The sequence below is a fragment of the Microbacterium sp. P5_B6 genome (assembly GCF_056400345.1).
Genome location: NZ_JBFULL010000016.1, coordinates 1 through 43,691 on the forward strand (window position 1 = coordinate 1; position 43,691 = coordinate 43,691).

The following is a 43,691-nucleotide window of genomic DNA, read 5'->3' on the forward strand; positions in this document are numbered from 1 at the left end:
GAAACACCCGACATGAAACAGGTGCTCGGCGACAAGCGCGCCATACTCATCCTGCTCGGCCCCGCCCTGCTGATCTACACCCTGGTCATCCTCGTGCCGATGGTGTGGTCGTTGTACTACACCGTGCAGGACGGCAACCCGATCATCGGGTTCACCTTCAACGGCTTCGGCAATTTCGTCAAGTTCTTCAAGGACCCGGCGGCCTGGGATGCGGTGTTCTTCACCCTCAAGTACGCCGTCGTCCTCACGGGGCTCCAAGTGGCGCTCGGCTACGGACTGGCGCTGATGTACGTGTTCTGGCTGCGCCGCAGCTCGGGTCTCGTGCGCACGATCGTGTTCTTCCCCGTGGTCCTTCCCACGGTGGCTATCGCGCTGCTCTTCCAGCGGCTGTTCGAAGCCGCGCCGACCACGGGTCCGGTCAACTCGCTCATCATGCTGCTGGGCGGCGACACCGTCGACTGGTTCGGGATGCCGGCCGCATCCTTCTGGGTCGTCATCCTCATGGATCTGTGGCGCTCGATGGGCTTCTACGCCGTGCTGCTCTACGCGGGACTCGTCGACATCCCGGAAGAGCTCATCGAATCGGCCCGCATCGACGGCGCTTCGGGCTGGAAGCTCATCCGCACGATCATCATCCCGCTGACACTCCCGGTGCTCCTGTCGAGCCTCATCTTCAGCATCAACGGAACGCTCAAGGTGTTCGACACCGTCGTCGCGCTCACCGCCGGTGGGCCGGGCAATGCGACCACGCCGCTCACGCTCTACATGTTCCGCACCTCGTTCGCCTACGGCGACTACGGCTACGGCAGCACGATCGCGCTCATGCTGACGATCCTCTGCCTGCTGTTCACCGTGTTCATCTTCCGGTCGACGCGCCGCGACCTCACGAAGGAGTGACCATGTCCGCCACGACAGCATTCGTCACGGGTGAGGATCTGCCCGACATCCATGAGGCGCCGCCTCGGCGTCCGCGCTCGGTGCGAGGCATCCTGTCCCGCATCCCGGGATGGATCCTGATCACGATCCTGCTCATCGTCGTGATCTACCCGATGGTGTGGATGTTCCTCGGGTCGTTCAAGACCCAGGACGAGTTCCTCAATGCTCCGTTCTGGGCTCTCCCGGAGAACTGGTCGCTCGACAATTACGTCGAGGTGTTCACGACCGGCGGCTTCGGCACGTACGTGCGCAACAGCATCCTCGTCGTCTTCCCGTCCCTCGCCGCGATCCTGATTCTGGGCGTCGCCGCGGGCTTCGCCCTGGAGGTGATGGTCTGGCGCGGCAAGGCGACGGTCCTCCTGCTCTTCCTCATCGGCATCATGGTGCCGACGCAGATGATCCTGCTGCCGCTGTTCACGATCTACTTCCGGCTGCACCTCACGGGCACGTTCTGGCCGCTCATCCTCACCTACGTGGCGACGGGCCTTCCTCTGACCGTGTTCATGATGGCCACGTTCTTCCGGGCGGTGCCCCGCGAGATCTTCGAGGCGGCGACCCTCGACGGCGCGAACATCTTCCGCATGTTCTGGTCGGTCGGCATCCCGCTCGTCCGCAATGCGCTCTTCACGGTCGGACTCGTTCAGTTCTTCTTCCTCTGGAACGATCTGCTCGTCGCGCTGACCTTCACGACCAGCAGCGACCTGCGGACGATCCAGGTGGGACTCCTCAACTTCACCGGCCAGTACGGCGCGGTGCAGTACGGGCCGACGTTCGCCGCGATCGCCGTCAGCGTCTTCGGCACGCTGCTGATCTACCTCTTCCTGAACCAGCAGGTCATGAAGGGCCTCACGGCCGGATCGGTGAAGGGCTGACGTGACGGACATCACCGAGATCTGGCTCGAGAACAGACGTGCGGGAACCACGGTCGGAATCGACGAGGATGCTCCCCGCATCTCGTTCACGACCGCCGAGCACGGGACGGACTTCGAGCTGGAGTTCACCCGCGACAGCGGAAGGGTCGAGCGCGCGAGAGCAGTCGGCACCACCCGAATCGCCTGGCCCTTCGCTTCGCTCGCTCCGCGCGAAGGCGGTGCCCTGCGCCTGCGGGCCGCGGGGACGGATGCCTGGACCCCGGCCACGACGATCGAACGCGGCCTGGCCGGCGATTGGCGGGTGGACTTCGCGTCGCCCTCGACCTCGGCGGCGCAGGGCATCCTGCGTCCCGGGTACCTGCTGCGGGCGAGCTTCGACCCCGGCGTGCCCGTGGAGCGCATCGCGAAGGTGCGGCTCTATGCGACCGCCCACGGCGTCTACGAGCTGGAAGTCAACGGCGGTCGCCTCGGCGAAGACAGGTTGGCACCCGGCTGGACGAGCTACAGCCACCGGCTGAGGTATCAGACCTATGACCTCACGGCAGCACTGGCCGACGGAGAGAACGTGCTCGGCGCGTGGCTCGCAGACGGGTGGTACCGCGGTCGGATCGGCTTCGACGGCGGCCTCTGGGACCTGTACGGGACGGATGTCGCCCTGCTCGCGCAGCTCGAGCTGACGACGGTCGACGGCGAGCACCTCATCGTGCCGCTCGAGTGGACGTTCAGCGAGTCGCCCATCACCGCAGTCGGCCTCTACGAGGGCGAGACGCACGACGCCCGGCTGCTTCCCCAGGGCTGGTCGGCGCCGGGCTTCGACGGCTCCGGCTGGGCACCGGCGATCCCGTTGCCGCGGGAATCGTTCACGGCTGCGATCGAGGCGCCGACCGCGCTGCCCGTCCAGGAGACGGAGGTGCTGCGCCCGGTGTCGGTGGACCGCCGACCGAACGGACGCATCCGGCTCGACTTCGGCCAGAACATCTCGGGTGTGCTGCGGATCCGGCCCCGCGCGGAGCGCGGGCACACGATCGTGCTGCACCACGCCGAGGTGATCGAGAACGGGGAGCTCGGCATCCGGCCCCTCCGCACGGCCACATCCGTCGACACGTATGTCGCCGCGGGCACGCCGGGGGAGGAGTACTCGCCCCGGTTCACGATCCATGGCTTCCAGTACGCGGAGCTCGAGAACTGGCCCGGAGAACTGCGCGACGGCGATGTGGAAGCGGTCGTGATCCACACCGGGATGCGGCGCACCGGCACGTTCGAGAGCTCGCACGCGGGCCTGAACCAGCTGCACTCGAACGTGGTGTGGAGCATGCGCGACAACTTCGTCGACCTGCCCACCGACTGCCCGCAGCGCGACGAGCGCGTCGGCTGGACGGGAGACATCCAGGTCTTCGCGCCGACCGCACTGAGGCTGTTCGCCGCGCACGGGACGCTCACCGGCTGGCTGCGGGATCTCGCCCACGAGCAGCGCGACCAGGGGCACGTGCCCAACTTCGTGCCGTGGGTCGAGTGCGGGTTCCCGAACTTCCCGACGGCTGCCTGGGGGGATGCCGCGGTGATCGTGCCGTGGACGATGTACCAGGACGACGGCGACACGCAGATCCTCGCCGAGCAGTACGAGAGCATGCGCGCGTGGGTCGACCTCGTCGACGGTCTCACTGGACATACCGGGCTCTGGAACGCCGGCTTCCAGCTCGGCGATTGGCTGGACCCGACGGCTCCCCCCGAGAGCCCAGGCGACTCGCACACCGACCGGCATCTCGTCGCCACGGCCTACCATGTCAAGACCGCGCGGATCGTGGCCGAGACCGCGACGCTGCTCGGCGATGCCGCGGGCGCCGAGCGGTATCGGCTCATCGCCGCACGCGCCACGCGGGCCTTCCAGGACGAGTTCATCAGCGCCTCCGGCCGGGTCGTCAGCGACACCGCCACCTCGATCGCCGTGGCGCTGGTCTTCGACCTCTTCGCCTCGGCGGCGCAGGCCGCGCGCGCCGGCGAACGGCTGCGCGAGCTCGTCGGCCACGGTGGCTTCCACATCTCGACGGGATTCGTCGGCACGCCGATCATCTGCGACGCCCTCGTGCTCTCGGGGAGCATGGACTACGCCTACCACCTGCTGCTGCAGGAGGGTCTGCCCTCGTGGCTGTACCCGGTCACGATGGGGGCGACGACGATCTGGGAGCGCTGGGACAGCATGCTGCCCGACGGGTCGATCAACCCCGGCGATATGACGTCGTTCAACCACTACGCGCTGGGCGCGGTGGCGGACTTCCTCCACCGCTCCGTCGCGGGACTGTCGTCGGATGCTCCCGGCTGGGAGGTCGTGCGGTTCGAGCCGCGCCCCGGTGGCGGGCTCGAGCATGCGTCGGCGCGGTTCGACAGCGTCAGGGGAACGGCGGCCATCGCCTGGCGCCGGGAAGGCGAGACGCTGACGATCGAGGTGACGGTGCCCGCGGCATCCCGGGGAGTCGTCGTCCTGCCTGGCGGCGGCGGCGAGGAGATCGCAGTCGGACCGGGCGCGCATTCGTTCCGCACCTCGTTCCGGGCTGTCGCCGACGATCCCGAAGCCCCCTTCTTCGGCTGGCGGCGCGAGCCCGTCGACGCCTGACCGGCAGATAGCAGAGGACTCATGAACGAACGCAAGACGTCGATCACGCCCGGCCGGCCCTGGCTCGACACGAAGGGTGAGCGGATCCACGCCCACGGGGGCTCGGTGCTCACCGCCGACGGCGTGCACTACTGGTACGGCGAGAACAAGGAGTTCTCAACGCCCGGAAGCGGCATCTGGCATTGGGGCGTGCGCTGCTACTCGTCGACCGACCTCTGCAACTGGGAGGACCGCGGGCTGATCATTCCCCCTGACGAACACGACGAGGCCTCGCCGCTGCATCCGTCACAGCTGCTGGACCGTCCGCACATCATCTACAACGCGCATACGCAGAAGTACGTCTGCTGGATCAAGGTGATGACCAAGGGCTCGATTCAGCGCTCGACCGTGCTGACCGCCGACAGCATCCTCGGGCCGTACGAGATCGTGCGCACGTGGCTGCGGCCGCTCGACATGAGCGCCGGGGACTTCGACCTCGTGGTGGACCCGCACGACGGGAAGGCCTACTACTACTTCGAGCGCGTGCACTCCGAGATGATCTGCGCCGACCTGACCTCGGACTACACCGATGTCACGGGCTACTACTCGACGCATTTCCCGCAGCCGCAGCCGCCCTTCGTCCGCGAGGCTCCCGCCTACTTCTCGCGCAACCGTCGGCACTACCTGCTCACCTCGGGGACGACCGGGTACTACCCCAATCCCTCCGAAGCGGCGGTGGCTCCGTCGTACCACGGGCCCTTCGACGTGCTCGGGGACCTGCATCCGTCCGACGAGTCGCGAACGTCGTTCCACTCGCAGATCTCGTCGGTGTTCCGGCATCCGGGCAAGAAGGATCTCTACATCGCGATCGCGGATCGGTGGCTTCCGGGCTACCTCGACCATGGCGCGCGGGCCCAGGAGGCCTTCACGCGGCACTTCGCACCCGGCCGCGACAGCGACGAGCCGATGGAGGAGTTCGCGCACGTCGACTCGTCGATCGCTGACTACGTCTGGCTGCCGATCCGCTTCGACGGCGACCGGCCCGTCATCGAGTGGCGCGACGAGTGGCGGCTCGAGGAGTTCGAGGACGCCTGAGACGGCGGGTCGATCCGGGTCGGCCGCTGGGCTGGCGCTCGCGTCGGACATTCCCGCGGATGTCGGTGCGATGCCGCCGGATGCTCCGACCAACGGCCCATTCTCCGACGGTCAGGCGGAGGGCGCGCCCGGCTCGAGAGCCTTGAGCATGTCCTCCTCGGCCGGGTTGTCGGCCTGGAGCTGCTCCTCGGTCGTCTCGTCGCCGCCGGTGGGTGCGTCCTCTTCGATGGGGCCGTCTTCTGCTCGTCGTTCGTCCATGGCCTCACGGTAGGCCGGGGCCTGCATCCGCCGACAGGGATTGACAGGGGCGAGGTCGCTCCCGGCGAGGGTGGGAGGCGGCCTCAGGACTCACTGAGCTCGGGCACGGCCGGCGGCGCGTCGGCCTCGGCATCCGGATCCCGCGGTCGCGATCCCGAGCCGAGCGAGAGTGTCGCGAGCAGACCCAGCACGAGGAAGCCGGCTGCCGCGAAGCTGGCGTACTTGGTTCCCTGCGAGAGTGCAGCCTTCGCGTCCTCGGCGACCGCTTCGGTCTGCGGCGACTGCTCGAGGCCGGCGATCGCACCGCCCGCGCTGTCGACGACGGCCGAGACGACCTGGTCGCGCTGATCGGACGGGATGCCGCGATCGTCGAGCGACGCGGAGAAGACCGCGGCGGTGCTCGAGAAGAGGATCGTGCCCAGGATGGCGATGCCCAGCGCTGCCCCGAGCTGGCGGGAGGTCGACTGGGTTCCGGATGCCTGGCCGCCCTCCGTGACCGGCACGTCGGCGAGCACGACTCCGGTGAGCTGCGCGGTGGCGAGGCCCACGCCGAGTCCATACACGAAGAGCGCGGGGATCAGCGGCACCCACGAGGCATCCGGGGCGATGACGAACGCGACCGCCGTGACGCCGATGATCTCGGCGATGAGTCCCGCCCGCACGATCCACACCGGCGAGAACCGCCCGCTGAATGCTCCGGCGAGCCCGCTCGCCACGAACGAGCCGATCGCGAGGGCAAGGAGGATCAGGCCCGTCTGCACGGCCTCGAATCCGAGGACGAACTGCAGCCAGAGGGGCAGGGCGAGGATGATCCCGAACTCGCCCAGCGAGACGACCATCGCGGCGATGTTTCCGTTGCGGAACGACGGGATGCGGAACAGCCCGAAGGCGATGATCGTCGACTTGCCCTGCCGGCGCCGGTGGTTTCCCCAGGCGACGAAGGCGATGATGCCGACCAGCGCGATGGCGAAGGCGACCGGGATGGGGGAGAGGTTCCACGGCCACGTCCAGTCGCCGATCGTGAACGGCTTGTCGATGGTCCACCAGCCGTAGCTGCGGCCCTCGATCAGCGCGAACACGAGTGCCGCGGTCGCGACGATCGACAGGAGTGCTCCGACGACGTCGATCGACGTGGCCCCGCCGCGGGACTCGTCGACGGTCAGGAGGATTCCGATGAAGATCAGGATGCCGAGCGGCACGTTGATGAGGAACGCCCAGTGCCAGGAGAACTCGGTGGTGAGCCACCCGCCGAGGAGCGGTCCGACGGCCGCCATCCCGCCGATCGTCGATCCCCAGACGGCGAACGCGATGGCGCGCTCGCGGCCGCGGAACGTGGCGTTGAGGAGCGAGAGAGTCGTCGGAAGCATCAGCGCACCGCCGACGCCCTGGACGAACCGCGCGAGGATCAGCAGCTCGCCGGTGCTCGCCAGAGCTGCGCCGACGGAGGCCAGGGTGAAGATCACAACGCCGGCGAGCAGCATCCGTCGTCGTCCGATCCTGTCGGCGAGGCTCCCGAAGACGAGCAGGAGCGAGGCGAACACGAGGGTGTAGGCCTCTTGCACCCACTGCACCTGGGTCGAGGTGATGCCGAGGTCGTCGACGATCGCCGGGATCGCCACATTGACGATCGTCGAGTCGACGATGATCAGCGCCACAGCGACGCTGATGAAGACGAGTCCTGCCCAGCGGCGCCGCGACGTCTGAATCATTTCGCTAGCTTATCTAGCAATAAGTGATTTGGGTAGCCGCGATCGCCCCGCTCTTCACGGGATGGTGGGCCGGTGTGGGGTCAGCGGGCGGCGATGACGGCGTTGTCGAGCTCGTCGGCGTCGACTCCGGGACGCTGGGCCTGGTTGGTCAGCAGCACCCAGGCGACTCCCGCCGTCGGATGCACCCAGAACTCGGTGCCCGACCAGCCCCCGTGGCCATAGGTGTCGCGGTCGATGAGTCCGGGCGCGCGGGTCCGCAGGTTCCAGGTGAAGCCCCAGTCCTGGCCGCGCTCGGCCGGGTACGGCTCCAGGCGGGGGATGTGACCCGTCAACGGCCGGCGCATCATCGCGAGCGTCGCGGGCTGGACGATCTCCCCGTCGTCACGCAGCAGCGCGGACCCGACCGCCAGGAGGTCGTACGCCCGGCCGATGAGCCCCGCGCCCGGGTGGCGCAGGGCGACGAACTTCGCGGTGTCGACGCCCGAGGCCTCCGCATCCGTGATCGTGTGGGGATCGGATGCCTCGTCGAGAGTGAGCCCGTCGGCGCCGACCGAATCGGCCCAGTCCGCGACGGCGGCATCCCACGAGAGTCCCGTGGTGTGCGTGATGAGCTCGGCGACCCCCTCGAAGGCGATCGACGAATAGCGCGACGCCTCGCCCGCTGCGAAGTCGCGACCAGGAGTGCGGAGCGCTGCGGCCAGCCCCTGCGGCACATCCAGCGGGGGCTCGATCATGCCCGAGGTGTGGCTCACGAGGTGGCGGAGCCGCACGACGTCATCGCGCCCCTGGCCGAACTCGGGCACCGCCGCGGTCAGCGGGGTCTCGATGCCGAGGAGGCCGCGCTCGACCGCTCGGGCCGCGGCCAGGCCGACGAGGGGCTTCGTGATCGAGAACAGCCGGAAGTGGTCGTCGACCTTCGCGGGGCGCCCGGCGGTCTCGCCGAAGGCGTCGAGGGCGACGATGCCGCCGGCTGTCGCGATGCCGAGGACGGCGGTGGGGAGGCGCCCGGCATCGACATGACGCTGGGCCCAGTCGAAGGCTGCGGAGTAGGAGTCGGTCATGCCTTGGGAGCGTACCGGCGCGGAGCGTGCGTGCGTGCGACGAGGTCGCGCAGCGACTCGAGCGACCCCGACACCAGCCCCGCGGCGCGGGCCTGGATGAGGACGTTGCCGAGCGCGGTCGCCTCGACCGGGCCCGCGAGCACCGGAAGGCCCGCTCGGTCGGCGGTGCGCTGGCAGAGTAGCTCGTTGAGCGAGCCGCCGCCGACGATGTGGATCGTGCGCACATCGACTCCGCCGATGCGTCCGGCTTCGCGGGCGGTGTCGGCGAAGGCCTGGGCGAGAGACTCGACGATGCTGCGGGCGTACTCGGCGCGCGTGCGCGGAGCGGGGATGCCGTGCTCGTCGCACCACGCGTCGATGCGGGCGGGCATGTCGCCGGGGGCGAGGAACCGCGGGTCGTTCACATCGAAGACGGGGACGGATGCGGTGACCTCCTCCGCCGAATCGAGCAGGGTCGGCAGGTCGATCGGGTGTCCCTGGCGCTCCCACGTGCGCACGGCCTCGCTGAGCACCCAGAGCCCCATGACGTTGTGCAGCAGGCGCACGCGACCGTCGACCCCGCCTTCGTTCGTGAAGTTGGCGGCCAGCGCTTCGGGCGTGAGGACGAGGTGGTCGACCTCGACCCCGACGAGCCCCCAGGTGCCGCAGGAGATATAGGCGGCGGCATCCGGCTGCATCGGCACGGCGACGACGGCCGAGGCGGTGTCGTGCGATCCGACGGCGGTGACCGGCGTGCCTGCGGGGGCGCCGATCGACGACGCGACGTCGGGCAGCAGAGCGCCGAGGCGGTCGCCCGGCGCGATGAGCGGGGGAAGGATGCCGCGCGGGATGCTGAGGGCCCTGATCAGCTCGTCGTCCCAGGTGCCATTCAGCACGCGCAGGAGGCCGGTGGTCGAGGCGTTCGTCTGCTCGGCCCGCGCCTCACCGGTCAGCCAGTACCCGACGAGGTCGGGGATGAGCAGCGCGGTGTCTGCGAACTCGAGGATGTCGTGCGGCTCGGCGGCGAACTGGTAGAGCGTGTTGAACGGCAGGAACTGCAGCCCGTTGCGCTCGAAGAGCTCGGGATGCGGCATCCGGTCGTGAACGGTCTGGACCCCTCGGGCCGTGCGGGTGTCGCGGTAGTGGAACGGGTCGCCGAGAAGCCGTCCGCCGCGCAGCAGCCCATAGTCGACCGCCCAGGAGTCGACGCCGATGCTCGCGATGCCCGGTTCGGCGAGGAATGCCTCCCGGAGCCCCTTCACCGCCGCGCCGTAGAGCGACAGGATGTCCCAGTGCAGGCCGTCGCCGACCTGCACCGGGTGGTTCGGGAAGCGTGCGACCGATGTGGCGTCGAGCGTGTCGGGCCCCACGTGCCCGATGATCACCCGGCCGCTGGTCGCGCCGAGGTCGACGGCAGCGACGGCGCCCGTGCTCATGCTCATACGCCTGCCCTGTCCGCGGTGGTCGGCAGTGCGCTCTGTCGCCCAGAGAGCGGCTTCTTCACGTCGATAAGGTGCACGCTCGGCGAGAGAGCGCTCTGTCGACAGGAAGGGATCGGGGCAGGAGCCACGCCTGACAGCCGAGTCATCGGAGGAACGCGGCCGCGACGCCGGAGTCGACGGGGATGTGCAGGCCGGTGGTGCGGGAGAGCTCAGGACCGGTGAGCACGAAGACCGCGTCGGCGACGTTCTCGGGCACGACCTCGCGCTTGAGGATCGTGCGGTTGGCGTAGTACTGGCCGAGGTCCTCTTCCTTCACGCCGTAGGTCGCGGCGCGGTTGGCGCCCCAGCCGGCCGCGAAGATGCCGGAGCCGCGCACGACGCCGTCCGGGTTGATGCCGTTCACGCGGATGCCGTGCTCGCCGAGCTCGACCGCGAGCAGGCGCACCTGGTGGGCCTGGTCGGCCTTGGTGGCCGAGTACGCGATGTTGTTGGGGCCGGCGAACACGCTGTTCTTCGACGAGATGTAGATGACGTCACCGCCGAGCTTCTGCTCGATGAGCGCCTTCGCGGCCGCCTTCGAGACGAGGAACGAGCCCTTCGCCATCACATCGTGCTGCAGGTCCCAGTCCTTCTCGGTGGTCTCGAGCAGCGGCTTGGAGAGCGAGAGTCCGGCGTTGTTGACGACGAGGTCGATGCCGCCGAACGCGAGCACCGTCGCGTCGATCGCGGCCTGGACGCCGGCAGCATCGGCGACGTTCGCAGCGACGCCGATGGCGACATCCGTCCCCCCGAGTTCTGCGGCCGCGGCCTGCGCCTTCTCGAGGTCGAGGTCGGCCACGACGACGCAGGCGCCCTCGGCAGCCAGTCGCACCGCGATCGCCTTGCCGATTCCGGATGCTGCGCCCGTGACGAACGCGATGCGCCCCTGGTGGGTCTTGGGCTTGGGCATGCGCTGCAGCTTGGCTTCTTCGAGCGCCCAGTACTCGATGCGGAACTTCTCGGCATCCGAGATCGGAGAGTACGTCGAGAGCGACTCGGCACCGCGCATGACGTTGATCGCGTTGACGTAGAACTCGCCGGCGACGCGGGCCGTCTGCTTGTTCGCGCCGTACGAGAACATGCCCACGCCCGGAATCAGGACGATGAGCGGGTCGGCGCCGCGGATCGCGGGGCTCTCGGCCGTGGCGTGGGCGTCGTAGTAGGCCTGGTAGTCGGTGCGGTACTCCTCGTGCAGTTCGTGCAGGCGCGCGATGGACTCCTCGACCGTCGCCGATGCCGGGAGATCGAGGATGAGCGGCTTCACCTTGGTGCGCAGGAAGTGGTCGGGGCAGCTGGTGCCGAGCGCCGCCAGACGAGGAGCGTTCTCGGACGCGAGGAAGTCCAGCACGACGTCGGAGTCGGTGTAGTGGCCGACCTGCGGCTTGTCGTGCGAGGCCAGGCCGCGGATCGTCGGCGCGAGGGCAGCGGCCTTCGCGCGGCGGTCGTCCTCGGGAAGCGCCTCGAACCCGGCGCGCACGCCGCCGAACGGGTCGGCCTTGCCGTGCTCGGCGATGTAGGCGGCGGCGGTGTCGATGATCCAGAGCGAGTTCTGCTCGGCCTCTTCGGACGTGTCGCCCCACGCGGTGATGCCGTGTCCGCCGAGGATGCAGCCGATCGCCTCGGGGTTCTGCGCCTTGATCTCGGCGATGTCGAGCCCGAGCTGGAAGCCGGGGCGCCGCCACGGCACCCACGCCACCTTGTCGCCGAAGATGGTGCCCGTGAGCGCCTCGCCGTCCGCAGCGGTCGCGATCGCGATACCGGAATCGGGATGCAGGTGGTCGACGTGCGCGGCATCCACAAGCCCGTGCATGGCCGTGTCGATCGACGGCGCAGCGCCGCCCTTGCCGTGCAGGCAGTAGTCGAACGCCGCGACCATCTCGTCCTCGCGATCCACCCCCGGGTACACGTTCTGCAGCGCGCGCAGGCGGTCGAGACGCAGTACGGCGAGTCCGGCCTCCGTGAGGGTGCCGAGGTCGCCGCCCGAGCCCTTGACCCACAGCAGCTCGACGGGCTCGCCCGTCACAGGGTCGGTCTCGGTGCCCTTCGCGGACGTGTTGCCGCCCGCGTAGTTCGTGTTCTTCGGGTCGGCGCCGAGTCGGTTGCTGCGCGCGATGAGCTCGTCGGCTGCGGGGTTGGTCATGGGGAGGATCCTTCGGGGGTGTGGGTTCGTGGGTCGAGTGGTCAAGACACGCCGAGGCGGCGTCAGCCGGTCGGCGGGTCTTGGCTGCTCGAGGGGGAGGGGGCCGGGGTGAGCGCCGGGGAGCGCAAGGCGGCCAGGCGCGTGGCGATGCGATCGATCGAGACGGATGCTGCGGGCTGCTGAGGGTTGTTCAGGTGACCGTGGGTCGTCCCGGCCTCGGTGACGACCTCGATCTCGCGGCCGGCTTCGGCGAGGGTGGCGGCGAAGACCTCTCCGGACACTCGGAGCTCGTCCACCTCGCCGTTGATCATGAGCGTGGGCGGGAACCCGGCGACGTCATCGGTCGTGGCCGTGCCCGGCACCGCGTACAGCGGGGCATCGTCGAACGGTCCGCCGAGGTAGAGCTCGTACATCCCCCGCACGCTTTCCGGGCCGAAGCCGTCCGCCTCGGGGTGGGCGTCGAGCGCCGCCCGCAGCTCGGGCGAGGGGGCGGGCTGGACGGCGAGCAGTGTCGGGTAGGCGAGCACGGCCAGCGCGGGCCGGGGAGCGGCATCCGCTGCCAGCAGGCGCAGCACCGCGCCCGCAGCGAGATTGCCGCCCGCACTCGCGCCGCCGATCGCCAGGCGCTCGGGGTCGATACGCAGCCGCGCCGCGTTCTCGACCGCCCACGACCATGCCGTCAGCATGTCGTCCGACCCGGAGGGGTAGACGAAGCCGTCCCTGGCGGCGCCGTCGGGCGAGAAGGGGAATCCGGCCGGGGTCGGCGCGAGCCGGTAGTCGACCGAGATGACCGTCGTCCCGCGAGTCGCGAGCGAGCGTGCCACCCAGTCGGCTTCGGGCATGTCGAGGTCGCCGAAGGCGAACGCGCCGCCGTGCGCCCAGACGAGTCCCGAGCCGTTGGGCTCGCGCGCGGGGTACACGCGAACGAGCCCCTCGGCGGCGGCGTACGGATCTGCCATGCCGGTTACGCTCCCCAGCCGGCCTGGACGCCGCCGACGCGGTCGGCCGTGATCTTCTCCTGGTAGCCGGATGCCGCGTACGCCGCCATGGGGTCGGCCGCGAGTCCGCGGGACTCGCGCCATTCGGCGAGGGCCGGACGCACGTCGGTGTAGAAGGCATCCATGAACACGGCGTTCGCCGCGAGGACGTCGTTCGACTCCTGCGCCGCGGCGAGGGCGGCACGGTCGACGAGGAGCGCGCGCGCCGTCATCTCCTGCACGTTCAGCACCGACCGGATCTGGCCGGGGATCTTGTCCTCGATGTTGTGGCACTGGTCGAGCATGAACGCGACCTCGGGGTTGTTGAGGCCCCCACCGCGGACGACCTCGAAGATGATCCGGAACAGCTGGAAGGGATCGGCCGCGCCCACGATGAGGTCGTCGTCGGCGTAGAAGCGCGAGTTGAAGTCGAACGAGCCGAGCTTTCCGAGGCGGAGCAGCTGCATGACGATGAACTCGATGTTGGTGCCGGGCGCGTGGTGTMCCGTGTCGAGGCACACAAGTGCCTTGTCGCCGAGAGCGGCCACCTGGGCGTAGGACGTTCCCCAGTCCGGAACGTCGGTGTGATAGAACGACGGCTCGAAGAACTTGTACTCGAGCACGAGGCGCTGGTCGTCGCCGAGGCGCGCGTAGATCTGCTGCAGCGAGTCCTGCAGGCGGTCCTGGCGGCCGCGCATGTCAGCCTGGCCGGGGTAGTTGGAGCCCTCGGCGAGCCAGATCTTGAGGTCGCGGGAGCCGGTCGCATCCATGATGTCGATGCACTCGATGTGGTGCGCGATCGCCTTGGACCGGATGCGCTCGTCGTGGTGCGTCAGCGCACCGAACTTGTAGTCCTCGTCCTGGAAGGTGTTCGAGTTGATCGTGCCGAGCGACACCCCGAGGTCTTCGGCGTGACGGCGGAGGTCGGCGTAGTCATCGACCTTGTCCCACGGGATGTGCAGCGCGACGCTAGGTGCGAGGGCGGTGTACTCGTTGACCTTCGCGGCATCCGCGATCTTCTCGTACGGGTCACGGGGCGTGCCGCCCGTGGTCCAGACGCGGAACCGCGTGCCGGAGTTGCCGAACGCCCACGAGGGCAGTTCGATGCCCTGCAGCTCGAGCTCGGACAGGATGTCGGGAGTGAGGATGCTCACAATGCGTCGCTTTCTTGGTCGGATGCTGCGCCGGCGGTGGCGAGCTGGGCTTCGAGGTTGAAGACTTCGGCGAGGGGGGTGGCGGCCTGGTCGGGTCGGCCTTCGAGGCCGACGAAGAACCGGGCCATCTCGGCTTCCCACWTCGCGGCGACGGCGGACGCCGCGAGGTACCGCTGGGCGGCCTCGTCGTCGTCGGTCTCGTAGTAGCCGATGAGCCTGCCGCCGTCGCCGAGGAACAGCGAGTAGTTGCGGCGCCCGGCCGCGGCGATCTCGGCGAGCATCTCGGGCCACACCGGACTGTGGCGCTCGATGTACTCGTCGAGCAGCCCGGGATGGACCTGCAGTTGGAAGCAGACCCGGGTGGGGGAGGTGCTCGCCATCGGGCTCCTTCGGTGATCGCCGGAAACCGACGGTGTGAATCGTTTCAAAATCATACCTGGGTTGTATCGTTTCACGCAAGCGGAGCAAGGGGTGGTTCATGGCGGTGAGTGTGAAGGACGTCGCCGCGGCGGCATCCGTCTCGGTGGGAACCGTCTCGAACGTGCTCAATCAGCCGTCGAAGGTCGCGGCGTCGACGGTCGAGCGGGTCATGAATGCGATCGCCGAGCTCGGCTATGTGCGGAACGACGCGGCGAGGCAGCTGCGTGCCGGCCGCAGTCGCTGCATCGGTCTGGTCGTGCTGGATGTCGGAAACCCCTTCTTCGCCGAGGTTGCCCGCGGCGCGGAGGCGCGCGCAGCGGAGGAGGGCATGACGGTGCTGCTGGGCAGCAGCGACGAGCGCCTCGACCGTGAGTCGGCCTACCTCGATCTGTTTCAGGAGCAGCGCGTCAACGGAGTGCTGGTGACGCCGGCTACCGACGACCTCGCGCCCCTGGCTCGTCTGCGTGACGCCGGCGTGCCGGTCGTGCTCGTCGACCGCGAGACGAGCGGCGGCGAGTATCTCTCGGTCGCCGTGGACGACATCGAGGGTGGCCAGCTCGCGGTCTCGCACCTGCTCGGGCTGGGCCGGCGGCGGATCGCCTTCATCGGGGGGCCGCTCGCCACGCGCCAGGTCGCCGACCGCCTGGAAGGGGCGCGGCGATCCGTCGAGCGGGTGGAGGGCGCCTCGCTCGAGGTGATCGAGACTCCTGCGCTGACGGTCCTGCAGGGTCGCGCCGCCGGTGAGGCGCTGGTCGCTCGGGATGCCGCAGACCGACCCGATGCCGTGTTCGCGGCGAACGATCTGCTCGCCGTCGGGCTCCTGCAGGGTCTGAGCCTGATGGCCGATCTGCGGGTGCCCGAGGACATCGCGCTCATCGGCTACGACGACATCGACTTCGCGTCCGCGACCGTCGTGCCGCTCTCTTCGATCCGGCAGCCGGCATCCCTCATCGGATACACGGCGGTGGACGTGCTGCTCGCCGAGCTCGGCGAGGGCGCCGGCCACGAGCGCAACGTGCGATTCCAGCCCGAGCTGGTGGTCCGGGCTTCGACCGGCGGCTGAGGCCGGTCGGGGGACCCGCGCACGGCGTTCTCCCGTTGCCTTGAGCGCGACTCCACCCACTTCGCGTGACTCCACTCACTTTGGCGCGCCGAACTGCGTGGCTTCGCCGGACATGGGTGGATTCGGTGGAGGGGGCCGGCGTCCCGGCGACAGGCCGAAGGAGGCCAGGTGCCTGCGGAAGGTCGTTGCGTTCGCCACGTGGCTCATCCCCCAACGGACGAAGGCCCGCCCGCTGCGGCCTCGGATCCAGTCCTCGCGCTCCTTTTCGCGGAGAAGCGCCTTGCGCCCCTCCGGATCGCCCCCGAGGGCGACGTCGAAGTACTTTCCCTCGCCGTCGAACTCCCCCCACGCATCCACGTCGTCGAGTCCGAAGTCGATGGCATAGTCCTGACCGCGGGGTCCGGGAAACGGGACCTGAAGCTGCGGAGGGGCGAATCCGAGGTCGTTGAGGTAGAGGCGGCTCACGCTTTCACCGGGGAGTTGCGAACGACCGTCAGCGAATCGTGCGACCCACCGTGCCTGCCGGATGCCGCGTGCTCCTGCTGAATCCACCACCCGCTCCAGCAGCGAGTCACGCCAGGCCTCCGCAGCATCTTCGTCGAAGCGACGATCCGATTCGCGCCATCCGACGAGGCGGAGGGCTGCATCAGCGCAGGCGACGGCGGTCTCGCGGCCGACGGTGCGGATGACATCGAACACGGTCCGCTCGAGTGAGGTGCAGACGATCCCGGTGACCTCAATGCGGTCGTCGTCGCTCACGTGGACGCCGTGGCGGCGGACAGGGTCTGCGCCTCCCACTCGGCCGTTCGTGCCGACTCCACTCAGGTGGGGGGTTCCTTCACGGTGGCGGAACAGCGGAAGTCCGAGCAGCGCGGCGGCCGACACATGCGACCACACGGCATCCCCTCCGCGACGGGCGGATTCGGCTCCGACGACGCGGAGAAGATGGCGATCTTCCGGGAAGAGCGACTGCCACCGTCGAGCATCGACGAACCGGCCCGGATGCACGCGCACGATCTCACCTGACGCGATCCAATGCCTGATCGATCGGATGCCTCTCCCCTCGCGCTCGAGGTCATCGACGGTGCGGATCAGAGCGGCGGCTGCATGGGCATCCATCGTTCGACTCTCGATCTGCGGGACGCTCCCGACGCCCGCTCCCGGAGATCGGTGTCATTCCCCCTCCCCGTCGCGGTTGGGGAGGATCGCGCAGCGCACGCGAGTCCACACACTCGGCCCGAATCCACCGAGATGAGCGCATCGAAATGGGTGGACTCGGGGGATGTCGGTGGACTCGCGGAGGGATGGAGTGGTGGCGGCGCACGCGAGGGTGGCCCCGGCATCCCTCCACTCGAGAGGGAGGGAGGCAGGGAGGGAGGAGGGAGGGAGGGAGGGAGGGAGGGAGGGAGGGAGGGAGGGGAAGAGGTCAACCGGTTTGTCAGACGGGCCCGAGGGCGATAGGGTCGAGAGGTCGGAAGGACGTCGAAGATGACCCGGGTCCCACTACCCCATGAGCTGACGACGCGACGTGGCGCGGCGTCATGGACGCTCGGCACCGCACCGTGGCAGACGATCCCACAGCACGGGGGCGCACGTGCCCGCGTGATCATCGACAACGACTTCTCGGGCGATCCCGATGACCTGTACCAGCTGGTGCACCACCTGCTCTCGCCGAGCGTCGAGATCAGCCTCATCGTGGCCTCGCACCTGCGCGCCGACGATCCACTCGACCCGTCGGGGCGCAGCGCCCAGAACGCGGCCACGGTCGTCGAGGACGTGTTCGCCCGCATGGGCCTGGCCTCCACCGACGTGATCCGGCGGGGCTCCGACATCCCGCTCGATGACCGGCACACTCCGCAGCCCGCCCCCGCCGTCGACGCGATCATCGCGGAGGCGCTGCGCGAGGACCCCCGGCCGCTCTTCTATGTCGCCGGCGGCGGGCTCACCGACCTCGCCTCTGCGGTGCTCGTCGAGCCGCGGATCGCCGACCGCCTGACACTCATCTGGATCGGCGGCGCCGAGCATGAAGGACTCGCCGTGCCGCCGCCGAACGCGATGCCGATCGAATACAACCTGCTCATCGACGTGGTCGCGGGTCAGGTCGTGTTCGAGGACTCGGCGCTCCCGGTGTGGCAGGTTCCCCGCGACGTGTATCGACAGTGCCTGGTGTCGGATGCCGAGCTCCGGCTGCGTGTCGCCGCCACGGGTCCGCTCGGCCGCTTCCTGTACGACGAGGTCGCGCACCTCGTCGATGTGGTCGCCGAGCACCTCGGCGGCGCGAGCGAGACGTATGCGCTCGGCGACTCGCCTCTGGTGCTGCTGACCGCACTGCAGTCGCTCTTCGAGCCCGACCCGACCTCCAGCCGGTACGTCACGCAGCCCACACCGGCGATCACCGCCGACGGCCGGTATGAGGCACGGCCGGATGCGCGTTCCATGCGCGTGTACACGTGGGTCGACACGCGGCTCATGTTCGAGGACTTCTTCCTCAAGCTCGCCGAGTTCAGCGACTGGCAGGCCGACGCTGAGGCCGACGCCGACGCGGCGGGTGTGGTCTCGTGACCGCCACGCCGGCGCGGCCGCGCACGATCGTCACCGCCGACCCCGAGCTCGACGACCTCAACTCGATGATCCGCTTCCTGCTCTACAGCAACGAGGTGGAGGTCGAGGGACTGATCTACGCCTCGAGCCGGTTCCACTGGCGCGGCGACGGTCGGGGGACTTCGTTCTTCCTGCCAGGACGCGAGTACGACGAGCCCCAGACATCGTGGCGCTGGGCGCCCGGCGAGCGATTCATCGACGACGCCGTCGACGCCTACGAGGAGGTCTACGAGAACCTCGTCGTGCACGACCCCCGGTATCCCGCGCCATCCAGGCTCCGCTCCCTCATCCGCGAGGGCAACGTGGACTTCGAAGGCGACACCAGCCACGAGACGCCGGGTTCGCTCCTGATCACCGATGCGCTGCTCGACCAGCATCCCGGACCCTTGCACCTGCAGTTGTGGGCAGGACCGAGCACTGTGGCGCGCGCTCTCATGTCGATCGAGGAGCGGTTTCGCGACTCCGAGGACTGGCCGCGCGTCCACGCCGAGGTGTCCGCGAAGGCGGTGATCACGAAGTTCGCCTCGCAGGACACGAGCTACGACGACTACATCGCCCCGGTGTGGCCCGGCATCCGTGTCATCGAGGTGGCGACCCTCGCCTGGGGGTACATGGCGCGCAAGACGATCCGCTCGGAGGACCACGACCTGCTGGGAGCCGAGTGGACCCGCGAGAATGTCACGAGCGTGAGCCCCCTGGGCGCGCTCTACCGGGTCTGGGGTGACGGACGGCAGATGGTCCCGGGCGACATGACGGACTACTTCCACCTGTCCGGTCAGAGCGCCGACGAACTTCGCTCGCAGGGATACGGCGTGTGGATTGAGCCGCAACCCGCCGGGGAATGGATCTCGGAAGGCGACACGACCAACATGCTGAACCTCATCGTGCCCGGCCTGCGCGGCCACGAGCACCCTTCCTTCGGAGGGTGGGGTGGCCGCTACGAGCGGACGGATGAGGGCGTGGACACCTGGCGGCTCGCGGATGCCGCGTTCCACGTCGGCGGGGACGGTCCGGACTGGATGAACGCCCCGCCGCCCGGGGACGAGGGGTCGGTCGTCCGCTGGTTCGCCGACGCGCAGGCCGACTTCGCCGGACGCCTGCGCTGGAGTGCGACGCCCCGGTTCGAGAACGCCAATCACCACCCCACGGTGCTCATCGAGGAGGGGGTCGACCGCTTCGTCGATCCCGGGGAAGTCGTCACCCTCACGGCTGGCCTGGGTGACCCGGACGGGGACGACGTCCGGTGCCGGTGGTCGATCGACCGCGAGGCAAGTACGTGTGAACGGGATGCTGCGCTCGGCGCCGGCGAGGGCCCCGTGACGAGCGTCCGCATCCCCGCGGACGCGCGCACGGGCGACACGATCCACGTCATCGCCGAGGCGAAGGATGCAGCCCCGCGTCCGCTCAAGGCCTGGGCGCGCGTCATCCTCACCGTCCGCTGACGCGGGCGGGCGGGTCGGCCGTCAGCCCGCGTCAGTAGGGGGCTGCGCCGGCAGTGGCTGCGGTCCTGTGCGAGTCACCGTCCGCTGGCGGCTCCGTCCCTCGTCAGCTCCGCCCCCACTCCGCCCCGCGTCAGCTCCGCCCCACTCCGCCCCGCGTCAGCTCCGCCAACGACCTCCGTCGTCCGGAGCCCCTCAGTCGTCGTCGCCCTCGGCGATCCATCGCTGGAACGACACGACGCCCTCGACCGCATAGACGCCGATGACCCGCCCGGTGAAGGACTCCGTCGTCTCCGACGAGAGGAACCGGCCGTCGACGGTCGCGAGGTCGATGCGCTCGCCGTCGATGATCGCGCCGAGGTGGAACTCGTCGCCCGTGCGCGGGAAGCCGCCGGTGGGCGCGGGCTTTCGTGAATCGATGTGCAGGTCGAGGACGCCGCCCGAGAAGGGAACCGTCCATTCCTGGACGAGACCGCTGACGACGGCACGGGCCGTCAGCGAGCCGCCGCCCGCCTCGACCTCGACGTGGAAGTGCTCGTCATACCGGACGGCCAGACCGCCGACGCCGGCCGAGGCATCCATCGTCACCGTCACCGAGCTGGTGAGGTGCTCCTGCCGCCGCCCCACGAAGACGGGGCGCGGGTCGTTCAGGGTCGAGCCGTCGCCGCGGAGCACCAGGGTCCCTGACGACACCTCGGAGACGGCGGAGGGGAGGGCGCGCACGGCGATCCACTCGGCGTCGAGCGGCTCGTCGAATGAGATCTCGACGCGGGTGCCGGGGCGGACGTTGAGCAGCACGGGGTCGATCGCGGGCCAGCCGTCGTCCTCCCAGCGCACGGGCGTGACAAACGTCTCGCGCCCGAGCGCCGAGAAGGCGCGGGTCATCGAGCGCGGGCGCACGCCGAGCAGGACGCAGAGCCAGTCCCCCTCGGGGCCGACGACGAGGTCGCCGTGCCCGGTGTTCTGGATCGGCCGGGTCGTCGAGCGCGCCGAGACGAGCGGATTCTGCGGCGCCGTCTCGAACGGCCCCTCGGGCGAGTCGCCTCGGGCGATCGAGATCCCGTGGCCGCGCTCTGTGCCGCCCTCGGCGATCATCAGGTACCAGCGGCTGTTGACCTCGTACAGGTGGGGCGCCTCGGGGAAGCCGCCGCCGGTTCCCGACCACAGCGACCGCGGCTCTTCGAGCGCGACGTGGTTGTCGAGGTCGACCGTGACCTGGAGGATGCCGAGGTGCTCGCCGATCCCCTCACCGCTGAGGATCAGACCCGAGTAGGTGATGTAGACGGTGCCGTCGGCATCCCAGGCGATGTCGGGGTCGATGCCGTCGACAGAGCCCGAGCGGTCCTGCTTCAGGATGAGGTCGCCGTCGCTCCAGGGGCCCGCGGCGTCCGTGGCGGTGAAGTGCAGCATCCCGCGCCCCATCGCGTCGGTGATCACGAGGTGGAAGATGCCGTCGCGGTGGCGGATCGTCGGCGCCCATGCGCCCCCTGCCGTCGGCACGTCCTCGACGGCCAGCTGCCCTGCGCGTGTCGCGACGTGGCCGATGAGCTCCCACGTCTCGAAGTCTCGCGAGCGGTGGATCGGGATGCCGGGCAGGTACTCGAAGGTCGAGGTGGCGAGGAACCACTCATCGCCGACCTTCACGACGGACGGGTCGGGGTGGAAGCCGTTGAGCAGCGGGTTGTAGAGCGTGGTCATGGGGTCCTTGGGTCGAGCTGTCAGGAGGAGAGGACGCGGCCCAGGTCGCGGGCGAGCGCGACTGCTCGGGGGTCGGCGCCGCCGGGCCACGGACCGCGCGCGATCGTCCACGCGAACGTGACCCCGGTGTCGGGATCGACGCACGCGAGCGCCCCCATCGCGCCGTCGTGTCCAAACGCGCGTGGCCCGCCGAACGCGAGGGACGGGGTCGGCTTCTGGAACACGATCGAGTGCGCGCGCAGCGGCTGGCCGAGCACCTGGTCGTAGCCGCTCACCTGCTGCCGGCCGATCGCGAAGACGGTGTCGGTCGAGAGGAAGGGTGCGGCGCCGTCGACGCCGGTCACGCCGGCGGCGAAGAGTCGCGCGAGACCCCGCGCCGTGCCGGTGCCCGAGACCGCCGGGTGGCCGAAGCGCCAGCTGATCTCGTCGTTGGCGAGATCCACCGGCGGTCCCGGCGTCATCCAGACCGTGGGACCGAGGGTCGACTCGTAGATGGTCGACGAGTCGGCGACCGGCCGGATCATCGGCAGCGTCCGAGCCTTGCGAGGGTCGTGCTCCGGCGGCAGCCCGAGGTAGAAGTCGATGCCGTGCGGCGCGCGGATCTCCTGCTCGTAGAACTCCTGCAGCGTGCGACCCGTCACGCGGAACACAAGCTCGGACGCGAGATTGCCGATCGTGAGGGCGTGATATCCGAAGGCGCTCCCCGGCTGCCAGAACGGAGCGCTCGCGGCAAGGCGCTCGGCCGCACGGTGGGGATCGAGCAGCTCGTCAGCGGTGAGCGCGGGTGTCGCCTGCGGGAGGCCGGCCTGGTGCGACAGCAGCTGGCGGACGGTGACCCGGCCCTTGCCGTGCCGCGCGAACTCGGGCCAGTGCTCGGCGACGAGTGAGTCGAGGTCGAGCTCGCCGCGCTCGACGAGGAGGCCGATCGACAGTCCGATCGTGTTCTTGGTGACCGAGAACGGGACCGTGACCGAATCCTCGCCGAGGTGCGGTCCGCCCCAGACGTCGAGCACGGGCACGCCGTCGTGGAACGCCGCGGCCTGGAACGACAGATCGGGATCCTCCGCGAGGAACCTCTCGAGCCTGGTGACGATCTCCTCAAGCCGGTCGTCGGCGGTGCCCCGCAGTATCCCCTCGAGCGGGGTCATGCGACCTCCCATTCCGTGGCCAGAGGCAGGTCGGCCACCGATGCCCCGGCCCGGAGCGTGTAGGAACCCGGCTCCACCGCCCATTCGCCGGCCCAGTGCGCGAGGCGACGGGCAGGCACCGGGATGCGGGCCGTCACCGTCTCGCCGGCTGCGGCCTCGACGGTGGCGAAGCCGACGAGCCAGCGCTCGGGTCGCTCGACGGCGGAGTCCGACCGGGAGGCGTAGACCTGCACGACCTGCTTGCCCGAGCGGGCCCCGGTGTTCGCGAGGGTGACCTCGAGCACATCGCCGTCGCGCTGCGCGACGCCCCATGACCACCACGTGTAGCCCAGGCCATGGCCGAAGGGGAACGCCGGCTCGGCATCCGTCCGCAGCCAGGCGCGATAGCCGATGTGGAGCCCTTCGGTGTAGCGCAGCACGCCGTCGTCGGGAGTGACATCCGTGACCGGCACATCCGCGAGCGCGGCGGGCCAGGTCGTGGGCAGGCGGCCGCCCGGCTCGGCGGCGCCGCTCAGTACGGCAGCAAGAGCCGAGCCGAACTCCTGGCCGCCGAAGTAGCCCTGGACGACCGCCGAGACCTGGTCAGCCCACGGCAGGACCACCGGCGAGCCGGCGTTGACCACGACGATCGTCGGCGTGCCGGTCGCCGCGACCGCGCGGACGAGGTCGTCCTGGCGGCCGGGGAGGTCGAGGTCGACGCGGTCGTAGCCCTCGGACTCGACCTTGGAGTTGGTGCCGACCACCACGATCGCGATTTCGGATGCCGCCGCGGTCGCTGCGGCGCGGGCGATGAGCGCGTCCGGGTCGGAGTCATCGGGAGCGATGCCGACGGTGAGCGAGAGGGCGCCGACGAGGGCGCCGTCCTGTGCGAGCGTGATCTCGGCGAGGACCCGGCGCTGCTCGCCGGCCGTCACCGTGATGGGCGCCGTCACCGACGGAGGATTGAGGAAGGCTGCGCCGAGGTCGCTGCCCTCGATGACCGGGACGTCGTCGACGAGCAGCTCGCCGTCGACGAACAGCCGTCCGGGGTTCGCGCCGGCGAAGCCCAGCAGGATCGGGCCCGACTCGGCGGGCGTATACAGGCCCTCGACCGTGACGCGCCGGCTCGCGACGATGGGCGCGTCGCCGCCGAACCAGACCAGGGCGGTGGCGCGGCGGTCCTCGGCGAAGATCTCCGTTCCATCGCCGTCGAAGAAGGTGACGCGGACCCCGGGCGTGCCCGTCACGGGGTTCGTGAGGTGCTCGAGCGGAATCTCGGCCACGCCGTCCTGCACGACGGCGCCCAGCTCGTAACGCACCTCGGCCCCGGCGAAGGCGGTGCGGATGCCCTCGAGCGGCGAGGTGATGTGCTCGGGGAGGACGGTCGCGCTGCCGCCGCCCTGCGTGCGGGCCTCGCGTGCGTTGTGACCGATGACAGCGATCTTCGTGAGGGATGCGGCATCCAGCGGCAGCACGCCGTCGTTCGCAAGCAGCACCGTGCCGGCGATGCCGGCTTCGCGCGTGAATGCGACGCCGTCCAGCAGTGCGGGGTCGATCGTGGCGGACCCTTCGAGCGCGCCGACGCGCTCGGCGAGGAGCAGCATCCGCAGCACCTTGCGGTCGACATCCGCCTCGCTCACCCGCCCATCGCGGACGGCTTCGACGAGATCGGCGAAGGCGGGAGCCGGGCCCGGCATGGCGAGGTCCTGGGCGGCGGGGATCGCATCGAGCGAGCGGACGGCTGTCCAGTCGCTGATCACCACCCCGTCGAAGCCCCACTCGGAGTTGAGCGGCGTCTCGAGCAGCTCGTTCTCGGTCATGGTCACGCCGTCGACCGAGTTGTAGGCGCTCATGATCGCCCACGCACCGGCTTCGACCGCGCGCTCGAACGGCGCGAGGTAGAGCTCGCGCAGCGGGCGCTCGTCGACAAGGACGTCGACGGTGAAGCGGTCGGTCTCGGAGTCGTTCGCGATGTAGTGCTTGGGCGTCGCGCCCACGCCGTTGTCCTGGAGGCCCCGCACATACGCGGCCGCGAGTTCGGCCGAGAGCTCCGGGTCTTCGCTGAAGCACTCGAAGTGCCGGCCGCCGAGCGGAGAGCGGTGCAGGTTGATCGTCGGCCCGAGCACGACGTCGACACCCTTGCGACGAGCTTCGGATGCCGCTGCCGCGCCGTACCGGTACGCGAGGTCGACATCCCACGAGGCGGCCAGGGCCGAGCCCGACGGAAGGTTGAGCGAGGGCTCGCGTTCGTCCCACCGTGGTCCGCGGACGCCCGCGGGACCGTCCGAGAGGGTCATCGACCGCAGTCCGATCTCGGGAAGCGCCACGGTGGTCCAGAAGTCGGCGCCCTGGATGAGTGACGCCTTCTGCTCGAGGGTGAGCTTCTCGAGGAGGGGGATCAGGTGCTGCACCGTGTCGGGCTGGGTGGACGTTGCGGGCGTCGTCATGCTGCTTCTCCTTGAATGGTCTGTGCCGCCTGTTCGGCCATCAGCGCACGGCGCGCTTCGCGCCGCGCCGCCTGGTGATCAGGGTTCGGCACCGGCGCGGCGAGGAACAGTCGCTGGGTGTAGGGATGCTCGGGGCGGGCGGTGACCTGGTCACCGTCGCCTGTCTCGACCAGCTCGCCGCGGTACATCACGGCGACCCGGTGAGAGATGTGCCGCACCACGGCGAGGTCGTGGGAGATGAAGAGGTAGGCGACCCCGGTGCGCTCCTGGATCTCGATGAAGAGGTCGAGCACCCGTGCCTGGGTCGAGAGGTCGAGCGCCGACACCGGCTCGTCGCAGACGATGAGCTTCGGGTCGAGCGCGAGGGCCCGCGCGATCGCGATCCGCTGGCGCTGGCCGCCGGAGAACTCGCGGGGAAGGCGGCCTGCCGCGTTGGCGGGGAGGCCGACGCGGTCGAGCAGGTCGCGGACGCGGGCCTTGGCATCCTTGCCCGCGACACCACGCGCGGTGAGCGGCTCGGCGAGGATCTGCTCGATGGTCAGCGACGGGTTGAGCGACGAGTACGGGTCCTGGAAGACCACCTGGATCTCGCTGGAGAGATCGCGCCGCTGGCGGCGGCTCAGGTTGCCGATATCCCGCCCGTCGTACGCGATCGATCCGCCGGTGACGGGTGCGAGCCCGAGCACGGCGCGGCCGAGGGTCGTCTTGCCCGACCCCGACTCGCCTACGAGCCCGACGGTCTCACCCGCGCGGATGTCGAGGGACACCCCCTTGAGCGCCTGGAAGGGCTTGGCGCGGAAGCCCTTGCCGGGGTACGCGACCTCGAGGTCTTTGACGTCGAGCAGAGCGGTCATGACCGTCCTCCTTCGAGGGCGACGGCAGTGCCGCCGCTCGTGGCGAATGCCGGCCGGGCGGGACCCTCGTCGAGGATCGCGTCGAGCAGCGACTGCGTGTACGGGTGCGACGGGCTGCCCAGGATCGTGCGGACCGGTCCCTGCTCGACGAACAGGCCCTGCTGCATGACCGAGACCCGGTCGCAGAGATCGGCGACGACCCCGAAGTTGTGCGTGACGAGCAGCATCGCCATCTGGCGTTCGCGCTGCAGGTCGCGCAGCAGGTCGAGCACCTCGGCCTGCACCGTCACATCGAGGGCTGTCGTCGGCTCGTCGGCGATGATGAGGTCGGGGTCGGTTGAGACGGCGCCGGCGATCAGCACGCGCTGCGCCATGCCTCCCGAGACCTCGAACGGGTACGCGTCGAACGTCCGCTGCGGATTCGGGATGCCGACCCGGTCGAGCAGGGCGAGCGACTTGGCGGTCGCCTCCTTCGTGCTGAGGCCGAGGTTCTTGCGCAGCGGCTCGACGAGCTGGTGCCCGATCTTGAACGACGGGTCGAGGTTCGACATCGGCTCCTGGGGGATGTAGCCGATGCGCTTGCCGCGGATGCCTGCGTACACCCGCTCGGAGGCATCGGCGAGCTGGGTGCCCTCGTAGTCGATGGTGCCGCCGGAGACGTGCCCGCCGCGGGGGAGGAGCCCCAGCACAGCGAACGCCGTCTGGGTCTTGCCCGATCCGGACTCACCGATGAGGCCGTGGATCTCGCCCTTGCGGACGTCGAGCGAGACGCCGTGGACCACTTCGATGTCGGCGCCCTCGGGCTGCTGGTACGCCACGCGGAGGTCGCGGACTCTCAGCACCACCTCGTGCCGGTTGAACGCGGTCTGCTCGTCGTCGGGGTGCACGATCGTCTCGGTGATGATCGGCAGCTCCATCGAGTCGTCGATGGGCGCAGCATCCGCTCCGCTTGTGGCGATGGAGGTGGTGACCGAGGCGATCGAGCCGGTCGCGGACGAGACCGCCCGGCGCCGGCGGCGAACCGTCGCGGTGCGTTCCAGCACGTCGCGCATCGCGTTGGCGAGGAGGGCCAGCGCGATACACGTCGTGGCGATCGCGAGCGACGGCCAGAGCATCAGCAGCGGCGCGCGATAGATGTTCGCGAAGCCGTCGTTGAGCATGGATCCCCACGTGGGCACGCTCATGTCGCCGAGGCCGAGGAACTCGAGCCCGGACTGGATGCCGATCGCGATGCCCGCGATGATCGCGGTCTGGATGATGATCGGCGCGCGGACGACCGACAGGATGTGCCGGCCGATGATGCTCATGTCGGACAGGCCCGCGACGCGCGCTGCGTCGACGTACAGCTCGCTGCGGACGCCCACGACGGCGGCGTATGTCAGCCGGTAGTACGCCGTGGAGAGGATGATGCCGAAGATGAGCATCGCCCACCACACCGACGGGCCGAGCACGGCGCGGGCCGCGATCAGCACGACGATGCCGGGCAGCGCCATGATGAGCGAGGTCACCCACGAGGCGACCGAATCGAACCAGCCCTTGAAGTAGCCCGCGATGAGACCCGCGATGACTCCGATCAGGAGGGCTGTGACGATGGCGACGGATGCTGCCGCCAGCGTCGTGGAGGTCGCCCAGAGCAGCCGCGACAGGACGTCGCGACCGGCGCTGTCGTTGCCGAGCAGGTGCTCGGGGCTCGGCGGCGCGAGCACGAGCTGCAGCGAGGCCTCATTCGGGTCGTACGGGGCGATGAAGGGCCCGATGATCGCCATGAGGATGACGAAGCCGAGGTAGCCGAGCGCGATCAGCCCGACGGGCTTGCGCACGAGGCGCCGGAAGAGCGACGTGCGGATGTGCGGGATGGGAACTGCGGGTGGGACTTCGATGGCGGTCATGACAGTCGCACCTTCGGGTTGAGCGCAGCCTGCGCGAGATCGATGACGAGATTGACGACGATGACGATGACGGCCGTCGCGACGACGAGCCCCATCATCACGGGGATGTCTCCCTGGACTCCGGCCTGCACGGTCAGTTGGCCCATCCCGGGGAGGGCGAAGATCTGCTCGACGATGACGGCGCCGCCGAGGAGGCCGATGAACTGCACCGCGAGGATGGCAAGGGCGGGGCCACCCGCATTGCGCAGTGCGTGCTTGTACACGACGCTGCGCGTGTCGAGTCCGCGGCTGCGGAGCGTCCGGACGTAGTCGCGCGACATCGCGTCGATCATCGAGCCGCGCACCTGCTGCGTCACGGCGGCGATCGCGCCTATGGAGAGAGCGATGATCGGCAGCGTCACGGACGACAGCCATCCCGTGAAGGACTGCGTCAGGGGTATGTACCCGGTGGCTTTGAACCAGTGCAGGTTGATCGCGAAGATCAGGACGAGGTACAGGGCGATGAGGAAGCCCGGGATCGCAAAGCCCAGCACGGAGAAGAACTGCACGGTGCCGTCCACCGCGCCGCTGCGGCGGGCAGCCCAGACGCCGAGGATGACGGAGAAGATCGCGGTGACGATCGTCGTGCCGATGACGAGCGAGAGGGTGACTGCCACGCGACCCTGGAGGCTGACCGTCACCAGCTGGCCGTTGAACCACGACCGGCCGAGGTCGCCCGTCAGGGCGTTCGTGAGCCAATCCCAGTACTGCACGACGAGGGGTCGATTGAGGCCGAGCTCTTCGGTCCTCTGTGCCACGGCCTCGGCCGTGGCGTTCTGACCCAGGATCCGGCGGGCGATGTTGGCGCTGTCGAGATACAGCAGGCCGAACGAGAGCGCCGAGATGACGAAGAGGAGGATGACGCCGGCGATGATGCGTCTGATGATGAACGTGAGCATGCTGCGCTCCAGGTCTCAGGGACGAGAGGGGTCCGGCCCGCCCGCGCACGGGCGGGCCGGGGTGGCCTGCTAGGACTTCGGGACGAAGTCGTAGATGKCCGGGTAGGCGTTGGTCGGAAGCATCTCGACGGAGGTGTTGGCATCCGTCGCGACGCTGCCCTGAACGCGGAAGAACGGGGCGAACCAGGCCTGCTCGACGATGTACGCGTTGAGCTCCTTGGCCGCGGAGTCCTGCGCAGCCTCGTCGCCGAACTGCATCTCCTGGAGGTACTCGTCGACCTGGGGGTCCTGATAGTGGAACGGGTTGAAGACGGCCTGCGGCGCGATCATGAACTGGGCCAGCTGCCAGTCCGGGTTCTGCTCGAGGGCCATGAACGATGCCGGGTACTTCGGGGCCAGCAGGTCGGCGATGAAGTTGCTCAGGGGGACCTCGGTGTACTCGACGGTGATGCCGACGTCGGCCAGCTGCTGCTGGACGAGCGTGGGGGCGGCGGTGCCGAACGCCGTCACCGAGGGCATGCTGAGGGTGAAGCCGTTCGGGTAGCCGGCGTCCGCAAGGAGCTCCTTCGCCTTCTCGGGGTCGTACGTGTAGTACTCGTCGAGCGCGGGGTCGTAGGCGTCGCTCGCGGCGTTGAAGACCTGCGTCGTGACGGTGCCCTTGTCGGCACCGATCGCGCTGAGCAGCCCCTCGCGGTCGAAGGCGTAGTTGATCGCCTGGCGCACCTTGACGTCGGCGAGCTCGGGTGCTTGAGTGCCCGCGCGATCCAGCAGCAGCAGGCCCTGGAAGTCGAGCTCGTTGGCGTTGATGGTCCAGCCGGCGCCCTCGACCTCGGCGAGGTTGTCGTTGTTGGCCAGCTTGACGCCGTTCGCTTCGCCCGCCTTGATGGCGTTGAGTGCGGCCGTCACGTCGCCCAGGACGTTGATGACGACCTTGTCGTAGTGCTGCGCGTCGGCGTTCCAGTAGTCGTCGTTCTTCGTATACGCATAGCTCGTGCCGGTGACGGTGGCCGAGGTGTCGAGGACGTAGGGGCCGGAGCCGACGGGGGTCGTGGGCAGGTCGGCGCTCTCGAGCGACTCCGAGCTCGCGACGAGCCCGGCGGTGCGGGTGAGGTAGCTCAGGAGTGCCGGGTCGGGTGCGCTGAGCGTCAGGACGACGGTCGTGGCGTCGGGTGCCTCGATGTTCGAGACGTTGTTGAAGTAGCCCTTGTCGGGTCCGGCGCCGTCCTTCGAGCGCTGCATCGTCGCGACCACGTCCGCCGAGTCGAGGGTGGATCCGTCACTGAACGTGACGTCGTCGCGGAGGGTGATCGTCAGGACCGTGCTGTCGTCGTTGTACGACCACTCAGTCGCGAGCCAGGGCTCGATGGTCCCCTCGGGGGTGGCGAGCAGAAGCGTGTCGTAGACCGCCTGGTAGAAGGGAGCGCGATTGCCCCACTCGGAACCAGCGGGGTCGAACGTCGTCGGCGCCAGGATCGCCCCGAGCGTGAGTGTGCCGCCTCCGTCGCCGTCACCCGATCCGGAGTCACCGCTGGCGGCGCATCCGGTCAGGGCGATGGCGGCGACCGCGAGAGCGGCTGCTGTGGCCTTCCATCTGAACATTCGTTGTCCATTCGTCGTGGCGATACCCCTGCGGATCGCCGTGGGGAGACGCTAACAGGAAATCCGAGCGCACGCTAGGTTTTGAAATAAATATCTAGGTGTCGCTAGGTTTTAACATTTGAGGGGTGGAATACTGGCCCTCACGGACGTCGACGACGGCGCCGTGCGACAGATTCGGTGAGGACGATGACGGACACCGCAGCAACGCAGGCAAGGGCGCGCAGGCCCCGCGGCGAGTACGCCAAGACGAAGGCCCGGCGCATCGAGATCCTGGATGCTGCGCTCGAGGTGTTCGCCGAGTCGGGGTATCGCGCCGGCTCGCTCCGGGACGTCGCGACGCGCGTCGGCATCAGCGAGGCGGGCCTGCTTCACCACTTCCCCAACAAGGTCAAGCTCCTCGAGGCGGTGCTCGATCGGCGCGACGACCTCTCCCGCGACCTGGTCGACGTCGATTCGCCCGATGGTGTGGCCACCCTGCAGGGGCTCATCGATCTGGCCGCCTACAACGCCTCGGTTCCCGGGGTCGTCGAGCTGTACTGCGTCCTTTCCGCCGAGGCCACGTCACGGGATCACCCGGCGCACGCCTATTTCGCGAATCGCTACGTCTTCACCCGCGGCATGATCCGCGCGGCCTTCGAGAAGCTGGCCGGTGACGGAAGGCTGCTCGCCGGTGTGGACCCCGGACGGGCGGCGGTCGCCACGATCGCGCTCTGGGACGGGATGCAGGTGCAGTGGCTGCTCGATCGGTCGACGGTGGATATGGCCGAGCAGCTGCGAGAGTTCCTCGAGGGGTTCGTCGATGCCGAGCTGAAGCCGGCGTCGCCCTCGACGGCCGTCGAAGGCGACGCGGACGCCGACGGCCAGCTCGAAGAGGGCTCCGCGTGATCCGGGTTCCGCTGCACGACGGCTGGACGGTCGGACCCAAGCTCGGCGCGTTCGAGTCCCGCGCCGCCGCCGACGAAGCGCGCCCGGTCACGCTCCCGCACGATGCGATCCGAGATCTCCCGCGATCGCCTGGCAGCGACCAGGGCGTGCACACCGGCTACCACCCGGGCGGGGTGTTCGAGTACGTGAAGACGATCGACGTCCCCGAGGAGTGGCGCCACAGGTCGGTGATCGTCGAGTTCGAGGGCGTGTACCGGGATGCCGCGGTCTACCTCAACGGGGACTTCATCGTCCATGAGCCCAACGGGTACCAGGCCTTCACGGCCGTGCTCGACCCCTATCTGCGCTTCGGCGAGCCCAACCGCCTGACCGTCGAGGCGAAGGCGCACAAGGACAGCCGGTGGTATTCCGGAGCGGGCATCTATCGCCCGGTGAACCTCCTCGTGGCCGACCCCGTGCACTTCGCGCTGAACGGACTGCGCGTCACCACCCCGGACATCGATGACGAGCGCGCCATCGTCGCCGTCGCGGCGACGGTCGAGAACACCACCCGCCACACCCGGACGACGCGAATCACGTGGTCGATCACCGGACCCGCCGGCGATCAGCTCGCCACGACGTCGGCCCCCGTCACGGTGCTCCCCGGCTCCTCGGCGACAGCTCGCTCTCGGCTCGCGGTCTCCTCGCCCCGCCTGTGGAGCGTCGATGCGCCCGCACTCCACGTGGTCGACGCGTCTCTCGACGACGAGCGCGGCGAGCGGATCGACACGGATGCCGCCACCTTCGGMATCCGTCGGCTGCAGCTCGACCCCCAGCACGGGCTGCGGATCAACGGGGAGCCCGTCAACCTCCGTGGGGCGTGCGTGCACCACGACAACGGCCCGCTCGGCGCGGCGACGATCGACGCGGCCGAGGATCGACGCGTCCGTCTGCTCAAGCAGGCCGGGTTCAACGCCCTGCGCAGCGCCCACAACCCGATGAGCCGCGCCATGCTCGATGCCTGCGACCGTCATGGCGTGCTCGTGATGGACGAGCTCACCGATGTCTGGACGCGGTCCAAGACCGGCTTCGACGGTGCGCCCTCGTTCGCCGACCGGTGGGAGAAGGATGTCGCCGCGCTCGTCGCGAAGGACTTCAACCACCCGAGCGTGGTGCTGTACTCGATCGGCAACGAGATCCTCGAGCTCGGGACGCCAGCCGGATCCGCGTGGAGCCGGCGTCTCGCCGAGGGCTTCCGCGCCCTCGATGACACGCGGTATGTCACGAACGGCATAAACGGGATCATCGCGAACCTGGATCGCATGCATGAGGCGATAGCCGAAGCGGAGCAGCTCTCGTCGAGCGCGTCGGCGCCTGGTGCGCCGGATGGCTCGGATCCGAACACGATGATGGCTGACATGGGCGAGCAGATGGCGCAGATGAACGCCTCTGCGATGGTGACGGAGTCGACGGAGGAGTCCGCGTCGGTGCTCGACGTCGTCGGGTTCAACTACGCCGACTCTCGATACGAACTGGATGCCGAGCTCTTTCCGCACCGCGTGATCGTGGGGTCGGAGACCTTCCCCGAGAAGATCGACGTCATGTGGTCGCTCGTCGAGCGGCTGCCCCACGTCATCGGCGACTTCACGTGGACCGGCTGGGACTACCTGGGCGAGGCGGGGATCGGCCGGGTCGACTACACCGACGTGGACGGCTACGTCCCCACCGGCACCGCGGGTCCGTATCCGTACCTGCTCGCCGAATCGGGCGATCTCGACATCACGGGTCATCGCCGCACCGTCTCGTACTGGCGCGAGATCGTGTTCGGCCTGCGCACCGACCCGTACATCGCGGTGCATCGCCCCGAGCACCACGGGCGGCCCACGGCCCGTACGCCCTGGTCGTGGGACGACTCCATCGCCTCGTGGACATGGGATGCCGCGCCCGGCGCCCGGGTCACCGTCGACGTGTACGCCGCCGGCGACGAGGTCGAGCTCCTCCTCGACGGCGTCTCGCTCGGCGTCTCCGCCCTCGGCCAAGTGAAAGGCTTCCTCGCCCGCTTCGAGACCGAATACCGCCCGGGCAAGCTGGTCGCGGTCGCCAGGACGGGCGGCGCCGAAACCGGGCGACACGCGTTGCGGACGGCATCCGCTGCCCTGTCGCTCGTCGCGCGGGCCGAGGACGCGCTCGTCCTCTCGGACGGTCTCGCGTTCGTCGCGATCACCCTCGAAGACGGCGCCGGTATCGTCCCCGCCGACGCTGATCGCCTGGTGACCGTCGAGGTCGAGGGTCCCGCGGTCCTGGCCGGCATCGGCACCGGCCGCGCGCGCACCGAGGAGTCCCTCGCCGGCCCCTCGGTCACCACGTATGACGGGCGCGCGCTCGCGGTCGTGCGCCCGACCGGCGCCGGCCAGATCACCGTGACCGTGTCGGCCGACGGTCTCGCCCCGGCATCCGTCTCGGTCACCGCGTCCTGACGCGAGCCTCGTGACCCGCTGCGAACGCGCGAAACCACACGGTCTTCGCGAATCCACCCGGATCGGCGCATCGAACTGGGTGGATTCGCGGAAGGTGGGTGGATTCGGCGGCGAAGGAGACGGGACGACCTTCGTCCCCTCAGGCGCTGCGCTGCTCCGGCATCCCGCGGCCGTCGCGAGCGAGCGGGATCGGGGTCGTCCACGACCCCGTTTCGCTGAACTCCTCCGGAGCCGGAGAGGCGATGGTGATGGGCACCGTCTCGTCGATGGTGAGCCGGAAGCGCCGGGACTCGTCGCGGCGGACGCGACCGGATGCCAGCATCCACGTCGCTCCGATACCGAAGGCGACCAGCGCGGCCACCGCACCCAGCATGATCGCCACGCGCGGGCCGAACTCGCCGGCGACCCAGCCGACGATGGGAGCGCCGATCGGGGTGCCGCCCATGAGGATCGCCATGTACAGCGCCATCACGCGCCCGCGAAGCACCGGATCGGTCGTGGTCTGCACGTAGCCGTTCGCGGTCGTCAGTGTCGTGACGACGGCGAACCCCGTGACCATGAGGGTGACGGCATACAGCCAGTACGTCGGCATGAACGCCGAGACCGTCGCCGCGATCGCGAAGAGCAGCGTCGCCATCACGACCACCCGGATGCGGGCGCGATCCCGGCGGGCGGCGAGCAGTGCACCCGTGAGCGATCCGATCGCGAGGATCGAGCTGAGCAGGCCGTAGCCGTCCGCCTGCTCGCCGAACTCGAGGGCCATCGTGGAGGCGAAGATCGGGAAGTTCATGCCGAACGCGCCGAGGATGAAGACCATCGCGAACGTCACGATGAGATCGGGACGCTTGCCGACGTAGCGGAAGCCATCCGCGAGGCGGCCGGCACCCTGATTCTTGCCGCGCGGCACGAGCTCCGTCGGGCGGATGAGCGCGAGCGCGACGAGCATGCCGAGGAACGTCAGCCCGTTGACGAGGAACACCCAGCCGGTGCCGACAGCGACGATCACGATGCCGGCGATCGCCGGCCCGATCATGCGGGCGCCGTTGAAGGACGCCGCGTTGAGCGCCACCGCGTTCGAGGCGTTCTCGCGCGCCACGAGGTCGGACACGAAGGCCTGGCGCACCGGGTTGTCGAAGGCGGCCACGACGCCGAGCGCCAGTGCGAACCCGTACATGATCGGGAGCGTCATGATCCCGGTGAGGAGAAGGATGCCGATCGCCAGACCGAGGAGCAGCAGCAGCGTCTGGGTGATGGCCATCAGCCGGCGCCGGTCGAACCGGTCGGCGACCCAGCCCGTGACGGGGACGAGGAGGAGCGGCGGGGCGAACTGGAGGGCCATCGTGATGCCCATGGCGGCGGGATCGTTGTCGGTGAGCTCGGTGAGCACCACCCAACTCATCGCCGTGTTCTGCATCCAGGCGCCGATGTTCGACACCAGGGCGCCGATGAACCAGACGCGGTAGTTGAAGACCGAGAACGAACGGAACATGGCACTCACAGCGCGGCCACCTCCTGCATGATCTCGGCCGCGCGGGCCAGCAGCGTGCGCTGCTCGGGTCGGAGTCCGGCGAGGGCTGCTTCGAGCCATGCGTCTCGCCGACGCACGGTCTCTTCGACGACATCGAGGCCGGCATCCGTCAGCGCGATGCTCACCTTGCGACGGTCGGCCTCATCGGTGGTGCGGGTGAGGTAGCCGGACTCTTCGAGGCAGTTGACGGTGCGGTTCATGGACGGCGCCGACACGCGCTCGCGCTCGGCGAGCTCGCCGAGGGTATGCGGCCCGTGCACCTTGAGGGTGGCGAGCACGGCGAACTGTCCATCGCTCATGGAGTCGATCGCGCGTTCTGCCCGGAGGCGGCGCGCGAGGCGGAAGGTGGCGATTCTCAGTTCGGATGATTCGGCGGCGAGGTCTTCGGTGGTGGTCTCGGTGGGCGCAGTCGTCATCGTGATCGTTAGCATAGCTTATTAGCGTTGCTAAGTAAATGGTCGAAGCGCTGCGAGGGACTGCGGGGCGGGGCATCCACGGCCACCTAGACTCAGGCGCATGCCCGAGTTCATCGATGCACACGGCATCGCGATCATCTACGACGTCCATCCCGCCACAACGACGCCGCGGGCTGTGGTGCAGCTGCTGCACGGCGTCGGTGAGCACAGCGGCCGGTATGTCGCGCTGATCGAGGCGCTGACCTCGGTGGGCTACACCGTGTACGCCGGCGATCTGCGCGGCCACGGCCGCACCGGGATGAAGCAGCACGGCGACGCCGCCAAGCTCGGGCACCTCGGACGCGGGGGACTGGGCGCGACGGTCGCCGCGATCTGGCAGCTCACCCAGACCATCTACGCCGAGAACCCGGGACTCCCGGTCGTCATCCTCGGCCACTCGGGCGGATCGTTCATCGCGCAGATGGTCGTCAACCAGCATCCCGAGGGGTTCAGCGGGATGATCCTCTCGGGCTCGGCCTACCGCATGCCCGGCTGGATCCGCACGGGCGGCCACAACAAGCCATGGGACGGGCCCGACGCGACCGGACTGGAATGGCTCTCATCAGACCCCGCCGTCGGCGCCGCCTTCCGCGACGATCCGCTCACGACCGAGGAGTCGCCGATCAAGCTGTTCGGGCCGATCGAGGTGGCGAAGAACTACGGTCGCCCGCGGAAGAACCTGGGCCATGACATCCCGCTGCTTCTCCTGGTGGGGCGCGACGACACGGTCGGCGGGCCGCGCAGCGTCCACAAGCTCGCGGACGTCTACCGCACCCGTTCGGGGCTGACCGACATCACCACGCTCGTCTACCCGAACGCGAGGCACGAGATCTTCAACGAGGTCTCGCAGGCGGATGTCCGAGCCGACGTGCTGGCGTGGCTCGACAAGCGGATGCCCCACCGGGACTGAGCCCAGAGCGACGCGACCTTCACGCCGATCATTGACGTGGAGGGGGAGCGGGGAGCATGCTGACTCTTAGTGCCGCTGTGGGAGCGCTCCCACGAACCGGCTCAGCGTCGACGAAGCCGTCGGCGTGGTCAAGGAAGACCCGTAGGAGGAGCCTTTTCATGTCCCCCCGATCCCCCCGTCGTCGGCGCGTCGCGCTGGGAGCCGCTGCGCTTCTGGTCGGCTCGCTGGCGATCCCGCTCGGTGCCGCATCAGCGGCCGGAGCAGAGCCGGACCTTCCCGGTTCGACGCTCTTCGTCAATCCGTTCAGCACCACCCTCGGGGCCGCGCAGTCGCTGAGCGGCCAAGCCCGTGACGACGCACAGCTGCTGGGCAGCATCCCGTCGGCCGAGTGGTTCACCAAGGGCACGCCCGCCGAGGTGCAGGCCGCAGCCGACCTCTACGTCGATCGTGCCAGCGAGGCCGAGGCGATGCCCGTCCTCGTCGCGTACAACCTGCCGTTCCGCGACTGCGCGCAGTACTCCGCCGGGGGTGCGGCCAACACCGCCGAGTACGAGGCCTGGATCGATGGACTGGCTGCCGGCATCGGCGACCGCCCGGCGACGGTGATCCTCGAGCCGGACGGGCTCGGGATCATCCCGTGGTACACCTCCATCAACGGCGATTCGGAGTGGTGCAAGCCGGCCGGAGCCGATCCTGCGACCGCGGCCGCCGACCGGTTCGAGCAGCTCAACTACGCCGTGGACGCGCTCGGCGCGCTGGCCGCGACCTCCGTGTATCTCGACGGCACGCACAGCGGCTGGCTCGGTGTGGGCGACATCTCCGACCGCTTGATCAAGGCGGGTGTGGAGCAGGCCGAAGGGTTCTTCCTGAACGCGTCCAACTATGTCGAGACCGAGCGGCTGGCCAAGTACGGCACGTGGATCTCGGACTGCATCAACCTCTCGCAGAACTCCTGGTGGGAGCCCGCGTGGTGCGCGAGCCAGTACTACCCTGCCAACCCTGGAGACTTCTCGACCTGGGGGCTGTCGGATGCCGCGTATGAACAGGCATACATCGACACGGGGGTCACGCGTGACCCGGCCTCCCAGGCCCACTTCGTCCTCGACACCAGCCGCAACGGACAGGGCCCCTGGGCGGGGCCTGCGGCCCCGTACCCCGGTGCGCCGCCCAAGGCCGACCCTGAGGTGTGGTGCAACCCGCCGGCGCGCGGCCTCGGCGAGAGGCCGACGACGACCACGGGCGACCCGTTCATCGACGCCTACCTGTGGATCAAGGTGCCGGGGGAGTCGGACGGCCAGTGCTTCCGCGGCACGGGCGGCCCCCTCGACCCGGAGCGCGGGATGCAGGATCCCGCCGCCGGTCAATGGTTCGCCGAGCAGGCGCGCGAGCTCATCGAGTTCGCCGATCCGCCGCTGGCACCCCTCGACTGCCACGTGAGCTGGGATGCGTCGGGTGCCGGCAAGGCGTTCTCGGCCAAGCTCCACGTCGATGGCGCAACCGGCCTGCCGCTCACGTTCGTCTGGTCGGCTGACCAGCAGGTGGCGAAGGCCACGAACGGCATCGTGCGCCAGAACGGTCACTACGTGACAGTCACGGCGAACGCCGCCAAGCCTGGCAAGGCTCCGGACGTCGTGCTGAGCGCGAAAGGCTCGGCCGAGCAGCCATGGATCTTCTGGCTGAACGGCGCTGCCTGCACGTCCGACTGATCCCCCCTGGGAGCGGAGGGGACCGGTTCGCCGGTCCCCTCCGCTTTTCGCTGCTCGCGACGGGTGGAAGCCGCCGGCGGCGGTGTGGACCAAGGTCGTTGACGGCAGTCTCGCAACAGGCTGCGGACCGCTCCCGACCACGGATGCGGACCGCCCTGGCCCACGTAGAAGCGGGGTCGCTGGCGCACGCAGAAGCGGGGACCGCACCGGCCCACCCGGATGCGGACCGCCCTGGCCCACGCAGAAGCGGGGACCGCCAGAGCCCACGCCGCACACGGAAAACGGGATCGCTGGCGCACGCAGAAGCGGGGATCACCAGAGCCCACGTAGAAGCGGGGATCACCAGAGCCCACGCAGAAGCGGGGACCGCACCGGCCCACCCGGATGCGGACCGCCCTGGCCCACGTAGAAGCGGGGACCGCCCCGGCCCGTCAGACCCGTAGGTCTGACGTGCCGGCGACGATCCCCGCTGCCGCTCACCCCGAACGAGCGGGGTGGATGCTTCGCGCTTAGCCGCGCGCGCGGCGCGGCGTGCGCGCCGACCGCTGGATGTCGGCGACGGTGCTGCCGGTCGTGAAGCGCGGCTTGGAGCCGGAGTTCGAGGCTGACGGCGAGCCCGACTGACCGTGGCGCTTCGCGCCCGAGGGCTGCTGGCGGGTGCCGGCGGGCTGGTCGGAGCGGTGGCGCTGCTGCGAACCCGCACCCGCGCCGTTCCCCTGGCCGGAGCCGCCCTGACCCGAGCCGCCCTGGCCGGAGCCGCTTCGGCCGCGACCGGAGCCGCCTCGGCCGTTCTGCGAGGCGCCGCGCTCGGACGAGCGGCCGCCCGACGACCGGCCACCCGACCGCTGCGCTTCCACAGGCTGCGCGACGGGGGTGACGTGTGCCGCCGGCTCGCCGACGAGCTCGGCGACCGACGCGTGCTGAGCCGAGACCGGCTCGAGCGCGGCGCCGACGGACGCCTTGCGCAGGAGGTCCTTGACCTCGCCACGCTGCGCGTCGAGCGCGACCGTCACGACGACGCCCTCGGCGCCGGCGCGGGCGGTGCGGCCCGAGCGGTGCAGATACGCCTTGTGCTCCATGGGCGGGTCGACGTGAACGACCAGCTCGACGTCGTCGACGTGCACACCACGGGCGGCGACGTCGGTCGCGACGAGCACGCGAACGCCGCCGTTGGCCGGGTCGGCGCCGAACTGCGCGAGGTTGCGCTCGCGTGCCGGCTGCGACAGGTTGCCGTGGAGGTCGACCGCCGGGATGCCGCTCGCCGTCAGCGACTTGGCGAGCTTCTTCGCCTGGTGCTTGGTGCGGGTGAACAGGATGCGGCGGCCGCGGCCCGATGCGAGGTGACGGACGAGCGCCGTCTTCTCCTCGGTGCCGCCGACGACGAACACGCGGTGCGTCATGACGCCCTGCGGAACGCTGGACTCGTCGACCTCGTGACGGACCTCATCGCGGAGGAAGCGCCGAACGAGCGTGTCGACGCCGCGGTCGAGGGTGGCGCTGAACATCATCCGCTGGCCGCCCTGGGGCGTGGCGGCGAGGATGCGGGTGACGCCGGGAAGGAACCCGAGGTCGGCCATGTGGTCGGCCTCGTCGAGCACGGTGATCTCGACGACGCTGAGGTCGATGAGCTTCTGCTTCATGAGGTCTTCGAGGCGGCCGGGGCACGCCACGACGATGTCGACGCCGGCGCGCAGCGCCTGCTCCTGCGGACGCTGGCTGACGCCGCCGAAGATCGTGGTGACCTTCAGGCCGGTGGCGTCGGCGAGGGGGATGATGGTCGCTGCGATCTGCGTCGCGAGCTCACGGGTCGGCGCGAGGACCAGGGCGCGGGGGCGGCCCGAGGTGCGACGGGCTGCCGAGGCGCCGGACAGGCGCGCAACCAGTGGGAGTGCGAAGGCGATGGTCTTGCCCGAGCCGGTGCGGCCGCGTCCGAGGACGTCGCGGCCGGCGAGGGAATCGGGAAGGGTGTCGCGCTGGATCGCGAAGGCCTCGGTCTTGCCGTCGGCGGCGAGGACGTTGGCGAGAGTCTCGGGCACGCCGAGTTCAAGGAAGGTAGGCATAGGGATGCTTTCGTGAAGGCGCACGCGCGCAGGTTTGCGCTGCGGTGCGGAAGAGGGCGACGGCGCGGGATCGCGCATCGGTTCGCCGATCGAAAAGACGTCAGGCACAGAGGGCCGGGAATCGAGACTTCGACGCATCGGCACAGGGGCCGCGGATCCACTCTAGCAGTCACCCGGAGTCTCTCCCTGAGTGCCGGCCCGTGCACAACGGCGGAGATGGCGAGCGGCGCGCGGTCCGTGCCCCGGCGTGTCGGCCAGAATCCCCGCCGTGGCGCACGGGAGCGCGGGCCGGCCGGAGCGTCGCCGGCAGGTGAAGCCGGCATCGACCCTGAGTGCCGCCCGTGCACAACGGCGGAGATGGCGAGCGGCGCGCCGTCCGTGCCCCGGCGTGTCGGCCAGAATCCCCGCCGTGGCGCACGGGAGCACGGGCCGGCCGGAGCGTCGCCGGCAGGTGAAGCCGGCATCGACCCTGAGTGCCGCCCGTGCACAACGGCGGAGATGGCGAGCGGCGCGCCGTCCGTGCCYCGGCGCGCCGGCCACAATCCCCGCCGTTGTGCACGAGATGGGCCGGGACACGGGATGCCGGTGCTCATCGAGCCTCCTAGGCTGAGGGGATGCACGGCGAATACAAGGTGCCCGGCGGCAAGCTCGTCGTGGTCGATCTCGAGGTGCGCGACGGCCGCATCGCGGACTTCCATCTCGCAGGCGACTTCTTCCTCGAACCCGACGCAGCGCTCGACGACATCGATGCCGCGGTCAACGGACTTCCGGCCGAGGCAGACGTCACGGCGATTGCCGCAGCGGTCCGCGCAGCTCTGCCCGAGGGGGCGCAGCTGCTCGGGTTCACTCCGGAGTCGGTCGGCACCGCCGTGCGCCGTGCCCTGGTGATCGCTCCGGGATGGCGCGACTTCGAGTGGGAGATCGTGCACGAGGCGCCCGTCTCGCCGAACATGAACCTCGCACTCGACGAGGTGCTGACCGGCCGTGTGGGCGACGGCCGCCGGAACCCGACCCTTCGCCTGTGGGAGTGGAACGAGTCCGCGGTCGTGATCGGGTCGTTCCAGTCCTATCGAAACGAGGTCGACCCGGACGGAGCGTCGAAGCACGGCTTCGACGTCGTCCGGCGCATCTCCGGCGGCGGCGCCATGCTCATGGCCGCGAACGCGATCGTCACCTATTCCCTCTATGTGCCGGCATCCCTCGTCTCGGGCATGACGTTCGCCGACTCCTATGCCTTCCTCGACGACTGGGTGCTGCAGGCGCTGCGCTCGCTCGGGGTCGAGGCGACCTATCAGCCCCTCAACGACATCGCGAGCCCGCAGGGCAAGATCGGCGGCGCCGCGCAGAAGCGCCTCGCGAACGGCGGCGTGCTGCACCACGCGACGCTGAGCTACGACATGGACGGTCAGGTGCTCACCGAGGTGCTCCGCATCGGCCGCGAGAAGCTGAGCGACAAGGGCACGGCGTCGGCAGCCAAGCGCGTCGACCCGCTTCGCCGGCAGACCGGCCTTCCGCGTGAGGCGTTCATCGAGAAGCTGAAAGAGACGTTCGCCACCCTCTACGGCGCCACCGCGGGACATATCACCGAAGAGGAATACGCCGAAGCCGAGGCTCTCGTCGGGTCGAAATTCTCGACGGACGCGTGGCTGCATCGCGTGCCGTGACCGACGGCATCCAGCCTGGACGGGTCACGATCCACGAGGGCGACAACCTCGAGATCATCCGCGGGTTCGACGCGGAGTCCTTCACCCTCATCTACCTCGATCCCCCGTTCAACACGGGGCGCGTGCAGGAGCGCTCGGTCGAGACGGCCCGCAGCACGGCGTCCGCGGCGGACACGGCATCCGTCGATCGTCCTGAGAAGCCCGGAAGGGATGCTGTCATCCGTCGCGGATTCCACGGGCGCGAGTACGAGCGCCTGCGCGGCGACCTGCGTGCGTACGACGACAGGTTCGACGACTACTGGGGGTTCCTCGAGCCGCGGCTGGCTGAAGCGTGGCGCCTGCTGGCCCCGGACGGGACGCTGTACCTGCACCTCGACTACCGCGAGGCGCACTACGCCAAGGTGCTGATGGACGCGCTGTTCGGGCGTGAGAGGTTTCTCAACGAGCTCATCTGGGCATACGACTACGGCGCCAAGACGAAGCGCCGCTGGCCGACGAAGCACGACACGATCCTCGTCTACGTCAAGGACCTTTCGGGCTACTGGTTCGATTCGGAGGCCGTAGACCGTGAGCCCTACATGGCGCCCGGACTCGTGACGCCCGAGAAGGCAGAGCGCGGAAAGCTGCCGACGGATGTGTGGTGGCACACGATCGTGCCGACGACCGGGAGAGAGAAGACGGGGTACCCGACGCAGAAGCCCGAGGGCATCCTGCGGCGCATCATCCAGGCATCGACCCGGCCGGGCGACCGGGTGCTCGATTTCTTCGCCGGGAGCGGCACGACAGGTGCGGTGGCATCGGCTCTGGGGCGGGATGCCGTGCTCGTTGACGGCAACCCCGACGCGATCGCCGTGATGCACGCGCGCATACCGCACGCGACGGTGGCGGTACCGCCCCCTCTTGGCCTTCGGAATCACGACTCGAAGGGGACGTAGTCCACTTCCTCTCTTGTGGGGCTTGCCCTCCCTGGTGTAGAAGGTTCCCATTGGGGAATGCTCCGTCGAGGGCCGGGTTCACGAGGTTGTGCACCTGTTGATCGGCGGTCGGTTCGGTGTGCGCGGCGGGGGCCGCGTGGGGGCACCGACGGGGTTCGCGCCCGCCTTCTCGGGATGACCCCGACCTCGCCGAGGCAGGGGATAAAGTTCACGGCGCACGTCGCTCGTGCGGTCGCGCCGTATGCCACGGAGGTAAGCGTGTCCTCTCCGCTCTTCATCGGATCTTCCGCTGCTTCTGCCCGGCGCGGCAGTCGCTTCGCCGGGGTTGTCCTGGCCATCGGCGCGCTGCTCGTCGCCGGGATGTCGTGGCCTGTCGCGGCGTGGGCCGTCGACGACACCAGCATCAGCGGCACCATTCGGTACGCGAACGACTCGGTCCCCGTAGCCGGCGCTGAGGTCGAAGCGTTCGACGCGTCGGGAGACGGTTCCGAGCCGGTCGCCACGACGGTCGCCGACGCCGATGGTGCATACAGCCTGACAGGCCTGCCGTCTGGCACGTACAGGCTGCGCGCGGCGGGGGACCCTGCGCTGTACGTGCCCCAGTGGTACTCGGGTCAGCTGACGTTCGCTGACGCCTTCGACACGGTGCTGGACCCTGGGACCAATGCGACCAACCTGGACTTCTATCTGTTGGATGCGCAGGATTCGATTTCGGGGACGATCCGGTATGCGAATGACTCGGAGCCGATCGCGGGTGCGACGGTG

Annotated in this window: 33 protein-coding genes; 14 read left to right on the forward strand and 19 right to left on the reverse strand. The window is 69.5% G+C overall.

The features are described 5' to 3' along the window. From AC1DP3_RS15950 to AC1DP3_RS15965, 4 genes are all read left to right on the forward strand, one after another. On the forward strand, positions 1-897 hold an 897-nt coding region (locus AC1DP3_RS15950), incomplete at its 5' end, for a carbohydrate ABC transporter permease (RefSeq protein WP_477294966.1). 2 nt (positions 898-899) lie between these two features. Further along, entirely contained in the window at positions 900-1,808 is a 909-nt protein-coding gene (locus AC1DP3_RS15955; protein ID WP_477294968.1) for a carbohydrate ABC transporter permease, read from the forward strand. Between the two features lies 1 nt (position 1,809). Next, complete coding sequence (locus tag AC1DP3_RS15960; protein ID WP_477294970.1) at positions 1,810-4,419, forward strand: family 78 glycoside hydrolase catalytic domain; 2,610 nt, start codon at positions 1,810-1,812, stop codon at positions 4,417-4,419. Positions 4,420-4,440: 21 nt separating this feature from the next. Further along, the gene (locus AC1DP3_RS15965) at positions 4,441-5,493 is read left to right on the forward strand and encodes a family 43 glycosylhydrolase (RefSeq protein WP_477294971.1); all 1,053 of its coding nucleotides are present in this window, start codon (positions 4,441-4,443) and stop codon (positions 5,491-5,493) included. A gap of 111 nt (positions 5,494-5,604) precedes the next feature. Here the strand turns inward: AC1DP3_RS15965 and AC1DP3_RS15970 are convergent, their stop codons facing one another. The 8 genes from AC1DP3_RS15970 to AC1DP3_RS16005 all read right to left on the reverse strand — a co-directional run bounded on the left by AC1DP3_RS15970 (position 5,605) and on the right by AC1DP3_RS16005 (position 14,632). Beyond that, positions 5,605-5,751, reverse strand: coding sequence for a hypothetical protein (locus tag AC1DP3_RS15970; protein ID WP_477294973.1), 147 nt, complete (start codon positions 5,749-5,751; stop codon positions 5,605-5,607). 83 nt (positions 5,752-5,834) lie between these two features. After that, positions 5,835-7,460: a DHA2 family efflux MFS transporter permease subunit gene (locus AC1DP3_RS15975; RefSeq protein ID WP_477294975.1), complete on the reverse strand. Its 1,626-nt coding sequence runs from the start codon at positions 7,458-7,460 to the stop codon at positions 5,835-5,837. An 80-nt stretch (positions 7,461-7,540) separates the two neighbouring features. After that, positions 7,541-8,521, reverse strand: coding sequence for a serine hydrolase domain-containing protein (locus tag AC1DP3_RS15980; protein WP_477294977.1), 981 nt, complete (start codon positions 8,519-8,521; stop codon positions 7,541-7,543). Continuing rightward, a complete protein-coding gene (locus AC1DP3_RS15985) occupies positions 8,518-9,942 on the reverse strand; it encodes a rhamnulokinase (protein WP_477294979.1) in 1,425 nt (474 codons plus the stop codon). The genes AC1DP3_RS15980 and AC1DP3_RS15985 overlap by 4 nt, the downstream gene beginning before the upstream one ends. 142 nt (positions 9,943-10,084) lie before the next feature. Next, entirely contained in the window at positions 10,085-12,121 is a 2,037-nt protein-coding gene (locus tag AC1DP3_RS15990; RefSeq protein WP_477294980.1) for a bifunctional aldolase/short-chain dehydrogenase, read from the reverse strand. 62 nt (positions 12,122-12,183) lie between these two features. Beyond that, on the reverse strand, positions 12,184-13,080 hold the full coding sequence (locus AC1DP3_RS15995; protein ID WP_477294981.1) for an alpha/beta hydrolase fold domain-containing protein: 897 nt from the start codon (positions 13,078-13,080) through the stop codon (positions 12,184-12,186). A gap of 5 nt (positions 13,081-13,085) precedes the next feature. Then, on the reverse strand, positions 13,086-14,252 hold the full coding sequence (rhaI, locus tag AC1DP3_RS16000; RefSeq protein ID WP_477294983.1) for an L-rhamnose isomerase: 1,167 nt from the start codon (positions 14,250-14,252) through the stop codon (positions 13,086-13,088). Then, positions 14,249-14,632 carry an L-rhamnose mutarotase gene (locus AC1DP3_RS16005; protein WP_477294985.1) on the reverse strand — a complete coding sequence of 128 codons (384 nt, stop codon included), beginning with the start codon at positions 14,630-14,632 and terminating at the stop codon, positions 14,249-14,251. The genes rhaI and AC1DP3_RS16005 overlap by 4 nt, the downstream gene beginning before the upstream one ends. Before the next feature lie 98 nt (positions 14,633-14,730). On the opposite strand from AC1DP3_RS16005, the gene AC1DP3_RS16010 reads away from it, so the two are divergent. After that, a complete protein-coding gene (locus AC1DP3_RS16010) occupies positions 14,731-15,735 on the forward strand; it encodes a LacI family DNA-binding transcriptional regulator (RefSeq protein WP_477294987.1) in 1,005 nt (334 codons plus the stop codon). Positions 15,736-15,810: 75 nt separating this feature from the next. Here the strand turns inward: AC1DP3_RS16010 and AC1DP3_RS16015 are convergent, their stop codons facing one another. After that, positions 15,811-16,854 carry a hypothetical protein gene (locus AC1DP3_RS16015; protein ID WP_477294989.1) on the reverse strand — a complete coding sequence of 348 codons (1,044 nt, stop codon included), beginning with the start codon at positions 16,852-16,854 and terminating at the stop codon, positions 15,811-15,813. 369 nt (positions 16,855-17,223) lie between these two features. Here AC1DP3_RS16015 and AC1DP3_RS16020 point away from each other — a divergent pair, with 369 nt between their 5' ends. Then, a complete protein-coding gene (locus AC1DP3_RS16020) occupies positions 17,224-18,297 on the forward strand; it encodes a nucleoside hydrolase (protein ID WP_477294991.1) in 1,074 nt (357 codons plus the stop codon). Continuing rightward, positions 18,294-19,778, forward strand: coding sequence for a DUF1593 domain-containing protein (locus AC1DP3_RS16025; protein WP_477294992.1), 1,485 nt, complete (start codon positions 18,294-18,296; stop codon positions 19,776-19,778). The genes AC1DP3_RS16020 and AC1DP3_RS16025 overlap by 4 nt, the downstream gene beginning before the upstream one ends. 192 nt (positions 19,779-19,970) lie before the next feature. Here AC1DP3_RS16025 and AC1DP3_RS16030 read toward each other — a convergent pair whose 3' ends face one another. The 7 genes from AC1DP3_RS16030 to AC1DP3_RS16060 all read right to left on the reverse strand — a co-directional run bounded on the left by AC1DP3_RS16030 (position 19,971) and on the right by AC1DP3_RS16060 (position 30,327). Beyond that, a complete protein-coding gene (locus AC1DP3_RS16030; protein ID WP_477294993.1) occupies positions 19,971-21,473 on the reverse strand; it encodes a glycoside hydrolase family 43 protein in 1,503 nt (500 codons plus the stop codon). A 20-nt stretch (positions 21,474-21,493) separates the two neighbouring features. Next, the gene (locus AC1DP3_RS16035) at positions 21,494-22,621 is read right to left on the reverse strand and encodes a serine hydrolase domain-containing protein (RefSeq protein ID WP_477294995.1); all 1,128 of its coding nucleotides are present in this window, start codon (positions 22,619-22,621) and stop codon (positions 21,494-21,496) included. Further along, positions 22,618-25,047: a glycoside hydrolase family 3 protein gene (locus AC1DP3_RS16040; RefSeq protein WP_477294997.1), complete on the reverse strand. Its 2,430-nt coding sequence runs from the start codon at positions 25,045-25,047 to the stop codon at positions 22,618-22,620. Before AC1DP3_RS16040 ends, AC1DP3_RS16035 begins: the two co-directional genes overlap by 4 nt. Further along, the gene (locus AC1DP3_RS16045) at positions 25,044-25,901 is read right to left on the reverse strand and encodes an ATP-binding cassette domain-containing protein (RefSeq protein WP_477294999.1); all 858 of its coding nucleotides are present in this window, start codon (positions 25,899-25,901) and stop codon (positions 25,044-25,046) included. The genes AC1DP3_RS16040 and AC1DP3_RS16045 overlap by 4 nt, the downstream gene beginning before the upstream one ends. Beyond that, positions 25,898-27,790 carry a dipeptide/oligopeptide/nickel ABC transporter permease/ATP-binding protein gene (locus AC1DP3_RS16050; RefSeq protein WP_477295001.1) on the reverse strand — a complete coding sequence of 631 codons (1,893 nt, stop codon included), beginning with the start codon at positions 27,788-27,790 and terminating at the stop codon, positions 25,898-25,900. The genes AC1DP3_RS16045 and AC1DP3_RS16050 overlap by 4 nt, the downstream gene beginning before the upstream one ends. Further along, positions 27,787-28,728, reverse strand: coding sequence for an ABC transporter permease (locus tag AC1DP3_RS16055; RefSeq protein WP_477295002.1), 942 nt, complete (start codon positions 28,726-28,728; stop codon positions 27,787-27,789). The genes AC1DP3_RS16050 and AC1DP3_RS16055 overlap by 4 nt, the downstream gene beginning before the upstream one ends. Positions 28,729-28,797: 69 nt before the next feature. Further along, positions 28,798-30,327, reverse strand: a complete 1,530-nt coding sequence (locus AC1DP3_RS16060; protein WP_477295004.1) for an ABC transporter substrate-binding protein — start codon at positions 30,325-30,327, stop codon at positions 28,798-28,800. 186 nt (positions 30,328-30,513) lie between these two features. Between AC1DP3_RS16060 and AC1DP3_RS16065 the strand changes: the two genes are divergently transcribed. Together AC1DP3_RS16065 and AC1DP3_RS16070 are read left to right on the forward strand one after the other, a co-directional pair. Then, complete coding sequence (locus AC1DP3_RS16065) at positions 30,514-31,212, forward strand: TetR/AcrR family transcriptional regulator (RefSeq protein WP_477295006.1); 699 nt, start codon at positions 30,514-30,516, stop codon at positions 31,210-31,212. Continuing rightward, a complete protein-coding gene (locus AC1DP3_RS16070) occupies positions 31,209-33,668 on the forward strand; it encodes a glycoside hydrolase family 2 TIM barrel-domain containing protein (protein WP_477295008.1) in 2,460 nt (819 codons plus the stop codon). Before AC1DP3_RS16065 ends, AC1DP3_RS16070 begins: the two co-directional genes overlap by 4 nt. Before the next feature lie 139 nt (positions 33,669-33,807). Here the strand turns inward: AC1DP3_RS16070 and AC1DP3_RS16075 are convergent, their stop codons facing one another. Together AC1DP3_RS16075 and AC1DP3_RS16080 are read right to left on the reverse strand one after the other, a co-directional pair. Beyond that, entirely contained in the window at positions 33,808-35,157 is a 1,350-nt protein-coding gene (locus tag AC1DP3_RS16075) for an MFS transporter (protein WP_477295023.1), read from the reverse strand. Between the two features lie 5 nt (positions 35,158-35,162). Continuing rightward, positions 35,163-35,612, reverse strand: a complete 450-nt coding sequence (locus AC1DP3_RS16080; protein ID WP_477295010.1) for a MarR family winged helix-turn-helix transcriptional regulator — start codon at positions 35,610-35,612, stop codon at positions 35,163-35,165. Between the two features lie 100 nt (positions 35,613-35,712). Between AC1DP3_RS16080 and AC1DP3_RS16085 the strand changes: the two genes are divergently transcribed. Next, on the forward strand, positions 35,713-36,561 hold the full coding sequence (locus AC1DP3_RS16085) for an alpha/beta fold hydrolase (RefSeq protein ID WP_477295012.1): 849 nt from the start codon (positions 35,713-35,715) through the stop codon (positions 36,559-36,561). A 158-nt stretch (positions 36,562-36,719) separates the two neighbouring features. Further along, complete coding sequence (locus tag AC1DP3_RS16090) at positions 36,720-38,267, forward strand: glycoside hydrolase family 6 protein (protein WP_477295014.1); 1,548 nt, start codon at positions 36,720-36,722, stop codon at positions 38,265-38,267. Positions 38,268-38,776: 509 nt separating this feature from the next. On the opposite strand, the gene AC1DP3_RS16095 is transcribed toward AC1DP3_RS16090, so the two are convergent. Further along, a complete protein-coding gene (locus AC1DP3_RS16095) occupies positions 38,777-40,327 on the reverse strand; it encodes a DEAD/DEAH box helicase (protein WP_477295016.1) in 1,551 nt (516 codons plus the stop codon). Between the two features lie 614 nt (positions 40,328-40,941). On the opposite strand from AC1DP3_RS16095, the gene AC1DP3_RS16100 reads away from it, so the two are divergent. From AC1DP3_RS16100 to AC1DP3_RS16110, 3 genes are all read left to right on the forward strand, one after another. Next, positions 40,942-41,991 carry a lipoate--protein ligase family protein gene (locus AC1DP3_RS16100; protein WP_477295017.1) on the forward strand — a complete coding sequence of 350 codons (1,050 nt, stop codon included), beginning with the start codon at positions 40,942-40,944 and terminating at the stop codon, positions 41,989-41,991. Beyond that, positions 41,970-42,926 carry a DNA-methyltransferase gene (locus AC1DP3_RS16105; RefSeq protein ID WP_477295019.1) on the forward strand — a complete coding sequence of 319 codons (957 nt, stop codon included), beginning with the start codon at positions 41,970-41,972 and terminating at the stop codon, positions 42,924-42,926. The genes AC1DP3_RS16100 and AC1DP3_RS16105 overlap by 22 nt, the downstream gene beginning before the upstream one ends. Positions 42,927-43,184: 258 nt before the next feature. Continuing rightward, positions 43,185-43,691 (forward strand): carboxypeptidase regulatory-like domain-containing protein (locus AC1DP3_RS16110; RefSeq protein WP_477295021.1); only part of this gene is annotated, 507 nt, incomplete at its 3' end.

Bases quoted from the DNA above. Each gene is read 5' to 3' on its own strand.
- AC1DP3_RS16030 (WP_477294993.1), bottom strand. From the start codon at position 21,473: ATGACCACGCTCTACAACCCGCTGCTCAACGGCTTCCACCCCGACCCG.
- AC1DP3_RS16035 (WP_477294995.1), bottom strand. From the start codon at position 22,621: ATGACCCCGCTCGAGGGGATACTGCGGGGCACCGCCGACGACCGGCTT.
- AC1DP3_RS16065 (WP_477295006.1), top strand. From the start codon at position 30,514: ATGACGGACACCGCAGCAACGCAGGCAAGGGCGCGCAGGCCCCGCGGC.
- AC1DP3_RS16040 (WP_477294997.1), bottom strand. From the start codon at position 25,047: ATGACGACGCCCGCAACGTCCACCCAGCCCGACACGGTGCAGCACCTG.
- AC1DP3_RS16095 (WP_477295016.1), bottom strand. From the start codon at position 40,327: ATGCCTACCTTCCTTGAACTCGGCGTGCCCGAGACTCTCGCCAACGTC.
- AC1DP3_RS15995 (WP_477294981.1), bottom strand. From the start codon at position 13,080: ATGGCAGATCCGTACGCCGCCGCCGAGGGGCTCGTTCGCGTGTACCCC.
- AC1DP3_RS16090 (WP_477295014.1), top strand. From the start codon at position 36,720: ATGTCCCCCCGATCCCCCCGTCGTCGGCGCGTCGCGCTGGGAGCCGCT.
- AC1DP3_RS16055 (WP_477295002.1), bottom strand. From the start codon at position 28,728: ATGCTCACGTTCATCATCAGACGCATCATCGCCGGCGTCATCCTCCTC.
- AC1DP3_RS16050 (WP_477295001.1), bottom strand. From the start codon at position 27,790: ATGACCGCCATCGAAGTCCCACCCGCAGTTCCCATCCCGCACATCCGC.
- AC1DP3_RS16020 (WP_477294991.1), top strand. From the start codon at position 17,224: ATGACCCGGGTCCCACTACCCCATGAGCTGACGACGCGACGTGGCGCG.
- AC1DP3_RS15990 (WP_477294980.1), bottom strand. From the start codon at position 12,121: ATGACCAACCCCGCAGCCGACGAGCTCATCGCGCGCAGCAACCGACTC.
- AC1DP3_RS16015 (WP_477294989.1), bottom strand. From the start codon at position 16,854: ATGGATGCCCATGCAGCCGCCGCTCTGATCCGCACCGTCGATGACCTC.
- AC1DP3_RS16100 (WP_477295017.1), top strand. From the start codon at position 40,942: ATGCACGGCGAATACAAGGTGCCCGGCGGCAAGCTCGTCGTGGTCGAT.
- AC1DP3_RS15970 (WP_477294973.1), bottom strand. From the start codon at position 5,751: ATGGACGAACGACGAGCAGAAGACGGCCCCATCGAAGAGGACGCACCC.
- AC1DP3_RS15965 (WP_477294971.1), top strand. From the start codon at position 4,441: ATGAACGAACGCAAGACGTCGATCACGCCCGGCCGGCCCTGGCTCGAC.
- AC1DP3_RS15980 (WP_477294977.1), bottom strand. From the start codon at position 8,521: ATGACCGACTCCTACTCCGCAGCCTTCGACTGGGCCCAGCGTCATGTC.
- AC1DP3_RS15955 (WP_477294968.1), top strand. From the start codon at position 900: ATGTCCGCCACGACAGCATTCGTCACGGGTGAGGATCTGCCCGACATC.
- AC1DP3_RS16010 (WP_477294987.1), top strand. From the start codon at position 14,731: ATGGCGGTGAGTGTGAAGGACGTCGCCGCGGCGGCATCCGTCTCGGTG.
- AC1DP3_RS16085 (WP_477295012.1), top strand. From the start codon at position 35,713: ATGCCCGAGTTCATCGATGCACACGGCATCGCGATCATCTACGACGTC.
- AC1DP3_RS15975 (WP_477294975.1), bottom strand. From the start codon at position 7,460: ATGATTCAGACGTCGCGGCGCCGCTGGGCAGGACTCGTCTTCATCAGC.
- AC1DP3_RS16045 (WP_477294999.1), bottom strand. From the start codon at position 25,901: ATGACCGCTCTGCTCGACGTCAAAGACCTCGAGGTCGCGTACCCCGGC.
- AC1DP3_RS15985 (WP_477294979.1), bottom strand. From the start codon at position 9,942: ATGAGCATGAGCACGGGCGCCGTCGCTGCCGTCGACCTCGGCGCGACC.
- AC1DP3_RS16075 (WP_477295023.1), bottom strand. From the start codon at position 35,157: ATGTTCCGTTCGTTCTCGGTCTTCAACTACCGCGTCTGGTTCATCGGC.
- AC1DP3_RS16080 (WP_477295010.1), bottom strand. From the start codon at position 35,612: ATGACGACTGCGCCCACCGAGACCACCACCGAAGACCTCGCCGCCGAA.